53 protein-coding genes (2 of these 53 only partly in view) are annotated in these 57,671 nt (G+C 63.2%); 15 read left to right on the top strand and 38 right to left on the bottom strand.

What is annotated here, in order from left to right; all coding sequences use genetic code 11:
* The 3 genes from murB to GGR36_RS07770 all read left to right on the top strand — a co-directional run.
* Positions 1-17, top strand: the end of a protein-coding gene (gene murB, locus GGR36_RS07760) for a UDP-N-acetylmuramate dehydrogenase (protein ID WP_183633925.1). Its footprint begins 1,024 nt before the window's first position; the window shows 17 of its 1,041 coding nt (coding positions 1,025-1,041); its start codon lies off the left edge, out of view; it ends in the stop codon at positions 15-17.
* Positions 17-2,056, top strand: coding sequence for a tetratricopeptide repeat-containing diguanylate cyclase (locus tag GGR36_RS07765; RefSeq protein WP_183633932.1), 2,040 nt, complete (start codon positions 17-19; stop codon positions 2,054-2,056). The genes murB and GGR36_RS07765 overlap by 1 nt, the downstream gene beginning before the upstream one ends.
* 93 nt (positions 2,057-2,149) lie before the next feature.
* Complete coding sequence (locus GGR36_RS07770) at positions 2,150-4,171, top strand: tetratricopeptide repeat-containing diguanylate cyclase (protein ID WP_183633934.1); 2,022 nt, start codon at positions 2,150-2,152, stop codon at positions 4,169-4,171.
* Between the two features lie 13 nt (positions 4,172-4,184).
* Here the strand turns inward: GGR36_RS07770 and GGR36_RS07775 are convergent, their stop codons facing one another.
* From GGR36_RS07775 to GGR36_RS07790, 4 genes are all read right to left on the bottom strand, one after another.
* Positions 4,185-4,721, bottom strand: coding sequence for a YaeQ family protein (locus GGR36_RS07775; RefSeq protein WP_183633936.1), 537 nt, complete (start codon positions 4,719-4,721; stop codon positions 4,185-4,187).
* A 5-nt stretch (positions 4,722-4,726) separates the two neighbouring features.
* Positions 4,727-5,629, bottom strand: coding sequence for a recombination-associated protein RdgC (locus GGR36_RS07780; protein WP_183633937.1), 903 nt, complete (start codon positions 5,627-5,629; stop codon positions 4,727-4,729).
* Positions 5,630-5,717: 88 nt separating this feature from the next.
* On the bottom strand, positions 5,718-6,281 hold the full coding sequence (locus tag GGR36_RS07785) for a sugar transferase (RefSeq protein ID WP_207064369.1): 564 nt from the start codon (positions 6,279-6,281) through the stop codon (positions 5,718-5,720).
* Positions 6,282-6,561: 280 nt separating this feature from the next.
* On the bottom strand, positions 6,562-7,344 hold the full coding sequence (locus tag GGR36_RS07790) for a sulfite exporter TauE/SafE family protein (protein ID WP_207064285.1): 783 nt from the start codon (positions 7,342-7,344) through the stop codon (positions 6,562-6,564).
* A 139-nt stretch (positions 7,345-7,483) separates the two neighbouring features.
* On the opposite strand from GGR36_RS07790, the gene cysD reads away from it, so the two are divergent.
* The 3 genes from cysD to GGR36_RS07805 all read left to right on the top strand — a co-directional run bounded on the left by cysD (position 7,484) and on the right by GGR36_RS07805 (position 11,243).
* Complete coding sequence (gene cysD / locus GGR36_RS07795) at positions 7,484-8,878, top strand: sulfate adenylyltransferase subunit CysD (protein ID WP_221229504.1); 1,395 nt, start codon at positions 7,484-7,486, stop codon at positions 8,876-8,878.
* Complete coding sequence (gene cysC, locus GGR36_RS07800) at positions 8,875-10,773, top strand: adenylyl-sulfate kinase (RefSeq protein WP_183633940.1); 1,899 nt, start codon at positions 8,875-8,877, stop codon at positions 10,771-10,773. Before cysD ends, cysC begins: the two co-directional genes overlap by 4 nt.
* 224 nt (positions 10,774-10,997) lie before the next feature.
* Positions 10,998-11,243: a hypothetical protein gene (locus tag GGR36_RS07805; protein WP_183633941.1), complete on the top strand. Its 246-nt coding sequence runs from the start codon at positions 10,998-11,000 to the stop codon at positions 11,241-11,243.
* A 363-nt stretch (positions 11,244-11,606) separates the two neighbouring features.
* On the opposite strand, the gene GGR36_RS07810 is transcribed toward GGR36_RS07805, so the two are convergent.
* From GGR36_RS07810 to GGR36_RS07945, 28 genes are all read right to left on the bottom strand, one after another.
* Positions 11,607-13,520, bottom strand: coding sequence for a polysaccharide biosynthesis protein (locus GGR36_RS07810; protein WP_183633942.1), 1,914 nt, complete (start codon positions 13,518-13,520; stop codon positions 11,607-11,609).
* A 101-nt stretch (positions 13,521-13,621) separates the two neighbouring features.
* Positions 13,622-14,386 (bottom strand): class I SAM-dependent methyltransferase, encoded by a 765-nt coding sequence (locus GGR36_RS07815; protein ID WP_183633943.1) that lies wholly within the window; start codon positions 14,384-14,386, stop codon positions 13,622-13,624.
* 64 nt (positions 14,387-14,450) lie between these two features.
* Positions 14,451-15,266, bottom strand: coding sequence for a glycosyltransferase family 2 protein (locus tag GGR36_RS07820; protein ID WP_183633945.1), 816 nt, complete (start codon positions 15,264-15,266; stop codon positions 14,451-14,453).
* A 51-nt stretch (positions 15,267-15,317) separates the two neighbouring features.
* Entirely contained in the window at positions 15,318-15,644 is a 327-nt protein-coding gene (locus GGR36_RS07825; RefSeq protein WP_183633947.1) for a DUF2304 domain-containing protein, read from the bottom strand.
* A gap of 1 nt (position 15,645) precedes the next feature.
* The gene (locus tag GGR36_RS07830) at positions 15,646-16,326 is read right to left on the bottom strand and encodes a glycosyltransferase family 2 protein (RefSeq protein ID WP_183633949.1); all 681 of its coding nucleotides are present in this window, start codon (positions 16,324-16,326) and stop codon (positions 15,646-15,648) included.
* The gene (locus GGR36_RS07835; protein ID WP_183633951.1) at positions 16,313-16,678 is read right to left on the bottom strand and encodes a 4-amino-4-deoxy-L-arabinose-phospho-UDP flippase; all 366 of its coding nucleotides are present in this window, start codon (positions 16,676-16,678) and stop codon (positions 16,313-16,315) included. The genes GGR36_RS07830 and GGR36_RS07835 overlap by 14 nt, the downstream gene beginning before the upstream one ends.
* Positions 16,665-18,071 carry a hypothetical protein gene (locus GGR36_RS07840; protein WP_183633952.1) on the bottom strand — a complete coding sequence of 469 codons (1,407 nt, stop codon included), beginning with the start codon at positions 18,069-18,071 and terminating at the stop codon, positions 16,665-16,667. Before GGR36_RS07840 ends, GGR36_RS07835 begins: the two co-directional genes overlap by 14 nt.
* A complete protein-coding gene (locus tag GGR36_RS07845) occupies positions 18,068-18,622 on the bottom strand; it encodes a hypothetical protein (protein ID WP_183633953.1) in 555 nt (184 codons plus the stop codon). The genes GGR36_RS07840 and GGR36_RS07845 overlap by 4 nt, the downstream gene beginning before the upstream one ends.
* 29 nt (positions 18,623-18,651) lie before the next feature.
* Positions 18,652-19,920, bottom strand: a complete 1,269-nt coding sequence (locus tag GGR36_RS07850) for a glycosyltransferase family protein (RefSeq protein WP_183633954.1) — start codon at positions 19,918-19,920, stop codon at positions 18,652-18,654.
* A gap of 8 nt (positions 19,921-19,928) precedes the next feature.
* Positions 19,929-21,521 carry a glycosyltransferase family protein gene (locus GGR36_RS07855; protein ID WP_183633955.1) on the bottom strand — a complete coding sequence of 531 codons (1,593 nt, stop codon included), beginning with the start codon at positions 21,519-21,521 and terminating at the stop codon, positions 19,929-19,931.
* Positions 21,518-22,978, bottom strand: a complete 1,461-nt coding sequence (locus GGR36_RS07860) for a hypothetical protein (protein WP_221229505.1) — start codon at positions 22,976-22,978, stop codon at positions 21,518-21,520. Before GGR36_RS07860 ends, GGR36_RS07855 begins: the two co-directional genes overlap by 4 nt.
* A 29-nt stretch (positions 22,979-23,007) precedes the next feature.
* Complete coding sequence (locus GGR36_RS07865) at positions 23,008-24,321, bottom strand: ABC transporter ATP-binding protein (protein WP_183633957.1); 1,314 nt, start codon at positions 24,319-24,321, stop codon at positions 23,008-23,010.
* On the bottom strand, positions 24,311-25,129 hold the full coding sequence (locus tag GGR36_RS07870) for an ABC transporter permease (protein WP_183633958.1): 819 nt from the start codon (positions 25,127-25,129) through the stop codon (positions 24,311-24,313). The genes GGR36_RS07865 and GGR36_RS07870 overlap by 11 nt, the downstream gene beginning before the upstream one ends.
* A 100-nt stretch (positions 25,130-25,229) precedes the next feature.
* Positions 25,230-26,198: a glycosyltransferase family 2 protein gene (locus GGR36_RS07875; protein ID WP_207064284.1), complete on the bottom strand. Its 969-nt coding sequence runs from the start codon at positions 26,196-26,198 to the stop codon at positions 25,230-25,232.
* A gap of 78 nt (positions 26,199-26,276) precedes the next feature.
* On the bottom strand, positions 26,277-28,598 hold the full coding sequence (gene gspD, locus GGR36_RS07880; protein WP_183633962.1) for a type II secretion system secretin GspD: 2,322 nt from the start codon (positions 28,596-28,598) through the stop codon (positions 26,277-26,279).
* The gene (locus GGR36_RS07885; RefSeq protein WP_183633964.1) at positions 28,595-29,059 is read right to left on the bottom strand and encodes a hypothetical protein; all 465 of its coding nucleotides are present in this window, start codon (positions 29,057-29,059) and stop codon (positions 28,595-28,597) included. Before GGR36_RS07885 ends, gspD begins: the two co-directional genes overlap by 4 nt.
* Positions 29,056-29,658: a GspMb/PilO family protein gene (locus tag GGR36_RS07890; protein ID WP_183633966.1), complete on the bottom strand. Its 603-nt coding sequence runs from the start codon at positions 29,656-29,658 to the stop codon at positions 29,056-29,058. Before GGR36_RS07890 ends, GGR36_RS07885 begins: the two co-directional genes overlap by 4 nt.
* Positions 29,658-30,881 (bottom strand): hypothetical protein, encoded by a 1,224-nt coding sequence (locus tag GGR36_RS07895; protein WP_221229506.1) that lies wholly within the window; start codon positions 30,879-30,881, stop codon positions 29,658-29,660. Before GGR36_RS07895 ends, GGR36_RS07890 begins: the two co-directional genes overlap by 1 nt.
* Positions 30,805-31,779, bottom strand: a complete 975-nt coding sequence (locus tag GGR36_RS07900; RefSeq protein ID WP_221229507.1) for a type II secretion system protein GspK — start codon at positions 31,777-31,779, stop codon at positions 30,805-30,807. Before GGR36_RS07900 ends, GGR36_RS07895 begins: the two co-directional genes overlap by 77 nt.
* The gene (locus GGR36_RS07905) at positions 31,779-32,372 is read right to left on the bottom strand and encodes a prepilin-type N-terminal cleavage/methylation domain-containing protein (protein ID WP_183633979.1); all 594 of its coding nucleotides are present in this window, start codon (positions 32,370-32,372) and stop codon (positions 31,779-31,781) included. The genes GGR36_RS07900 and GGR36_RS07905 overlap by 1 nt, the downstream gene beginning before the upstream one ends.
* Complete coding sequence (locus tag GGR36_RS07910) at positions 32,372-32,797, bottom strand: type II secretion system protein (RefSeq protein ID WP_183633981.1); 426 nt, start codon at positions 32,795-32,797, stop codon at positions 32,372-32,374. The genes GGR36_RS07905 and GGR36_RS07910 overlap by 1 nt, the downstream gene beginning before the upstream one ends.
* Complete coding sequence (locus GGR36_RS07915; protein ID WP_183633983.1) at positions 32,784-33,182, bottom strand: pilus assembly FimT family protein; 399 nt, start codon at positions 33,180-33,182, stop codon at positions 32,784-32,786. The genes GGR36_RS07910 and GGR36_RS07915 overlap by 14 nt, the downstream gene beginning before the upstream one ends.
* Positions 33,183-33,193: 11 nt before the next feature.
* Entirely contained in the window at positions 33,194-33,634 is a 441-nt protein-coding gene (gene gspG / locus GGR36_RS07920) for a type II secretion system major pseudopilin GspG (protein ID WP_183633985.1), read from the bottom strand.
* A 140-nt stretch (positions 33,635-33,774) separates the two neighbouring features.
* A complete protein-coding gene (locus tag GGR36_RS07925; RefSeq protein WP_183633987.1) occupies positions 33,775-35,205 on the bottom strand; it encodes a hypothetical protein in 1,431 nt (476 codons plus the stop codon).
* Positions 35,206-35,475: 270 nt separating this feature from the next.
* Entirely contained in the window at positions 35,476-36,900 is a 1,425-nt protein-coding gene (locus GGR36_RS07930; RefSeq protein ID WP_183633993.1) for a hypothetical protein, read from the bottom strand.
* Positions 36,901-37,696: 796 nt separating this feature from the next.
* Positions 37,697-38,845 carry a type II secretion system F family protein gene (locus tag GGR36_RS07935; RefSeq protein WP_207064280.1) on the bottom strand — a complete coding sequence of 383 codons (1,149 nt, stop codon included), beginning with the start codon at positions 38,843-38,845 and terminating at the stop codon, positions 37,697-37,699.
* A gap of 61 nt (positions 38,846-38,906) precedes the next feature.
* Entirely contained in the window at positions 38,907-40,592 is a 1,686-nt protein-coding gene (locus tag GGR36_RS07940) for a GspE/PulE family protein (protein ID WP_183634003.1), read from the bottom strand.
* A 72-nt stretch (positions 40,593-40,664) separates the two neighbouring features.
* Positions 40,665-41,672 (bottom strand): NAD-dependent epimerase, encoded by a 1,008-nt coding sequence (locus GGR36_RS07945; protein WP_183634005.1) that lies wholly within the window; start codon positions 41,670-41,672, stop codon positions 40,665-40,667.
* Positions 41,673-41,693: 21 nt separating this feature from the next.
* Here GGR36_RS07945 and GGR36_RS07950 point away from each other — a divergent pair, with 21 nt between their 5' ends.
* Positions 41,694-42,713 carry a hypothetical protein gene (locus GGR36_RS07950; RefSeq protein WP_242533069.1) on the top strand — a complete coding sequence of 340 codons (1,020 nt, stop codon included), beginning with the start codon at positions 41,694-41,696 and terminating at the stop codon, positions 42,711-42,713.
* Positions 42,714-42,766: 53 nt separating this feature from the next.
* Here the strand turns inward: GGR36_RS07950 and GGR36_RS07955 are convergent, their stop codons facing one another.
* From GGR36_RS07955 to GGR36_RS07970, 4 genes are all read right to left on the bottom strand, one after another.
* The gene (locus GGR36_RS07955; RefSeq protein ID WP_183634007.1) at positions 42,767-43,669 is read right to left on the bottom strand and encodes a hypothetical protein; all 903 of its coding nucleotides are present in this window, start codon (positions 43,667-43,669) and stop codon (positions 42,767-42,769) included.
* A gap of 207 nt (positions 43,670-43,876) precedes the next feature.
* Positions 43,877-44,629 (bottom strand): SDR family NAD(P)-dependent oxidoreductase, encoded by a 753-nt coding sequence (locus tag GGR36_RS07960; protein WP_183634009.1) that lies wholly within the window; start codon positions 44,627-44,629, stop codon positions 43,877-43,879.
* Between the two features lie 3 nt (positions 44,630-44,632).
* Complete coding sequence (locus GGR36_RS07965; protein WP_183634011.1) at positions 44,633-45,934, bottom strand: FAD-binding oxidoreductase; 1,302 nt, start codon at positions 45,932-45,934, stop codon at positions 44,633-44,635.
* A complete protein-coding gene (locus tag GGR36_RS07970; RefSeq protein ID WP_183634013.1) occupies positions 45,931-46,332 on the bottom strand; it encodes a GtrA family protein in 402 nt (133 codons plus the stop codon). The genes GGR36_RS07965 and GGR36_RS07970 overlap by 4 nt, the downstream gene beginning before the upstream one ends.
* 40 nt (positions 46,333-46,372) lie before the next feature.
* Between GGR36_RS07970 and GGR36_RS07975 the strand changes: the two genes are divergently transcribed.
* The 5 genes from GGR36_RS07975 (at position 46,373) to GGR36_RS07995 (ending at position 54,721) form a co-directional block, all read left to right on the top strand.
* Positions 46,373-47,257, top strand: a complete 885-nt coding sequence (locus GGR36_RS07975; protein ID WP_183634015.1) for a decaprenyl-phosphate phosphoribosyltransferase — start codon at positions 46,373-46,375, stop codon at positions 47,255-47,257.
* Entirely contained in the window at positions 47,254-47,676 is a 423-nt protein-coding gene (locus GGR36_RS07980; protein WP_183634017.1) for a divergent PAP2 family protein, read from the top strand. Before GGR36_RS07975 ends, GGR36_RS07980 begins: the two co-directional genes overlap by 4 nt.
* A gap of 174 nt (positions 47,677-47,850) precedes the next feature.
* Positions 47,851-51,189, top strand: coding sequence for a transglutaminase family protein (locus GGR36_RS07985; RefSeq protein ID WP_183634018.1), 3,339 nt, complete (start codon positions 47,851-47,853; stop codon positions 51,187-51,189).
* Positions 51,190-51,275: 86 nt separating this feature from the next.
* On the top strand, positions 51,276-53,780 hold the full coding sequence (locus GGR36_RS07990) for a circularly permuted type 2 ATP-grasp protein (RefSeq protein ID WP_183634019.1): 2,505 nt from the start codon (positions 51,276-51,278) through the stop codon (positions 53,778-53,780).
* Entirely contained in the window at positions 53,777-54,721 is a 945-nt protein-coding gene (locus GGR36_RS07995) for a transglutaminase family protein (RefSeq protein WP_183634069.1), read from the top strand. Before GGR36_RS07990 ends, GGR36_RS07995 begins: the two co-directional genes overlap by 4 nt.
* 53 nt (positions 54,722-54,774) lie before the next feature.
* On the opposite strand, the gene dut is transcribed toward GGR36_RS07995, so the two are convergent.
* Both dut and coaBC read right to left on the bottom strand, forming a co-directional pair.
* On the bottom strand, positions 54,775-55,224 hold the full coding sequence (gene dut, locus GGR36_RS08000) for a dUTP diphosphatase (RefSeq protein WP_183634071.1): 450 nt from the start codon (positions 55,222-55,224) through the stop codon (positions 54,775-54,777).
* Positions 55,225-55,340: 116 nt separating this feature from the next.
* Positions 55,341-56,534, bottom strand: a complete 1,194-nt coding sequence (gene coaBC, locus GGR36_RS08005) for a bifunctional phosphopantothenoylcysteine decarboxylase/phosphopantothenate--cysteine ligase CoaBC (protein ID WP_183634073.1) — start codon at positions 56,532-56,534, stop codon at positions 55,341-55,343.
* 68 nt (positions 56,535-56,602) lie between these two features.
* Between coaBC and radC the strand changes: the two genes are divergently transcribed.
* The 3 genes from radC to rpmG form a co-directional block, all read left to right on the top strand.
* Complete coding sequence (gene radC, locus GGR36_RS08010; protein WP_183634075.1) at positions 56,603-57,280, top strand: RadC family protein; 678 nt, start codon at positions 56,603-56,605, stop codon at positions 57,278-57,280.
* A 126-nt stretch (positions 57,281-57,406) separates the two neighbouring features.
* Positions 57,407-57,640, top strand: coding sequence for a 50S ribosomal protein L28 (gene rpmB, locus GGR36_RS08015; RefSeq protein WP_172198377.1), 234 nt, complete (start codon positions 57,407-57,409; stop codon positions 57,638-57,640).
* Between the two features lie 25 nt (positions 57,641-57,665).
* Positions 57,666-57,671 carry the beginning of a 50S ribosomal protein L33 gene (gene rpmG / locus GGR36_RS08020; protein WP_172198374.1) on the top strand. It continues 162 nt past the right edge of the window, so the window shows 6 of its 168 coding nt (coding positions 1-6); the start codon lies at positions 57,666-57,668; its stop codon lies off the right edge, out of view.

Consider the following 57,671-nt stretch of genomic DNA (forward strand, 5'->3'; position numbering starts at 1 on the left):
AGCCCGCGAGCGACTGATGGCCCGACCCGGACTGCTTCTCGCCGCAAAGTTCGCACTCGGCACCATGCTGTGCCTGACGATGTTATTGCTCAGGCACTCCGAAGCAGCCCCCCTGACCCTCAGCACCCTCGAGCAGATCGAAATCCTGGCCGGCGACCACCCCAACCGCGCGGTGGCCGAACTACGATCGATCGAGAGCGAAGCGCGGAAAGCGCCGCGCGAGACGCGCGCTGCCTTTCTGAGCGTACAAGGTTACGCACAAGCCCTCGCCGGAGCGCCGGCACAGGCCCACAAAACCGCACAGGAACTGGAGAATCTCGCGGCGGGAGACAGCCAGATTGCCGCCGAAGCAATGTTGGTGCGGGCAAGTGCGTGGCAGGGCAGCGGCAACCTTGACCAGGCCGCAGATGCTGCAAGCCGGGCCCTCGATTCACTGCATCCGGGTGCGCCGGCCCGCCTCATGTACTGGGCCCAGAACCTGCTGGGCTCGATTGCCCGGGAACAGGGGCGCCACGATCTTGCGCTCAAGCACTTGCAGGAAGCGGCGCGCCTTGCCGATGAGAACCACTGGGACCGGCGACGGGGCATGGTGCTCAACACGCTTGCAGCACTGTACCTGAACCTGCGCCAGTACGAAAACGCACAGCGCGCCATCGCGGAAGCCTGCGAGATTGCCCGCAGGAGCAATCAAAACGCTACGCTCGCCAGCTACAAACTGACCGAAGCCAACATCCATGGTGCAAGCGGCGCCCGCCCGGAACAGAAGGATGCCCTGCTCGAGGCGCTGAGCCTGGCGCGCGCATCCGGCGCACGTGCCGCCGAATCGGCCGCCCTGATCAATCTCTCGGATTACTTCCTGAGCGCGGGCGACTATGCAGCAGCAATCGAACATGCCTCCCAGGCGGAACCGATTGCGCTGAGCTTCCAGGACTGGTCTGGCCGCGCCACGATCCAGACGAATATCGGGCTTGCGCGCATCCTCACGGGCCAGGTCACCGCCGGTCGCAGTCTCGTCGAGGCCGCGCTGCGCACCTATGTCCAGCACGGCGCCCGCAATGACGAGGTGGCCGTACTGCGCGAATACGGTGAAGCCTTGCGCAAGGCCGGCCAGACCGACGCGGCGCTCGAGATTCTGCTGAAGGAACGGGCACTCTCCGAGGAGTTGCTGGAGTCGGAGAAACAACGTGTCGTGCTCGAGTTGCAAGCGCAGTACGAATCCGAAAGAAAGCAGCGCGAAATCACGCTGCTGAACAAGGAAAACGCACTCAAGGACGCGACCATCCGCAACCACCGTCTGGAACTTCGCGTCTGGTCGCTGCTGGCGCTCGCCGTCGCGCTGGCGGCGGTGGTCATCGGCTTGCTTTACCGACGGGTGCGGTCCACCAACCGGGAACTGGCCGCCCGCAACGAACAACTCGCGATTCAGAGCAGTCGTGATCCGCTCACCGGGCTTTACAACCGTCGCTATTTCCAGCAACGCATGGCGGAACTCGATGCCAATCCCCTGCCCCCCCAGGCGGACATGGTGCGCGCCACCTACCTGATCGACATCGACCACTTCAAGCGGATCAACGACCAATTGGGGCACCCCGCCGGCGATGCCGTACTGATCGCGGTAGCCGAGCGCCTGCGCGTCGCGCTGCGGGAAGCGGACATGATCGTGCGCTGGGGCGGAGAGGAGTTCGTCGTATTCGTGCCGCAGATCCGCCCCGACCTGATGGCAGACCTTGCACGCCGCATCATCGCCGCGATTTCGGACCACCCGATCGCCTGCGAGTCGGGCTTGATCCCGGTGACAGCCTCGATCGGATACGCGCCCTTCCCCCTTCCGCCGGGGGACATCCGGCTATCGTGGGAACGGGAGATCAACCTGATCGACATGGCGCTCTACCTTGCCAAAGCGCATGGGCGCAGTCGCGCTTACGGCGTGGTGCGCCTGCTGGACAGCGCCGAGACCAGCATTGCGGTGATCGAGAAGGATCTCGAAAAAGCGTGGAGCAACGGCCTGGTTGAACTTGTCGTGACCCAGGGTCCGCCGCCACACCCCGTCGACTAAGGGCAGCGCTTCCCGGAAGCCGCATCAAGTTTCGTCTGGCGCGGCCGATATTCCCGGTATCCAGACAGCCCGAGCCGATCCGGATCGTTGCCAATGCGATGCCCCAAGCGTAAGCGCCTATTCGACGTCTTCGTGCACAGCCTTGCCACCGCACTGCTGTGCGCCCTGTGCTGCGCGTCGCCGGCGCGTAGCGCCGCGCTTTCGGCTGAATTCGCGAAACAGATCGACGAGATCGAACTGCAGGCGCGCGGTGATGCAAAGCTTGCATTGGCGCGCGTAGAAGGCCTCTTGAAGTCTGCAAGAACGTCAGACGAGACGCTGGCGCTGTTGACCCTCAAGGGTCTTTTCTTGGCCGATTCGGATCGGCCGGAAGAAGCGCGAGAGGTTGCCACAGAACTCGACCGGCAATCGTCGCCGGAGGCCAAGGCCGCGTCATTGACGGTGCGAGCGCAGGTCCAGGGCCTCAAAGGCGATCTTGGCCGCGCGCTTGAGTTTGCAAAGCAGGCAGCGGAGTCGCTACCGCGCGATGCCGATGTGCGACAGCACTATCGCATCGAGATGATTCGTGGCAGCCAACTGCTGGAAAACGGCCGCTTGCCTGAGGCGCTTTCCGCCTACCAGGCCGCACTTGAAGGTGCCGAATCCATCCAGAGCACCTTTCGTATCCAACGCGCACACGACAGCATGGCGTCGCTTTTCGTAGACGCCCATGAACTCGACAAGGCGACCGAAGCCAACAACACCGCCATGGCGCTTGCCGAACGCCTGGGAGACCCCGCAATCCTCGCGCAGGCCTGGAATACGCGCGCCTACATCGCCTCGGCGCAACAGAACCGTGCTCTGGAATTGCAGGCTTCGCAGAAGGCGATCGCCTACGCGCGCAAGACGGCGTCTGACAGCCTGCTCTCCGGCATGCTGATGAACTTGGGCGACACCTTTCTCAAGGCGGGGCGTTATGCCGACGCACTGCGCTACAGCGATGAAGCGGTGGCCATCACCCGCCGGATTTCAGACCCGCACGGGCTCGCAATTGCGCTCGCCAACGCAGGACAAGCGGAAATCCGGCTCGGGCGTGTCGATGCCGGCAAGGCGCACATGGAAGAAGCCATCGCTGCGACGCAGAAACTCGACCACAGAAGTCAGCACGCCACCTTGCTCAGCGAATACGGGGAAGCGCTTGAGGCCGCCGGTGACTATAAGGGCGCCATCAACGCATACCACCGTGAGCGTCGGGCGTCGCGCGAAATCGCCGAGTTGAGCCGCAAGGATGTGCTGCTGGAGGTGGACGCGCGTTACCAGTCTGACCGCAAGCAACGCGAGATCGAACTGCTCAACCGGAACAACGCCCTCAAGGATGCGCAACTTCACAATCGCGAATTGCAGCAACGCGTGTGGTTCCTGGCGGCGGCTCTGCTGCTCAGCGGTTTGCTGTCGATTGGCTTGCTCTATCGCCGGGTGCGCGACGCCAACCTGAAACTTGCCGAGAGCAATCGCCTGCTCAAGGTGCGCAGCGAACGCGACCCACTGACGGGGCTGTTCAACCGCCGCTATTTCCACGAAGCGATGCGCGCGCGCGGCGCGAACAACGCATTCGCCGGTGGCCTGATCCTGCTCGACATCGACCACTTCAAGCGGATCAACGACACCCACGGCCACGCAGCCGGCGACGCGGTAATCACGGTTGTCGCGCAACGACTGATCGACACCATGCGCGACAGCGATCTGGTGGTTCGGTGGGGCGGCGAGGAGTTCCTGATCGCGGTGAGCCCGATGCCGCTTGAACAGTTCGATCGACTCGCCGAGCGATTGCTGAGGGCAATCGGGCACGCACCGGTGCCGCACGGCGACCTATCTATACCGATCACGATCTCGATCGGCTACGCGAGTTTCCCGCTGGCCCCCAGCGGCCTCGCGCTGGAGTGGGAACGAGGCATCAACCAGGTTGACATGGCGCTCTATGTCGCCAAGGCACAAGGCCGCAATCGCGCCTGTGGCATCCGGGCAGTGCAGGCGGCGGACAAGGATGCGCTCGACGAGATCGAGCACAACTTCGAAAACGCCTGGCGCGACGGCCGCGTCACGCTGAACCTTATCTCGGGCCCTTCGCCGCCCTGATCGGCGCGGCGGGTCAGTCCAGGCGCAGCGGCACCACATGCGCGCTGCGCTCGCCATCCGACAGCCAGAATTCGCCGTCCTGAACGCTGCACTGGATCTGCATTGTGCGGACCGCCATCGCCGTCAGCGCTTCGGCCGCCTCATCGGTAACACGTAGCACCGTCAGGCTCGGCAGCTTGAGGCAGGCGGCGCGATTCTTCTGCCACCAGACGTCGACTGCGCGCCCCCCGTAGGTGATCAAGGTTACCCGCGCCGACTTCCCGCTTGCCTGCCGCAAGCGGCGTTCGTCAGGCAATCCAAGCTCGATCCAGTGCTCGATCGCACCTGTCAGATCCTTCTCCCACAGATCCGGCTCGTCGTCTGACGACAAACCCTTGCAGAAAATCAGCGCCTCGTTCGCAAACATCGCAAACGCAAACAGGCGGATCATCAGACGTTCATCGGTTTCCGAAGGATGGCGAGCCAGCGTCAGGGCATGGTTCGCGTAATAGCCGCGATCCATGTCGGAGATCTGCAAGTCTGCCTTGAAGATTGTCGATTTCAGCGCCATCGCGATCAGACAATCTGGCGTTCGCCGCCAAGCGCTTCGATGACGCAGGGAATGAAGCGGGCGAGTTCGGCAGACATCAGCGCAAAGTCGGCCTCGAATTGAGGATCGCCCTCGGCCGCCGCCTTCTCCGCCTGCTCCTGAATGATGTCGAGGAAGGCCAAACGTTTGATCTCAAGCCGCTCCGTCAGCACGAACGAGATGCGATCGTCGAAGGTCAGCGCCAGCCGCGTCGGCACCTTGCCCGCCGCGAGGTGATTGGGAATTTCATCCCCTTCCAGCGGGTGACGGACATACCGCACGGCGGCCTTCTCGTCGGTGATCGCGCGCAGTTCGCAATCGCGGTCGATCGTGAAGTTCGCCGGCGCCTCGCCTGATGCCAGCCAATCGGCCATCGCCGACTGCGGAGAAACCTCTGTATCGAGCAGCTTCAGAGGCAAGTCATCGAGCGTGTCGTGCAGCAGTTCCACAACCTCGTCAGCCTTCGCCGCACTAGACGCATCCACCACCAGCCAGCCGTTCTGCGGATCGATCCACACATAAGTCGTGCGACGGCGCGTGAAGGCGCGCGGCAACAGTTCCTGCGTCACCGCCTCCTTGATTTCCTTCATCTGCTTGCGGCCCGGCTTGAACCCCTGCTGCGCCTCGAGTTCCTCGGCCTTGTCCTGCGCCACCTGATTGACCACCGAAGCAGGCAACAGGCGCTGCTCCGTACGCATCGCAAGCAGCCATTGCCCGCCCACCGACAGCGTCATGACATCGGAGCCGGTCGGCGACGCCCACCCGCGACTAGACATATCCTGCGACCCACAGCGAACAAAGGGCTTTGCCGCGAGTTTGTCTTCAAGCGACGAAAGGTCAATCGCCCAAGGCGTGGGCAGGCGGTAAAGCTGGAGATTCTTGAACCACATGGAAGTGTCCGTATTCGCAAGGCCGGCAATTGTACCGGGACGCAGCCCCGAAACCGGCCAAACGTCGCTGGAGCCGTCCTGAGTGGAATCAGTGGCTCACGCCGTGAGCAGTAATCACGCGCCACGCCGTCAGAAACAGTATCTTCAGATCGAATGTGAAGGACCGGCGCCGTAGATACTCAACATCAAATGCCACCTTTTCTCCGATGGGCAGTTCATCACGGCCATTGATCTGAGCCCACCCAGTAATGCCGGGGCGCAACTGATCCACACCGTTTTCTCTGCGCAGTTCAATCAGATCACGTTGATTGAACAACGCGGGGCGCGGTCCAACCAGACTCATATCGCCGACCAAGACGCTGTAGAGTTGCGGCAGTTCATCAAGACTGCTCCGCCGAAGCTGTCTCCCGAGACGCGTGAGATAACGATCCGGGTCCTCCAGCAGGTGTGTTGCGACGACCGGCGTATCGGTCCGCATCGATCGAAACTTTGGCATGAGGAAGATACGTCCCCGCCGCCCCACCCGCTTGGACCAATACAGTGCAGGACCCGATGACTCAAGTCTTACCGCCAGCGCTATCAGAAACAACGGCAGACACAGAAGCAGGATCGCCCCGCTTGAAACGATTAGATCGAAGAATCTTTTAAGCACTTGAGCCAATAATCAAGGCACCGCTCCAGCGATCAGAACGCATCCCGCCGCACGGTGTTGGAGCCGATCAGAAATTCACCGACTTCGGCTCGGTCAGGTCGATGGTCATTCAGCCACGGCAGCGAGGCTGACGACCAAAGTGTCGCCGACCTTTGCGAGAGTTTCCAGTGTCAAGTCACAAGTAACGGCGATGCAGTGCCCGCTCATCGTCCTGCTGCCATCCAGAGAGCCGGAAGCTCCACCCCCAGAGCAACGGATCAAATTGATGACTTGCTGATCCCTATATCACCGCCTTGCACCCAGCTACCACAAGGACAATCGCCAGCGCGATCTGCAGCTTTCGCGCTGACACCCGGTGTGCCAGCAGGCTACCCGCCGTGATCGCCGGTATCGAACCGGCAAGCATCGAGAACAGCATGCCAGCGTCGACCAACCCGCTCAGCAGATATCCGAGCCCGGCCACCATGGCCAACGGAATCGCGTGGACGATGTCGGTCGCGACAAGCCGATGCGGCGTCATCCGCAAAGGATATAGGTACAGCAGCGCCACGCTGCCCAGCGCACCGGCGCCCACCGAAGTAAGCGCGACACAGAGCCCGATGACCGCGCCAGCCAGAATCGTCATCGCAGGCTGCCACCGGAGGAATGACGCTGGATGCGCCAGCCGCCGGGTTCGTGCACGACGCTGAAGCATCGGAGCAAGGAACAAGCCCAGCGCAGTCAGGATTACGGCAACACCGATTGCGTGGGAGAGCCAGTCCTGCCTCGCGAAACGGATCCCGAAACCGAGCAGCGCGACCACGGCAAGCGCAACCGGAAGACTGCCGGTCCACAGTCGTTTGGCCACTTGCCAGTCGACGCTGCCCGCCCGGCAATGAATACGTGCGCCGACAAGTTTCGTCAGCGCCGCGAACCACAGGTCCGTGGCAACTGCGGTCGGGGGCGACACGCCGAAGACGAGCAGCAGGATCGGTGTCATCAGCGCGCCGCCGCCGACCCCGGTGAGACCGACAACAAAGCCTGTCAGCGCGCCGGCCAAGGCATATGAGGGATCGAAAATCATCGGGCAGTCCGGGCTCCCATCGTCGCAGTTTGCATTTCATGCATGATTCTGAATTGACGTTTTATACTAACAACGAAACAATGAGCACACAAAGCGGATTTTTCGCAAACCACGACATCAAATTGGAGTTGTCGGGCCGATGGAATTCAGAGACGACGGACTATGGGACACGCAACGCGCCTTCACACAGCTGAAAGCGCAAGGGCGTGCCGGGACAAAGCGAACTGCAGAACGGCTGCTGCACAGCATGGGCCTTCTGCCCGCCGCGCTGTCACCGGAGGTCTTGCGGGACGAACACAACCGCCCTCTTAATCGGCTTGTGCTGCAGTGGGCACTGGACCGGGCCCGGCGTCGCCGCGAGCGGGTCATCTTCCTGCAGAGTCACCCCCTGCCGGATGGCACACCATGTCTGCACGCGAACGATGCACGCGGGGGACGCTTCTGGTTCCCGGTCAACGGGGGTGTCACGGCGGACGCAATCGACCTTGCCTTGCGAGCACTCGAGCTGCGTCTTGGCAACGCGATTGCAGTGTTCCCGCACGGCCCTGTGACTGCGACGTTGCGCCTGCCGCTGGCACACACCGAGCCTTTGATGGCCTACCTGCCGGACTTCGATATCGCCGTCGGACAGCGCCCGAAGAGCGAAGATCTGCCACCGGACCTCAAGCGTCTCGAGGACGAGGGCATCCATCTCATCCGCGAGCTTCTCGCGAGCGGCGGGCAACCGGCGCTGCTGCATTCGGCGGGCAAGGAGAGTGCAGTGCTGCTGCACCTGCTGCGCAAGGCGTGCCACCCAGCCCCCCCGGCGACACCACTCCTGCACATCGGGAGCCCTCTGGCCCAGCCAGAAGCGTCGCTATTTCTTGAGCGCGTGGCGATGCGTTTCGGCGTTGCGCTGCAGACGTACCGGCCTCCGGCTACTGACGCGCTCGCATTCCGCCCGAGGCTCTTCGGAACCTCCCGGCATGGCACTCCGGAAACCATCGAGTCCCTGCGACTGGCGCTGGAGCACTTTGGCTTCGATGTATTGCTCGATGGATGCCGGCGCGACGAACTCTCGACGCGTGCAGGACTGCCCGTCGTGTCGATGCTGACGCGTGAATTGCAACCGGTCGCCACGGGGCAGACGCGAGCGCTCTGGGAGCTCTACAACACACTGCGCAACGGGGGCGAACTCCTCAGGGCATCACCGCTGTCGAACTGGACCGAGACCGACATCTGGCGCTACATCGGCATCGAGCGCATCCCGGTGATGCCCCTGTACTTCGCAAAACCGCGACCGGTGGTAAAGCGCGGGACTGCGCTGCTGCTGATCGACCGCGATGACTTCCCGCTCCTTCCAGCGGAGCAGATCGAGGTCCGTTCGGTGCGCGCGGTGACGCTTGGAGGCCTGCCACAGGCGGGATTGATCGAATCACAGGCGCGATCGATTCCGGAGATTCTGCTCGAACTCCCGGTCATGTCGTCGCCCGCACTGACCTGGCCGGCCCGCCCGGTTATCGACCAATTCCACAACGAGGGCATTGCACGATGAGTACCACAGTCTGGGCCCCACGCGACTCCGGTGCGCGGCAACCGTCGCCAGCTCACGATGCCTCACCGCTGCGGCTGGTTATTTGCGGCAGCGAGCATTCAGGAAAGAGTGCTCTTGTCGCCAGAATGAAGCTGGAGCTGAGTCAGCTCGGTTGCGCGTTGGAAACATCACCGATTCAAAGGAGTCGCCGTCCGGCAGCCCGCGAGGAGCCGCTTGCACCTGAGTCGCGCTTAGAAAGCCCGCCCAGCGGCATAGAACACGGCGAAGTTCACGCGAGTTCCCACTGGACACTATTCACCCGGAAGCGCCGCATGCAGATAGATGATGTCTCCGGCGACCCGAAAGGTTTCAGTCGACTCATCAGTTGCGCAACACAGGCGCAGGCAGCACTGCTCGTTGTGGACACCCGCCTTGGACTGGATTCGCAGGCCAGACGGCACGCCAGGCTCGCGGCAATGTTGGGAATCCGCAGCCTGCTCGTTGCCGCCAACAAGGTGGATACTGCGACGTCGGCGGCACTCGACTTCAAGACAATCGATGAGGCCGCGCAGGCGCTAGCAGCCCAGCATGGCCTTGAGCTTGCGGGAGTCATTCCTGTGAGCGCTGTCCGCGGCGACAACGTTGGCAGCAGATCCCCCAAGACACCTTGGTACACGGGCCCAAGCCTGCTGGCCAGCTTGGACAACATCGCCGACGATGAGGCATCGACTGAGCGCCTGCTCTTCCCGGTCCAGCGGGTTAGGCAGCACGGCCGGTTTGCCAACGATTGCGCGGGTTCGGTCATCAGCGGCGTTGCCCGGGTTGGCGATGTGCTGCGCGTTGCCCGCACCGGACAGACCGCGCGCCTGAACGAGATTACCACCGCCGACGGCACGCTGGAGATTGCCGCCAAAGGCTCGGCAATCACGATCCGTCTCGAGCGCGACCTCGACCTGGTCAGAGGCGATGTACTGTCGCATGCCGATCAGCCGATCGAGCTCACCGACCAGTTCGAGGCGAGCCTCGTGTGGCTGAGCGATGAGGCAGGCCATGCAGGGCGCACTTACGACCTGCTCTCCGGCACCCAGTGTACCAAGGCAAGCCTGACGAAGCTGAAGCATCGGCTCGATCCCGACACCGATGTGCGGCAGGCGGTACGCAGCCTTTCCGCAGGTGATTTGGCCGTGTGCACGGTTGCCACGAACGCTCCGATCGCGTTCGATTCGTTCGACAACACACCGTCGCTCGGTCGCTTCATGCTTGTCGACCGATACACGCGGACGACCGTTGCGGCAGGGCTGATCCGGCACAGCCTGCGCCGCGCCCGCAATGTGCACCGGCAGTCACTATCGATCCAGCGCGCTGACCGGGAACGCCTGAACGGCCATCCTGCGAACGTAATCTGGCTGACCGGCCTCTCCGGTTCCGGCAAATCAACCATTGCGAACGCGCTTGAATCGGCGCTCTACGGGCAGGGGCGACATACCTACATCCTCGACGGCGACAACATTCGGCAGGGACTCAACAAGGATCTTGGGTTTACCGATGCCGACCGCGTAGAGAACATCCGGCGTGTGGCGGAGGTCGCGAACCTGATGGCGGACGCGGGCCTGATCGTGATCACCGCGTTCATCTCCCCGTTCCGGCAGGAGCGCGACATGGCCCGCACCCTGATCGGTGCTGAACGCTTCCGCGAGATCCACCTGAGCACGCCGCTCGAGGTCTGCGAAACGCGCGACCCGAAGGGGCTCTATCGCAAGGCAAGGGACGGGAGCATTCCGAACATGACAGGCATCAGCAGCCCTTATGAGCCGCCTGTAGCACCTGACCTGCGTATCGACACATCACAGAGCAGCGTCGATCAGGCGGTCCGGATGATCCTCTCCCAACTTGGCCCGACAGGCGGTCGACGCTAAGCACTCTCTAGTCCCAGCCGCTCAGAAGCTTCCCGCGGGCACTACACTGCGATTCGTTCGCCGGACTTGGACCACACGTCCGACGGGCAGCCGCCCCAGACGCAGCCCGTATTGAGTCCAAGGATGCCGTCCGCCTGATGGAAGCCCAAGACCGAGCCGCGTCCGAACACCACAGTATGCGACGCGCTGGCTCGCGAAGACACCCTGAACCAGGGCATCCCACCTTGTGGCGCCTGATCGGGCTGTCCTTTGTGCTTGAGCTGCATCGCGCCGCGCGGGCTGCGCATCTGAAGGCGGCACATCGGGTTCGCGATAACGCGCAGGCGATTGATGCCGTGCAGATCGTCTCGCCGGGTATCCGGTTTCCGACTCCACACCGCGCCAAGGAAGTCTTTCCAGCCCTGACCTTGCAGCGCTCCGTGAACCTCTCGAGCGAGGCATTGAGCCTGCGACACAGTCCAGGCCGGTAGCGGGCCGGCATACGTCAATGCATGACGACCCTCGCGTTGGAATAGCGAGCGACGACACCACTAATTGACCCACGCTTCGCACTCCTTCGCCTCCGGCACATCGTCGAGCGTGTCGTCAGACCCTCTCGGAAGGGCGCCGCAGGCTACTCCGAGCGAGTTGAAGTCAGGTTGCCAATCACCATCACCGCGCTATCGCCAAGCGCACGTACGAAACGCAGTGCATCGGCGTTATGACGGCCCCAATTGTCCAGATCGCCGGTGAGCCAAAGCTAATCACGAGCGGGGTCGTAACCGGCCTCGTTCGTGAGGCGCTCCAGCAAGTGCGCCTGATCCTGCGCGTCTCCCGCCTATTGGAGCTACCCGCTATGCCGCTGGGAGGTTTTCGTTGTGGGACCGCGCCACTACGTTGAGTCCCGGGCGCGTCGTGGGCGTGTACTCTGGCACCCAACGCCGTAAATCTCGCCGCACCTCGGCATCGGTGGGAATACCCCGCTGAACCATCCAGGCCACGACCTCATCAAGCCATTCGGGCACGACCTCCCTTGCACGCGCGACTCGCAGCTTGGGATGATGCGTCTCCCGGGTTTCCTCCTGGTCAGACAGCAATTCTTCAAAGAGTTTCTCTCCCGGACGCAAGCCGGTGTAGACGATACGGATCTGGTCCTCACCAAAACCGGACAGGCGGATCAGGTCTCGCGCGAGATCCGCGATTCGCACCGGCTCTCCCATGTCCATGACGAACACTTCCCCGCCGTGCCCCATCGCCGCCGCCTGCAACACAAGCTGCGCCGCCTCCGGGATCGACATGAAGTAGCGAGTAATCTCTGCATGGGTGACGGTCACCGGCCCCCCGCGAGCGATCTGTTCCCGGAACTTCGGTATGACACTGCCTGCGCTACCGATGACATTGCCAAAGCGAACGATCTCGAAACGCGTAGACCGCGTGCCTTGCTGCATGACTTGGCAGATCATCTCTGCCATCCGTTTGCTCGCCCCCATCACGTTCGTTGGATTTACGGCCTTGTCGGTCGACACCAAAACGAAACGCTCCACTCGATGTGCGACGCAAATGGCCGCCAGTTTGTACGTGCCAAAAGCGTTGTTGCGGATGGCCTGCCAAGCATTCCGCTCTTCCATCAGAGGCACATGCTTGTATGCCGCCGCGTGGAAAACGATCGATGGCGGATACTGTCGGAAGACCGCTTCCAGCCACATGCCGTCGCGCACATCGCCCGCAAAGGGCACGACCTCGATCTGCGGATAACGCTCACGCAACTCGTCATGGATGCGGTAGAGCGCGTACTCGGAGACTTCGAGCAACACCAGCTGAGCCGGACGAAACCGCGCAATCTGGCGGCACAGCTCGGAGCCAATCGAGCCTCCTCCGCCAGTCACCATGACCACACGCCCCGTCAGCATGGCCCCGACCTCCGGGGTGTTGATATCAATCGGCGCTCGCCCGATCAAATCGTGCAAGTCGATATCTCGGAACTGCCCCGCCTGCACGCCGCCCCCGACGACATCCTCGATAGACGGCAACGTCATCGCGTGTACGCCGGCACGCAAACACTCGCTGGCGGCCCGTTGACGCGCCATTCGCGACATCGATGGCATCGCCACGATCGCATGTTTGGCCTTGAGCTGAAATGACCACGCGATCAGTTCGTCGATGCGACCGTAAACTTTGATTCCGGAGATCTCGCGCCCGATCTTGTTGGGGTCGTCGTCGAGCAGGCCTACCACCCGCCAGGCTGGCGATCGTGACAACTCGGCCACCAGATTTGCACCGGCACGCCCGGCTCCGAGAATGATGACTGGCTGTCCGCGCGCGAGAAGGTCGCCATAGCGCCGGTGCTCCTTCCAGAGACGATAGGCCGCACGGCTTCCCCCCATCCACATTAACAAGAAGACCGGATGCAGCACGAAGATGGTCCGCGGAACCGGAGGCAGGAACCCGACAAAGACACAGGCCACGACGCTGATCAATAGCGACGAAGCCACCGCGCGCACGATCCGGACCAAGTCCGGGAGGCTCGCGAAGACCCAGATCCCGCGGTAAAGACCGAAGCTGCGGAACAGTATGGCGTGAATCGGGAGAATCAGAACGCAGGCCGACAAGCCAGTGCGCATGAACTCCGGCGGAACTGCGCCGTTAAAACGCATTCCGTAGGCGAGCACCCAAGCCAGCACCACCGCAACAAGGTCCGCGAAGAACACTGCGACCTGCCGCCAATGCGCCGGAAACCGCTCGATGAACCGGTTGATGAAGCCCGACATAGCATAGCCCGCCTGGGCGTTAAACCTCGAAGGCGGGATTTTACACCGCGACGATCCCGTCAGAGCAGTTCGCCCGTCACTCGCGCGCGACAGTCACAGGTTCAGCGCAGATGGCAGATAAATGTCGTCCGCCAACCCTCAGCGTAATCGAGCATCGACGCCGCGTCGCCCGGCCAGTCCTTGAAGTGGGCAGGCCAATCAAACTCTTCGGTGCTATAGCCAAAATGGTCGGCCATGAATGCCACCGCACCGCGCGACGGACGGCCAACGAGAGTGGAGCCGCCTCGCGTGAGGCTGTCCTCGATCGCCATCTGCTCTTCGTGAACCGGGTCCTTGATCAACTGGATCACTAGAGATGAATCTATTGGCCGCCTGGGATCAACCGAATAAGACGGGATCGGAGCCGTCGCGGTCGCAACCGGCGCAACCTCAGTATCGATGATCAGCGTGCGAGCGCCGGTGGCGGCAAGCAAGCCAACGAACTCGCAATGACGGATCGTGTGATAGAAGAAGCCCAGACACATAACCGTGTCGATCTCGCCGACACTTCCCTGAAGCACATCGAACACGTCACCCTGCAAGAAATCGTAGCTCCCGGCGGCGCACCCGTATCGAGCCAGGTTGGCGCGAGCGTTGTCGATCAGCGCAGATCGCGCTTCGACCCCGACGACATGGTTCGCTCCAGCCTTGAGCGCCGCAAAGGACCAGCGCCCATCGTGGCTGGCAATATCGAGAACGCGCTTGCCCGTAAACGCCTCTGGATTGGCTTCGATGATCGCGCGGTGGCGAGCGTTCAGCCGGTCGGGAAACGGACTGGTCTGACTGGTCTGAAAAAAGGCGTCGTACTGATCGAAAAATCGGTTCATCTGAAATCGTCCATAAACGCGCCACGACCCGGACACTGGCAGGTGCACAAGGGCAGCAGCCTTATCACAGGGGCAGGCCCCACTTTTTGCGGAAACGCAGTGCGGAACGCACGAACATCCACTGATGGCGCAAACCCTTCTTCGCCGCCCCTCCTCCAGAGTGCCAGATACGGACCGAGGGGTGCCACACGATACGGCCCTGGCTGCGGAGCCTCAGACTCAGGTCGTAGTCTTCGAAGTACAGGAAGTAGCGCTCGTCAAACCCCCTGATCTCCCGCAGCGCATGCGTCCGCGCCAGCATGAAGCATCCGCTGACGAGCGGCGGATCCCAGAGCAGAGTGTCCCCAAGTACATCCCGCATCTCGTAGTGATCAAGTGCCGGGCGGAGTCTCCGTCGAAATCGCGCCGGCACGAAGCCCCGCGCGAAGAGCACACTCCAGCGGGGCATCCGGCGACACAGGAACAAACGCCCCGAGGTCGTCGGGCAGCGAGCGTCCGGCGATAGCATCACCACATCCGGATGGTGTCGCATGAAATCGACAGCGGCAGCCAGAGCCTGCGTGTCGACGACGACATCAGGATTGAGGATCAGGTGGAAATCGCTCTCTACCGCGTGCAGGGCCATGTTGTGGCCCGCCCCGTAGCCAACATTCCCATGCCCGGAGAGGTGCAGAACCTCGGCCGAGGGCGAGGTCTCGGCCACGATCCGGGCGCCCGCGCTCCCGTCATCATTACTGACCAGCACCAGCCGGGTCGAACAGTCCGGAATCTGCGCAGCCGACGTCAGGACGCTCGCCACCGTCTGCGCCAGCAACTGCGCGTCTGGCCGGTAAATCACGATGGAGATCGCCAATCGCGACAGCTGTTGTCGAGCAATCATTCCCGGCACTCTCGACACACGGTCATGGAGTTGTCCGCCAAGCAGCCTCGATCAGGACGCAGGCCGGCGCGGATTGGCAAGGGCAACAGCGCGCGCCAGTTCGGTGACCTCCTCTGACAGCCTGCGGATGCGCAGGTAGGCGCCCACCAGCAACAAACCGCTCACCGCGAACCAGAGGTAAAGCAACAGGTCTGCGCCCCGGCCAACCCCTGCCGAATGCGCTACGGTCGTCGCCAGCTCCGGAAACCAGACGAACACCAGCGAGCCGGATGTGCCAAGCAATACGCCGAGCGCAATCATCTTCGAACCGCGGGACAGTGCGATTGCGGCCAGCATCACGACAACAAAGAAGCCGCTCAGAAAGTACTGGATCAACATGCTAGCGCCCGATTCGTCCCATCAGAAGATCGAGAACGATGTGAATGGAATTGGAGAGCTTCTGCCCCTTTGCGAGCGAATACTCGGTGTAGATGATCTTGACCGGGACCTCCCCGACACGTAGCTGCGAACGCCCGATCATCTCGATGATCTCCGAGGCATGGGCCATCCGGTTCTGCCTGATACGCAGCTTGCGCGCCGCTTGTGCGGTGATCGCACGCAGCCCGTTGTGCGCATCCGTCAGACGAACCCCGGCAGTCGCCCAGGTAAACAACGCAGCCAACCGCAGAACCATCCGGCGAATCGGTGGAATATTCTCAGCAGAGCCGAGAAACCGGCTACCAATCGCCACATCCCACTTGTTCTGCCAGAGGCGCTCCAGCATGAGCTGGGCGTCCTCGACGCGATGCTGCCCGTCCGCGTCGAAGGTCACGACCGCATCAGCGCCGGCACGCAGCGCGAAGTCGATACCAGTCTGAAGCGCTGCGCCCTGTCCAAGGTTGATCGGATGTCTCACAACGACCGCGCCAGCGCTCGCAGCCGCCTCCGCTGTGTCGTCGCTCGAGCCATCATCGACAACGACGACATTCTGGAAGGCCGCCCGCACGGTCCTGACGACGTCAGACAGCACCGTCCCCTCGTTGTAGGCCGCAATCACAACCCACACATCACTGAAGCCCATTGCTTCCCCCTCCGGCAACTAGGACCGTACCCAAAGCAATCAGCCCGGAGCCGAGCGCCAGGCGCATGGTCATGACCTCGCCAAAAAACAGAACCCCGGCAGCCGTCGTCGCGATCAGGGAAACCGCCACGAACGGGTATGCGCGAGTCAGCGGAATGAACGAGAGCAGCCACACCCAGTAGATTGTCAACGCGCCATAAAGAGCGACCGCAAGCAGGAAGCGGAAGTCGAAAAGCAGCGTTTTCAGGGAGCCAGATCCGGCCAGCGAGCCGGCCGAGAGCTTGAACAGCAACTGCCCTGCCGACATCCCCAAGGCATAGACAATCAGGAAAACGACCTCAATGGGTTTCAATTCCGGCTCCGGTTGAATGTTGGCGTTCCGGCCGGGAGGGAGGCAGCCCGACGCCGCAGGCCAGCAGCGCCAACACCCCCGCCCAGACGGACGCAACGGCGAAATAGATGTAGCGGAAATCGCAGGCGACGCCGATCACCAGGAAGCTGGCCACATGCGCGGACGCAGCGAGCGCTAGCGCGATCGCAAGGGCGTTCCTGCGCCACAAGCCGGCGACAAGGACGAGCAGGAGCCCCGCCGCCCAGAGGTAGCCGTTGAACGCCGGCAAGCTCTGCTGTACGTACCGCCACAGGCTACCTGCATGCCTTGAGGGTTCGGGCAGGAAGTCATCGCCGAACCGGTAAGGCACGCCAAGCCCGGCGACGATCGTCAGCGCCTCCGCCGCGACCCCGACGTGAGCAGGCAAGCAGGCGCCGTCACTTCGCGAACCAAGCAAGCGGCTGGCCGCTGCCAGTTTGTGACGGCACAGGGCGGCGGGGTCGAACGTGGCAAGGTCTTGCCACAGGCGCAGGATGCCGGGATCGCCAACGCGAGCCAGCGCATCCGGGACTGACGCCAGGGTATCCACCCGTTCCGGGGAGTACGAATGGCGAGCCAGGCCCACAAGCTGCTCCGGGTCGAGCTTGTAGTTCCGGAGAACAGGTGTCGGATCCTTTGACGTAAACCTGAGGATGCCGGCAATGTCGAACCGGGCAGCCACCACCAGGCCTTTCGGCACCGGGCTTTGCTCGACTTCGACCTGACCGACGCGGACGACCGACTGAAGCAGCGCCACGCACGCAACGGTCAGCGCCAGCATGCGGAGCGCCGACAACGCAAAGGCCCGCAGACCGGCCCAGACTACCTGCTGCCGATAGGCCGCAAGCAGGCAGACCGCGAGTGCGCCGATCGCGCCCTGCTGCCGCACCAGCGCCGCCATGCTGCACAGAAGGACGGCGAGCAGCGTTTCGACGCTCGCCCATTTGCGGGACCGATCCGCCAGCGCCAAGGCAAGGAGCAGGAGATTCGCGCAGAAGACATCCTTCCACACGGTACCGTTGTAGACGAAGCTCACTGGATTGAGCGCGGCCGCCACCAGCAAGACTGCGATCAGCACCTTGCGGGAAGCACCGGCCCGTCCTGCCCCGGCGACCATCAGATACAGCGCCGCGAAGTAGAGCCCGGCAATCAGGCCCATGAAGGCGCCGTGCCCCCCGACCCGCGACACGAACGCAAGCAACTGTCCCATCAGCGGAGGGTTGTAGCTCACGTAGTACCCGGTCATGCCCTCCACGAGCTGGACCACGCTGTCGACCGAGTAATGTCCTGGCCAGTTGGCCAGGACGGTCAGCCCCCAAAGCGCGGCACAGACAAGCGCCAGCGCAGGCGAGGCAAGCGCAAAGCGACGGATCATCGAACGACAACCTTCTTGGTCACACCGCATTCGAACTGGCCACCGGAGCCGCGCAGGACGACTTTGAGCGTGTATTCGCCCGGGTCAACGCCCTGTGCCGACGCAGTGGCCGCAAAACCCGCGTTCTCGAGAGCCGGCACCTTGAAGTAGTCCGCCACATCCTTGCGTCGATCTGCCCGGGTGACAAGCTCGTATGTCTTCGCGCCGGCCAGAACAAGCCTGATGTCGGAAGCAAGCACGCCCCCCTCGACCGCAACCGCCGCCCAACCCGTGTAGAGCTTGGCCAAGTCTCGCGTGACCTCGATCGTCTCATTGTCGCGACTGACTCCGGCGATGAGATCGAAGTTGCAGGCGCCACCTGTCGCCAACTGCGCGGGCCCCTCAACCAGAGTAAATGCCACCGGGCCGGGCTGATCCTTGGCCGCGGGCTCCGCGGCCCCACCGGGGGCCACAAGCCCGGGTTCAATCCGCTGCGGCTCGGACGGACGCTGGCCGCAGGCCATCAGCGCAAGGGGCAGCAACACCGCTGCAATCGACGAAACGCTCTTCATGCCCGAAAACTCCTCTCGCAAAGACAAATTCAATTCGAAATCCGGCGGACGACCCCACGCACGCCCTCAGTCCGCAGGATCTCCCAGGCGCGCTTCGCCAGTGCGCGACCGTGGGCCGGCTCGTCTATGGCACGCAGCAGATGGGTCCGTACCCGCGACATTGCGTCTTCCCGATGTGACTCGCCAGCGCGAAAGCCCGGCGTCAGCGACATCGTCAGGCGCAGCATCTCCGCATCAACCGTCGCGGCATCAAACAGCGCTGGATACTCGATGCGGCCCTGCGACTCCCACCAGGCCTTGTAGCCACCGCCCACGGTCGAGAACGGGTTGGCAAACGCACGCTGGAGGTCGAGCCGTTCGCGGTAGACGAGACGCGCCGGCTTGGGGATGAGCGTACCGTCGTCAAAGCGGGCGAACGCCCAACGCACTGCCGACAGCGGATCTTTGCCGAGCTCGGCGATCGTTTCCGTGTACCAGTTCACCAACTCCGCAACCGCGGGCTGGCCAGAAGCGTTCTTCCAGGCCATGGCCTTGTGCGCACCGCTGTCGAAGCCAGTGAAGTGGTAGAACCCGAGCGGCGCGCCGTCGACCAGGATGCCCTCGGCGAGTGAGCCGCTGAGCTCACGGGTCGTCACATTCCACGGCGCCACGTTGAGGCGCGTCGTCCGGAGGATACAGACGCCCTCGAAGAAGGCGGGCACGAGGTCGATCCAGCGCTGGTCGGTGAAAAGCCCGTTATGGATCTCGGCACGGCAGAAGTGATAGATCCGCTCGGACCACCATGCCGCAAAGGCCTTGCCTGTCTCGGTCGGAGCCACTGCGGCAAAGCCCAGGTTGTAGACGCCATGCTTGAGACTAGCGATCTCGTTGTCCATTACGGCGGCAAGCGTTCGCTCCGGCGACACCTGGTGCGGAGTCAGCGCAATGTTGGCAGAGCCGATCGCTTCAACGACATCGTCGAGGCGCGAGAACAGGACCGTATCCGGATCGAGATACACAACGCCGGCACAGTCGGGGCGATCGAGCAGCCGAGCCAGCAGGAACGGCTTGATCGCGGTCGACAGCTCCACGATGGTGTGGCAGAACGACCAGCCGACCACATCCGGAATCTCGAGCGAACTGACCGGGTGGATCTCGTCGAAGGGCTCTGACGAGAGATCAAGCCCCTCCGGCACTTCATCGGACAGGGCAAGGTGAACGATCCACTCCGGATGATATTTCCGTATGGACGCGACAAGCGCGCGCACCTTGGGAATGTAATTGCAGGCCGCACTGGTGAAGACGTGGATTCTTTTCAAGATCAATCCTATTTGCCGGATAGTGAAAGGATGTGGGCGAATTCAAGGATCTCCCCGAGGAGACCGTCGCCATCCTGATGACGGGCGATCCGGCCGCGGGAGCAAGCCTTGACGAGATCCGCCTGAGCCCCGAGGTCGAAGGACATCAGGGGCAGTTGCATCGAGAGAATTTCGTGCGCAACGAACGAGAAGGTTTCGGGGCAGATGGACGGCAGCAAGGCGATCCCGATGCCGTGCCGCTCGACAATGTCGGGCAGTTCATCCTGATCATAAGGCCCCGTCTCGGTCACGACGCCGGCCGGGCAGTTGGCATCGACGCTGCCGATGATGACGATCCGCACCGGTGCCTTGCGCCGTTCGATCGCAGCGGCGAGATCTGCGACAACCTGCGCCCCCTTGTGCACGGAGATCGTGCCGATGATGCCCACCACCACCGCGGTCTGGTCGGGCTTCGGGCGAGCCACAGGCCGCAGCGGGACAACATAGTGCGGACTGAGCTGCGCACGCATCTCGACGCCGGCAAAGGCACGCTTCATCAACCTGATGGATGACTCGGAGAAGCAGCGCACCTCGTCGGCCAGCGTCAGCAGAGCAGCCCATCGCTGCCGCCAGGCAACTACCGAGCGCTCCCCGGTCAGGGAAACGAACCCCTCTTCCTGCTTCGACAGGCACGACGAGCAGCGGTCCGGGCCTGGAATATCGCAGTACCTGCCATCCTCGTCGAGAAGGAAATGGGACGGACAGACGTAAAAGTACTCGTGGATCGCGATGATCAATCGTGCGTCCGTTGCAGCCTTCAGGCCGGCAACAAAATCACGGAGCGAATCCGGGTCCGGGAACGACACAGCGCAGTTCAGGAAGATCTCTGCCAGCCGCGCCCCAAGCAATGCGCCACGCAGGGAATCAAACGCCTTGAGTGCCTGCACGAGAATCACGCCGGACGCGTCGCGGATCTCTACGAAAGGCGTCATCTCGCTGACACGGAAGCTCAGCAGGACGACGACATCGCCCTGTGCGATCCAGTCGGCAACGACCCGTTCCCTGAACAGGTTCGCGCCACCACCCATCGAGTGATCGATCACCAGCCTTGCGTTGCGCCCTGCCACACAGTTTGCCAGCGCGATCTGGTCCGGAGCCTCGAGTCGGGCCGAGCCGCGGTAATAGTGCAGCGCCTTCTTCCAGAGGGTTGCGAAGCGGCCCGAACGCGCCAGCCCCCATACCCGGCGAAGGAGATAGGCGCCGTGCACCCGCGCCTTGGCAGCTTCCGGATCACGGGCCGGCAGAGCAAGCGAGCTCCGCCAGGTCTGTCCATCGCCAGAAGCGAAGACCAACTCGGCGCGTTCCGGGGGCTGCCGGTTCCACCCCGCAATCATCATGAAACCGGAGTTGGCGGCGTTGGGATTTCCGGGAAACGCCAGCGCAACGTCCTCGCGCGGCTTACCCATGGTCGCCTTGACGCGCTGGCAGCTACCGTCCGGAAAATGGAGCACCAGATGGACCTGGCTCAACCGCGCTACAGGATCGAGCGCCCAGCCGAAGCAGAACAGCCCCTTCTCGTGACAGGCAAGATGATCGATCTGGCAGATGAAGCGCTCGGTCATGACTTGATGAGGCCAAGGTAATTCGCTGTTCGCCACCAGCGCGTTGAGCGGATAGCGTCAAGCTCGGCCGTGAGCGCGTCCATACGCTCAGCAAGCTCCCCGGACTGCTTGCGCAAGACGGATATTTCACCCTGTCGCTCAAGGGCGAGACGCTCGGCCTCGGTAAAGGCTGCGTCTGTCGCCTTGAGCTGCTCATCCAGCGCCGCTAGCTGCGTCAACCGTTCGAGCGCCAGCGCCTCATTCTGCTGCAGCGCCTTCTGCGTCTCCCCAAGGCGAAGATCAAGCACGCCGAGTTCGTGCTGCCGAGCCAGCGCGAGTTCCTGCGACCGCTGGAAGGCCAGTTCGGTCTCGCGCAGGCGATTCTCGATGGCGATCAAATCGTCCTGACGCGCGAGTGCGAGGTTCTGGCAGGTTTCCAGGGCCTCCTGAGTCTCGGCCAGCCGCTGCCCATGCGCGGCCAGTTCGCGATGGCAGGCGTCCGACAGACGCTCGGCCGCAGCCAACGCGTCCGCGAGTTCGCGTTCACGAAGTCCCGATTCGTCCAGCGCCTGCAAACGATCCGCGGCAATCTGCTCAGCTACCGAGAGACCGCGCGAGGTCGCATCGAGCCGCCCCTCAAGCACGTCAAGCTGCCGGTCACGCTCAAGGAAGCGCTGGACCGACTCCAGTTCAGGGAGGACCTGCTCGCGGAAATCTCGAAGCAGATCCTTCCACGCGGCGGAATCGCGGAACACCCGCGGGGGGACACTGTTTGCTGCGGCCTCTCGCAGCAACAGGTATGCCCGGGTTGCCAGCAAAGGCAGTTGCTCGCTTGCTGGCACGCGCCCATGGGCCAAGTCCGGGGAGATGAAGTCAGCGGCGAACCGATCACGAACGACATCGGGCGGCGTGACTTCAAGCCAGTCTGCCAATTCCGCGAAGTGGTCAGCCGGACGCTTCAGGAGGTCGGAGAAGTCCAGGAAGCGGGCATCGACAGCAACATCGAGATAGTCGAGCGCGCCGAGCAGGTGGGTCATCCAGAGCCAGGCAGCACGGCTCGCCGAAATGCCATCCCGCCGCTGCAAGGAATGCGCAACCTCGGCCGGATCCCGGACCGCCATCAGCAGTCGCGGCTGGATCCCGCGGCGCGCGAAGACCTCGCGCCAGAAAGGCGCCAGCACGCACATGCGCGGGTCCTTGAAGCCCCAGAGGGCAGCACCTGCGAACAGCCCGTCGAGCAGTCGCGTGGCATCCTCGACACGCCCTTCCCATTCGGAGAGATCGCCAATGACGGGGGGCAGTGGCGAATCCCATCGGCGATCGCATTCGCGCAGCAACAGATTGTTGAACGCAACGATGGCCTGATCCTCGAAATAGCCCTTCGGGTTCCACTCGTTCTCTGCATAGAGCGAGCCACCCATCACGACGCCCATGTGTTGCAATGCCGCGGCCATCGCGCTGGTCCCGCTGCGATGCATGCCAAGAACGATCACTGGTTGCCTGTTCTTCACGCGCCCACTCGCTCCGCAGTAGCCGTTACGTCGAGATCCACCAGTCCGGTGGCCCTGATCGCTCGTTCCGGTTTGACACGCACCATCACCGCATCGACTTTCCGGGCCAGATAGGTGAGTTCGCCATCAGCGGCACCCATGATGCCGACATTCAGGAAATAGACGCCCGGGTTTAGCAGGCACCGGAAACGGATCACGACGTCGAACCGCTCACCAGGCTCGATCCGTGCCAGCCCGCTCCCCGGCGTATCGGTCACCGCGCCCCCGATTTCAACGCCCGCGGCCGTCTTGGCCATCATCCCGAAGATCACGCTTTGTGCCGCCGAGTCGAAGGTCGCCCGGAAGCGGACGGTATACATCGCACCGTGCTGCAACTGATTGACCAGCCGCCCAAGCTCGTCCTGCACCTCGACGGCATGGATCGCGGCGCCTCGGCTCGCGTAGTCCAGCGTTGTCTGGGGCACCAGTTCCGGATCGAAATCAGGACTCACCGCCACGACTTGCGGTACGCCAGTGTCGGGAAGGGTATCGTCCGGCCTGGCTGCCGCGATGATCTCGTTTGCGGCGGCCCGGGTCGCGTACACGAGCTTCTGGTACAGCGCCACCACCGGCTTGGGTTCGCCCTCCATGATCTTCTTGCCGGCATCGAGGAGAATCACCCGATCACACAGTTGCAGCACCGTACCCGCGTCATGCGAGACGAAGAGAACAGCAACGCCGTCTGCCTTGAGTTCCTGCAACCGCAGGTAGCACTTGCGCTGGAAGGCTTCGTCGCCGACGGCGAGCGCCTCATCCACCACCAGCACGTCGGGTTTGACCTGGACCTGCACCGCAAACGCCAGGCGCACCACCATGCCGCTCGAGTACGTCTTCACCGGCTGGTCGATGAACTCTTCAATCCCGGAGAACGCGACGATCTCGTCGAAGCACTGATCGACGTCCTCACGCGAAAGCCCCAGCACAGCGGCATTCAGGTAGACGTTCTCGCGGCCGGAGAACTCGGGATTGAAACCCGAGCCAAGTTCAAGCAACGCGGCGATCCGTCCATTGGCTGAGACTTCGCCCGCTGTCGGGTTGAGGGTGCCGCAGATCATCTGCAGAAGCGTCGACTTGCCGCTTCCGTTCCGCCCCACAATACCGACGGTTTCGCCTTTCGCGACCGAAAACGAAACATCGCGCAGCGCCCAGAACTCCCGGTAGTAGCGCTTGCGTCCGCGCGCGAGCATCTGCATCAGTCGATGCCGCGGCTCCTCGTAGATCTGGTAGCACTTGCTCAGCCCGATGGCCCTGATCATGCACTCAGAGGACATCGGCAAAACCCTTGCGCGTGCGCTGGAACCACGCAAAACCACCCGCGAGCACCAGGCAGGAGATCCCCAGATGCGCGAGATACCGAGCCGCATCGGGCACCGCTCCGAAATACATCACCTCGCGCAACTGCTCGACCGAAACCGTCAGCGGATTGAGCATGAACAAGGGCTGGAATTCCTGTGGCAAGGCCGACACTGGATAGAAGATCGGCGACAGGAACATCAAGGTCGTGGTCAGAACGCCGATGAACTGCCCGACGTCGCGAAGATAGACACCCAAGGCCGACAGGAACAGGGCACAGCCGGTCGTGAGCAAAATCATCGGCAGCAAGGCGAGCGGAAACAGCAGTAGCGTGGGATGCGGCGAGCCAATCAACGCAAGGTGGAAGACAAGCCAGACCAGCGTGCCGACAAGGCAATGGAAGACTGCAACACCCACCGAAACCCAGGGCAGGATCTCAAGCGGAAACACCACGCGCTTCACGTAGTTCGCATTCTCAAGAATCAGCCCCGGCGCGCGATTGACACATTCCGCGAAGAGGTTGAACACAAGCAGGCCCGCAAAGAGCACCATCGCGAACTCGGCGCGCGACCCGGTCGCCTGCGTCCAGCGAGCCTTGAAGACGACACTGAACACGAAGGTATAGACACCGAGCATCAGCACCGGGTGCACGAAGGACCAGAGCAGGCCGAACACCGAGCCGCGATAGCGGCCCATCACTTCGCGCCAGATTAGGGTGCGGATCAGCGCGCGATGGCGCATCAGGCCAAGCACCATCTCCACCGGACTCGCTGAAAAAGTCTGCATCAAGAAACTCGGTCAAATGCTGTCTGCGGAGCACGGCCGCTCTGCGGCCGTGCTCCTGAATTCACGGCGCGAAACACTGGAATAACTCGATCGCATCGAGTTACAGCCGGCCCAAGGCAGCAGCGATCCAGAGGCTCAGATCGCCCCAGATGCTCTGGCGGTACACCGCAGATCGGCGCAGGCCGGCGAGTCGCCGCAGAACGCCGGCGGCCCGGCGGGCACGCTCGAACTTGTCCAGCGTCGCGAGCGCAGATTCACTCATGGAGCCACGCAAAGGCGCCAAAGCCGCGATGTTGCGGTCATTCCACTGAGTCGTTCGCCCGCCAAGCGCCTTGGAGATGCGGGTCAGACGAGCGCGCCAGCCAACATTCGATCCTATCAGGTTGGCACCATGCTGGCGATAGCGCAGCGTCGGCTTGGGATCAAAAAACACCGTTCCTTTACAGGCACTTACAACAAGATATACCCACCAGTCATGCAAGACCGGAGCAGCCTCGTTGTCGGTCAGGCTTAGCAGGCGCCTGGCTGCACGATTGAAGACCATGGTGTTGCCACCAGCGATGTTCTGCACCAGGGCGTTTGCAAAAGTTGGGGCCCGACCAAACCGCGGCGACTCGCCGATCACCCGGTCGTCCGCATCGACCAGGACGGTTCGCGAGCAATACAGCGCGGGCACTTCGGGGTCTTGCTGGTCCAGCCACGCAAGGGCGCGCGCAAGTTTGTCGGCATGCCACACATCGTCCTGGTCGGCGTACGCGTAGTAGGCCGCATCGATCTCCGCAAGCTGGAGAAGGCTCAGGAAGTTCGCCACCACCCCGGCAGCCGGCCCCTGCCGGACAACGACCTGCCCGTCGGCGCGCACCCCGGCAAAAGAGCGAAGCCTGAGCAGGGTGTCGTCACTCGATCCGTCATCCGAGACCCACAGCGTCCATCCCCCGTAGCTCTGGGCGGCGATCGAAGCAAGCTGCTGATCAATGTAGGCAGCCCCGTTGAAGGTTGCCATCAGGATCGCAACGCTGGGCTCAACAGGGCTTTTCACTTTTTCAACTGAAGGGTTTCGCTGGCGCAAGCCTCAGAACGCCTTTGGTCAGACTCCGCAGTCCGGCTGCGCATTCATTGCGCCGCCGGCCGCGAACGATCTGCCGGATCAGGGCTTGGCATCCTCGATGGGCGCCGGTTTCGGCAAGGCCGCTGGATCCGGCTGCGTCTCGAAGGCGTTCACAACCGGCTGCGCCGCCTGCACTGACGGCTGCTGGGAAAGAGTGGCCGGCGCAACGACAGGCTTGCCGGGCTTGGTCTCGGCCGGCGCGGATACATCGGCCGCCGCTGGCGCAGCAACACCCGCCGGGGCGATCGGCACGGCGGCATCCTGCGCCCACCCGCCAAGGCGGTTACGGAATGCTTGGGTAATCGCCTGAGCTTCCTGATCATCTCCAATGATGTACGGCGTGATCAGGACGATCAGCTCACGACGCGTCCCGTTTCGGGTGTCCTTGCTGAACAGGTTCCCGATGAACGGGATGTCCTTGATGAAGGGGATCCCCGACGAGCCGCGAGTCGAATCGTCCGAAATCAGGCCGCCAAGGAGAACAGTGGATGCGTTACGCATGGTCAGACGGGTCTGCAGCTTGCGCGTCGAGATGGTCGGACTTGTATTGACACCAGTGTCAGTGGTCTGCGCGGCACTGACCTCCTGCTCGACATCCAGATCGACCTGATCGCCGGAGTGAATTACCGGCTTCACCTTCAGGATCACGCCGGTGTTCCGGTACTGGATCGTCTGCGTGATCGACGTGGAAGAACCGGTCAGCGGCGTCGACTGCTGGCTGGTGACGATGGGCACCTCCTGGCCGACCTGAATCTGCGCGGTCTCGCCGTTGCGGGCCATCACCCGCGGTGTCGACAGAATCGTCGCCCGGTTGGTCGCAGCGAGCGCGTTCAGCACCACACGTGTGCTACCCAGAGAATCAAACATCTTGTAGGTGAAGCCGGCAGTCCCGAGCGCCAGGCCGCCAAGCGTGCCGCCGGAGCCGGTCCAGCCGTTGTTCATGGAGTTCGTGAAGAACCACTCAACGCCCAACTGCATGTTGTCCGTCAGGGCGACCTCCGCGACCGTCACCTCGATCAGCGCTTCCTTCTTTGGCCGGTCGAGCCGCTTCAGCAAGGAAACCAGCGACGAATAGTCGTCAGGGCTCGCGTTAAAGATGATCGTGTTCGTACCCTTATCGACAACCGCGCGGCCGGAGCCCTGGGACGCGGAGGCGGAGGCGGTCGTTGCACCGGAACGGTTGCTCGTGCCGGTCGTCGATGTGGCACTCGCATTGGTCGAGGCAGTTCCGGAAGCCGTCGTGGTCGTACCTGCCCCCGTCATCAGCTTGTCAAGCGTCGCGGCGAGCGATTCGGCGTCGACGTGTTCAGCCTGATAGGTAAAGAAGTTCCGACCAAGCCCGCGGGTGTTGGGCTGGTCCAGGGTTTTCACGAGATCGGCGACATGGTTGCTGATATCGTCAGAAATGGCGAACACCAAGACCGCATTGATCGCCGCGACCGGCAGGATCGTGACCGGATAGCGCAGACCTCCGGCGGCCTGGCCGACTGGCGCCACCGCGTAGCCCTCTGCGCTCAGCACCTCGACAAGACGCTTGGCGAGATCGTCGGCCGACCAGTACTGCGGGTTCAGCCGCATGCTGCCGCGTCCACGCATCATTGGCTGATCGAGCACAGCAATGCTCTCGATGGCAGCACGCAGGTTATCGGCGGTTCCACTCAGCAGCACAGCATTGCGCTGCGAGTCCTCTTGCAGCTTGATCCGGTCGCCGTACATCGTCTTGATGAAGTTGGCGATATCCGAGTTACGTACAGCCTTCAGTTCAACGAGTTGGAACTGAGGGCGCATGGCAATGGGCGTATCCGGCAAGGCTGCACCACGCTGAATCTCAGGCAGGTATCCGAGACTGGCATCGTCCGGGAGAATCCGGACCAGTCCGTCGATCTGGACCACGGCGATGCCGTAGCTCTTCAGCAGCAGCTTCATGGCCGCTTCGACCTGACTCGGCGTCTGCGGTGTCGACGAGCGCAGCGTCACCAGATCCTTGCGGGCCAGGAGCTTCTGATCGATGTTGACGTTGCGCTTCAGGATCTCGCCGTAAACCAGCTTGATGAACGACGGCAGCGGCAGTTGTTCGAAGTTGAAGACGATCGTCGCCTCTTCGTTGGCTGGCGCTTCCACTGGCGGCGGCGGAGTCTTGGTCTTCGTTTTCACCGGCGCCGGAGGCGCAGGCATCGTCGACACCAGATCCTTGGTCGGTCGATCGAGGCTAGCAGATCCGGCACTCTTCCCTGCGTCAGCCTTGGGTGTCACCAGAGGGGGGGCAATGACCGGCTGCGTCGTGGCGCAAGAGGTCGCAAGCATGACGCCGGCGAGAACCAACACCAGTGCGGGCAGGCGGGGCTTGCAGATCGCCTTCATTTGCCCGCCTCCGGCATGGGCATCGACTGCCGCAACGCCAGTTCCACCCGCTTCTTGCCATCGCGCACGATGAGCAGCGAGTCACGGATCTCATTGACGATCTTGCCGTCGGGGAGTTTGTCCATCAATGTCACTGAGTAGTCCTGGCGCGATGCTTCGCTGAAGCGCACCAGCGCAAAGGGTTTCTTGCCGACGCGGTAGACCGCGCCAATCATCCAGGTCGCCGGTTCCGGGGCGCCCTTCTGTGGCGCCTTGGTCACGCCGAAAATCTGAGTCCCGATCAATTCCGGGGACAGCACAGTCTCATCGAACGCCGGCCGGGGATCCTCAGGCAGGACCCAAACCTCTGAACGGGCGCGGACAAGTCGCGGCGGTTCAACATCCGTCCGCGGCCACCAAAAGACGGTCGCAGAGAGCGCGACCGCCACCGTCGTGACAGCAAGCCAGAAACGATCGATCACGGCCGCACCTCTGCCGCCTTCGGCAACATGAACGGAGCACGCATCTCGATGCTGAACTGCGGCGGCGCGCTATCAGTCTTGATCGTCAGATGATCGATCAAGACCGCCTTTTCCGAACTCTCGATCGCGGTCAGGAATGCCAGCACCGACGCCTGCGAAAAGTCAGCAGCCAGCCTGACCTTGACCGGCAGATAGCCAGCCTCGGCAGCGGACTTGGCTTTGGAGGCATCCTCCGAGAACTGACGGGACACCCGCATATCCTTGACGTTCAGTCCAGAGGAGCGCGCCTGCTGTTGCACCCAGTCTTGAATGGTGGCCTCTTCAAGCCCATCCGACGAAGCTGCCCAAAGATGGCCTTTCAGCGTCTGCTGCCGCGCCTCGAGCGCCTTGAGTCGATCCAACCAGATGGACTGGCCCGTGAGCGGCGCAAGCCGGTCGATCTCGGCACGCATTTCACCCAGCGCCGCGGCACGCGCCTGCAGACGATCATCCCAGCCGGCGAGCGCATAGCCGACGCCAATTGCCAAAATCAGCCACAGTCCGATCCGAAGACGTGCATTGGTCCTCAGTTCGGCCAGAACACCATCAAACGGTCCCATTAGCGTTTCACCTCGAGACTCTTCTTCGTGTCGCCCCGTCCCGCCACAACCTTCGCCTCACCAGCGGCTTCGTCCTTACCCGACGGCGCGTCCGCACTGGCAGCGGCCGACTGAGGCGGCACGGGCTGCGGCGCAGCCAGGCCAGTCAGCGTGATCTCAAGCCGGATCAGACTCTTCTGCCCGCCACTCGCCTCTCGAACCTCTCCGAACCAAGGCTCGCTGCGGAGCGCCTTCAGGCACTCCAAACGTGACACCGACTCAGGAATCGATAGACCGAGCTTGAGCTTGAGACCATCGAAGTCGAGGTCGCGGATCACAGCGTCTTTAGGCATAACGGCCGTCAGGTGCGCCAGCAAGGACAGCGCAGAAACCGTATCCAGCGATTTCGCAAGGGCCTCAAGCCTCGGAAGGGCCGCCTGTGCCGCATCGCGAGCAGCAATGACTGGCTGGGCCTCGCGTTTGATGCGAACAAGCTTCTCCGCAGCCGCGGTCTCTCGCTTCGAAAGCGAACGAGCATCCCCGGCCAACTGAGCTGCGAGCGCGACGAGAAGCACCACCCCGCCCGCGACAGCCACCCGCTCAACACGCCTGTTGGCACCGGAGAGATCGCGCGCACTCGCCAAGCGCGCCCACGGTAGGCGCAGCCAGTCTGCTGACTGCAGGGCTGCGGAGACCGGCACATCATGCAGAGCCGGCGGAGCCGAGGCCCCGCGCAGAAAGTTCAACCACTCGTCGGCAGAAGGTAGCTCGGGCCAATAGCTTGAGCCCTTCAGGATGCCACCATCCCAGAACTCGCCAGCAAAGCCATCGAGCCCTTGCACGACGCGAGCGCCCGCGCGCAGCGGCGCATTCAGGAGCGTCTCTGGTAATAACCCGGGATTCGCAAATCGGGCTTCACGGCATCGTGCACGGCGGGCCTCAAACTCGCGGGCATCCCAAGCAAATGCCAAGGCACCGCCCTCGTGCAAAACCACCCGGTAATCGCAAAATTCGAAGGGCTGCCAGACAGCGAGTTGCGCCTGCACTGCACCTATGCGCTCGGACTTTGGCAAGGCCGAGAGGTCGAACCAGCGCGTAACGTAGAGCGAGCGGGCAATGACCTGCTGCACCACACGAGCGGACCACTCGCGCGGCACCGCAATACCGTCACGGAGGTGAACCAGCCTGCGCAGGCCAGATGCGACCGACGTCGAATTCTGGGTATTCGGGAGCGTTGTTTGCATCGGAAGGCGCATGAGGCACGACACGGGCATCCGTGATCTGCCACGGAAGAACCGGAGCGTCAGGGGAAAGCCGTAAATTATACTGGAATTCAAAGGGGAACGATCGCGGCCGGATCGTCAGGCGCAAGAAGTCACCCACATGCGGCAGAAGATCATCGACGCGAAGGGCGAGCCCCGGCGGCAATTGGGACTGAAGCGATTGGCGGCGCTGAAAGAGATAAGCATCAAGCGCACTCTCGGGTAGCGCAGGCGCCACCGCCCGCAACACCTCTCGCGGAGCGGTCAACGGATTGAACCAGGTGTCGCGCCTCGCAGAACTCAGGCGCGCCATGCGGGCGACCAGTTCGGGACGATCTCGCCAACCCGGCATTCTGCCCAACTCCTCTGGGCTGAAGAGCCAGTCGTTACGTGGCGGCGGCAGACCAAGTGCGGCGTAGTCCGCCGCCTCGGCGCCATTCAGGCGCTTGAGGTTATCGAGGTCGGTGTAGTCCTCAAGAACGTCGAGCAGTCCATCGGTGTCCTTGCCGTCCACCCCAAGTTCCACAAGGAGTCGCGCCAGCAAGTTGCGGTCGGGAAGGTTCAGGCTCGGCAGGCCGCGCTCATCTTGCAACGAGACGATCGCGTTCCCGACGCGGTAAGGCGTACCATCCGCACGCAGCCGCTTTTCGCCAATGCCGAAAGCATCCGTTTGCGGCACATTCGTCGCCAACACGAAAAGCATGCGCGATTTAGCCTCTACGGCGACCTGTTGCGCCTCGGCATAATCCCTCAGAGACGCTACCTGCACACGCATGGCATCGATGCGCGCAGCAAAACGCGCCGCGATGACCGCGAGGGCAGCAACCACCGCGAGCACAAGGATCAGCACATAGCCCCGCTGCGCACGCCCTCGGGCCATCATGGCTCCTTCACCGAGGCCTGCGAGGGCAGCGGCGGCGAACCCGCAGCGGGCGGCCGGGCGACGATCACCGGCGCATCTTCAAGCCCGGTTTCGAGCAGGATTGCGGACGGCACCCCTTCATAGGACTTCATGTCAGGCGGCCACATCTCAACCCATTCACCCGCACTGGAAAGGTAGCGAAACCCACCGCGGTCGCCGGGCCAGCGCAATAGCACGACAGGCTCGCTGCCCTCGACCGACGAAGTCAGTCGCGTCTCGCCCGACTTCTCATCAAAGCCCAGACGCAGCGCAAGCCGGCCGACGCCGATCGCCGCCTCGCCAGGTGGATTTGCGGCGAGACCGGTCAACTCGCGAGCTGTGCCGCGCACACGAAGCGGCGATACAGGTTCCATCGGCAGAAATCCGCGCATCGCATCCCGCGCCCAGGCGACTTGGACGATACGCCGTGCCCCCTGAAGCTGGAACCCGCTCATGCTCGACTCAAGCCGAAGAATCTGCGCCATTGCCTGCCAGATGACAGTGGACGCCAAAGCTACGATAGCCAGCGTTACCAGCATTTCAAGGAGGGTAAAGCCCTGCTCGCGGCGCATCAATCGGGCGCCGTCAGGTCGCGGACGCGACGCCAGCCCAACAACGTCGCATCGATCTTCAGTGGTGTATCGCCCTCTCGTTCTGACACATCGACCGACACCGAAAAGGGCGCAAGCTGATACAGGCTGCGCCCCTCATCGAACAACGCCGCGCCTTCGATGAAATCCCCGGCTGGCTTCGATGTCCATCGGAGCATCAGGCCATCAAACTCGACGCGCCCCTCGGGATTCTCCGCAGGATTAAGACCGTTGAGCCACTCAACGGCTTGCAGTCGCCAGCGGGCCTCGCGCTCGACCTGCTTCAAGCGGCCCGCCTCGCGCAGGTTGGTGCCGATCCAAGAGAACAGGGCTACGCCGGTGGTCGCCAGAATCGTCAGAGCAACGATCGCCTCCAGCAGGCCAAACCCTCTTTCAGACCGGTTCACGCGTCACCTCACCGGTCAATTTCGCGACGCGAAAGCGCCAGCGCGAGCCGTCGGGCAGGGTCAGCAGCACTTCGCCGCCGCTGCAGGCGCCATTGACCGAATACCGCAAAGGCTGCGGCAGCGAGATCTTTGCGCCCGCGGGAAATTCCTTGAGTTCGGCCAGAAGCGCCGCTTCGTCCAGCACGCGCGCGCGCCCACCGATAAAACTATCGACTGGCAAGGCCGCAAGACGGGCTTCGAGGTCGGAGAGCGCGCCACGCGCCTCCAATCGCTCCTGCCACCGATAAAGTGCAGGCCCGACCAATCCTGCCATCATCCCCACAATAGCAAGGACCACGAGTAACTCAACGAGGGTGAAGCCCCCGTCAGGACGCCCGCTTCGCATGTGACAGAGGATCAGCCCCCGGAGGGCAGGATGCCGATATCGCGGTCGTCCCCTTCGCCGCCGCGTTTGCCGTCGGCCCCGAGGGAGTAAAGCGCAAACGGCTGACCATCTGCGCCGGGGATCGCGTACTGGTAAGGATGCCCCCAGGGGTCAAGCGGCAGCGCGTCTTCCAGATACGGGCCGCGCCAACGGGCAGCCAAGGCCGCATCGCTCGGCGCCTTGCTCAGCAGGGCGAGACCCTCCTCGACCGACGGATAGCGCCCAATATCAAGACGCAGGCTCTCGATCGCACCGCGCAGCATCTTCACTTGCGCCTGCGCCGTCTGCACACGAGACTGATCAACCTTCGAGAAGAGGCGCGGGCCAACGAGACCAGCGAGCATGCCGATGATGACAAGCACGACGAGCATCTCAAGCAAGGTGAAGCCACGCTGGAAGGAACGGCGATTCATGACTGGACGCATTCAATTGACAGAGTTCAGATTGTAGCAGCCTGGCCGACCGACCCGCCCCGCAGCGATCTGCCAACGACGCGCCACAAAAGAAAAAGGGCGCCGAAGCGCCCTTCTTTCCATCGAATCCGAAGACCCGATTAGTTCGTGCCGCGACGCAGCAGCGAGGACACCGAGATCGAACCCGTCGTCGGGTTGACCACGTTGTACACGCCCTGGATCGTGTCGTTCGGCGCCGAGACCGTGAAGACCACGGCTGCACGGGTGTTGGCCGAGAAACCAGCGCAGATGTCAGCAGCGCTGACAATCAACTGCTTGCCGGCCTTCAGGGTGCCGGTAGCGGCCGAGCCCGGGGTCGTGCAGGTGTTGCCGTCTTCGGTGATCAGCGTTGCCTTGTAGTCGGCATCTTGCGTGTACTGGCTGGTCAGCACGAAGCGCGAAACGTAGTTCGCGTTAGTGGTGAACCATGGGCCTTGCAGCTCGGTACCGTTGTGCAGGAACTCGCCGAAGGCAGTGCCCGAGACATCAGGCACAGCCAAAGCCGTCGCAGCCTCCGTGTAGTCGATCGCTGCATTGGTCTGCTGGACTGCGATCTCCGGGTTGGTCGGAGCCGCGGCAGCGACCTGGTAGCAAACGGTCCAAGTCGAAGGCGAAGCGCCGGTATTGAGCGGGATCGCCGAGGCGACGTCGAACGCGGCGCTCTTGAAGTCACCAGCGACCGAACCGACGACATCAACGAGACTGCAATCGGCAGCCGACGAGAGGTACATCTGGATGGTCGAACTGAAGTCAGCGGAACTGCCGCCAACCGTCAGCACGTTCTTGTCTGCCGCCGTATCGACCAGGTCGGTCTTGGCGACGTTTCCGCCAGCGGCATTCAGCACATCGGCGATGCCGAAGGTCACCGTACCAAGGCTGGCTACCCACGGCGTGGCGGAGTCGAACTGGCTAAAGGCCGGAACCGCAGCGACGTCAGCGTAGGACGAGTTCTTCGTGAAGGAAGCAGACAGCGCCTTGGCGAACTTGACGATCGCAACACCGGAGTTCTTATACAGCAGCGAGCTACCGGTCGCACCGGCCACGGCCGACACTGCGGTCTCATGCAACTGGTACGAAACGGTCACGTTCGATGCGGTCGAGTCGATGGTGATACCTGCAGCCGGCAGGCCCAGGAACACAGTATCGGTTTCGGAGTTGCCAGCACCACCGGAGGTGATCTGGAGGATCACGTAGTTCTGACCTGCAGCACCGCCCTGCGAGACGACGACGTTCGCCAGACCATCAACGGACGACACCAGAGTCGGATCGAACGCGGCGGCAAACTTGGCGTTCGTCAGCTCGAGGCGGATGTAACGGTTCTGCGAGGCAGACACACCAAAACCCAGCTTGGTCTCGAGATCGAGCTGGTTGGCGCCATTCGAGATACCGCTCGAGTAATCAAGCTCGCTCGCGTAAGTCGGCGGAGTGCCCGGGCTATCAAGATTCACACCGGGGAACGCAGCAAATGCGCCGCCAGCAACGAGGGATGCAACCGCTACCACGAGGGCTTTCTTGGCGGTCAGGATTTTCATGAAGCAACTCTCCAGAGCTTATTGTCAGGTTTGCAAATCATCTGCGTGGCGCACGACCACGCGCTTTTCGGATTCCAAGCCTGCCAACGATGACCAGCGCGACCGAGAAAACGAGGCGACGCACCGAACCGCACGGATTCGTGAGCGAACGCACGCGGGGATTGTAGCAGCAGCCGACGCGCCATCGCCCCCGGGCAGCCTGACAAGGACGCCGGAAAAAAGAAAAAGGGCGCCGAAGCGCCCTTTTTTCCATCGAATCGGGAGATTCGATTAGTTCGTGCCGCGACGCAGCAGCGAGGACACCGAGATCGAACCCGTCGTCGGGTTGACCACGTTGTACACGCCCTGGATCGTGTTGTTCGGCGCCGAGACCGTGAAGACCACGGCTGCACGGGTGTTCGCCGAGAAACCAGCACAGATGTCAGCAGCGCTGACGATCAACTGCTTGCCCGCCTTCAGGGTGCCGGTAGCGGCCGAGCCCGGGGTCGTGCAGGTGTTGCCGTCTTCGGTGATCAGCGTCGCCTTGTAGTCAGCATCTTGCGTGTACTGGCTGGTCAGCACGAAGCGCGAAACGTAGTTCGCGTTGGTGGTGAACCACGGGCCTTGCAGCTCGGTACCGTTGTGCAGGATTTCGCCGAAAGCGGTCGCCGAAACGTCCGCCACAGCAGTAGCCGTACCAGCTTCGGTGTAGTTGATCGCAGCGGTGGTCTGCTGGATCGCGATCGGGTCGGTCGTGTTGGCAACGTAGCAGACCGTGGCCGTAGCCGGCGAAGCGGCGTTGTTGGCCGGCATCACGCCAAAGACGTCGAACGTGGCGCTCTTGAAGTCGCCAGCGATCGAACCGCCCACACCACCACCGGCACAAGTACCGGCCGGATCCAGCGCCATCGAAGCCGCCGAGCTGAAGTCGGCGTTGGTGCCAGCAATGGTCAGGAGGTTGTCACCAGCGCCAGCCGACACCAGATCGATCAGCGCGACGTTGCCGCCGGCAGCATTCAGCACGTCGGCGATCGCGAAGCTGACGGTGCCGAGGCTGGTGGTCGTAGCGTTGATGGCGCCGGTGCCGGTTTCGAACTGGCTGAAGGCCGGGGTGGCGGCCACATCAGCGTAGGAGGTGTTCTTCGTGAAGGTCGCCGACAGTGCCTTGGCGAACTTGACGATGGCAACACCGGAGTTCTTGTACAGCAGCGCAGCACCCGAAGCGCCGGCAACGGCCGACACAGCGGTTTCATGCAGTTGGTACGAAACGGTCACGTTCGACGCGGTCGAATCGATGGTGATACCAGCGGCCGGCAGGCCCAGGCTCACGACATCGGTTTCAGCCGTACCGTTCGGGGTGTTCGAGGTGACTTGGAGGATCACATAGTTCTGGCCAACCGCACCACCCTGCGAAACGACGACGTTGTCGAAGGTGTTCGGGGCGACCGACACGAGCGTGGTGTCGAACGGGGCGGCGAACTTGGCGTTCGTCAGCTCGAGGCGGATGTAGCGGTTTTGACCAGCCGACACGCCAAAGCCCAGCTTGGTTGTGAGGTCGAGATTGCCAGTGTTGGCAATGCCAGCCGAGTAATCGAGTTCGCTGGCGTAGGTCGGCGGGGTGCCCGGGGCGTCGAGGTTGACGACAGCGAATGCACCGCCAGCAACCAGGGATGCAACCGCAGCCACGAGGACTTTCTTGGCGGTCTTGATTTTCATGTAGTCATTCTCCAAAAAGCTTTTGTCAGATTTGCAAATCGGGTGCGAAGGGCTTAACTGCGCACCAGACCGATTCTAATTGCCAAAATCACGGTGTCAAGCGGCCGGCCGGGGGTTTACCGTTCCGAGAGCGGCGCCGTTGCATACTTTACACCAAATCGTGCCATAACCCGGGATACCACAGGCTTGCTGGGCTCCCGCGGCGTGCGCAAACCACCGGCATAAAGTGGCACCGCAATATTCGCGCCGACCTGAGTGCGCCGTACACCCATGACGACGAGAGCGAGCGCTGGGCATACGCCCGCGAACCAAAAGGCGCAAGTGAAACATCACCGCACCCCAACCGTGGCCTCAAATTCCGGCACGCGTATTGGATCGATCGTTTCAAGCAAGTCATCGAGACCTGGGCACTCCGATTCTCCGGGGACTTCGGATCCTCACCCGAAACCGACAATCTTCGTCAGCCCAGGTGACGCATTGCGACAGCTTTCAAAACATCGCAGGCAATAGGACAGCAAGCCTGGAGTGCGGCAAAGAAAATCAGGCGCTCTTGCGTTGCATCAAAGGAAAACCGTCCCAGCGGGCGGCGCGAGTTCGCCTGTCATTGCCCCTGGAAAGCGACGGGCCAATCGGATCAGCCACGGCAGCGTGACAACTCACCCAATGGCGCCTGCACTCGACTCTGCCAGCACCTGATCCACTTGGCGGCCCCAAGCGCTCAGGCGCACGCCGGCACTAACGCGGGCCCCCTCAGCAGGGGCATGGCACGAATTGACTGGCCTGAAACAGCCGCAAATCAGATCTTGCTTGTATTGAGACTCGTAATCGCCATCATGACTGCGACCATAATGAACCCGATGACGCAACCGATCACCAGAATTGCGACAGGCTCGATCAGCGCAAGTACGCGTTTCATCCGCCCCCGCGCCGATTCGGTTTGCAGGCGCCCTAGCTCACTAAGCATGCGCGGCAACTCCCCCGCCCTTTCACCTACCCGAATCAGGTTAAGGCGGGTGGGCGGAATCCAAGCCTGCTCCTCAAGGACGTCGGACAATGCTCTCCCGCGGCGAAGCTCCTGCACCGCATCAAGCACATAGCGACGCAGGCGACGGAGCGACAGGGCATCGGCAGAGAGTGTCAAGGCTTCGAGCACCGGAACCCGACTCCCGAGCAGCGACGCAGTGAGCGAGGCCCAGCGGCCGATGTCTGACTCGCGCAACCAGTCCCCAATGACTGGCGTGCCGGTGAGCACATCCGCCATTTCCGCCCGGAATCGGCTGTCGCGCAGCACAAACGCAAGCATGACCCCTATCGCCAACGCGGCGCTGGCAAACCCGGTGAGATGCCCCTGCACATAGACACCCGCTTCGATCACCCAGCGGGATACCGCGGGCAAATCGGCGCGGCCCGACTTCAGCATTGAGGCAAATCTTGGCACGACAGCGATGAAGACAATCAGGATCGCGGCGATTCCCGCAAGAACGAGAATGGCCGGATAGATCAGCGCGTTGCGGAATTCGTCCCTGGTCTGACGTTCGTAGTCAAGCTGTACGGCAGTGGATTCGAGCGCTGCAGCCAGTTCTCCCGCGGCTTCACCGGCTTCGAGCAGCGCGAAGGCCCAAACAGGAAGCTCGAGTTGTGCAGCGCGCAGGGCAGCAACTGTTCTTTGTCCGGACTTGATCTCGCCGCTGGCGCGCTCCAGCACTACTCCGAGCGACGAGTCCGCATAGGCCCCGGCAAGAGCCGGCAACGCTTCGGCCATCGAAACGCCTGCGGAGAGCAAACTGGCGAACTCGCGCAGGATCACCACGCGATCTGCGAGGGACGCACTTGCATTCGCACGGCGCCACGAGGGCACATTGACACCGGAGATTGCGAGCTGGACCGGCGTCAAGCCGCGTCGGATCAGTTGCCGCGCTGCGTCGGTGTCGTCAAGAGCGGTCAATCGGCCTTCTACGAGTTCACCCTCAGCAGACCGCGCACGGTAGCGATAGTCAGCCATCTGTTCAGGTCGAGACCATGTCGGCACTGGTTGTTCGCAGGGACTCATCGAGCGTCGTCACACCCTGCGACGCCTTGAAAAGCCCGTCGGCGCGGAGAGATCTGAAACCGTACCGTTGCGCAATGGTCCGCAGACTCAGGGCTGACTGGCCTTCTGCCACAGCGTGCTGAATCTCTTCGGTGACAGACAGCATCTCGTAGATACCAACACGCCCCCTGTACCCGGTACCACCGCAGGCCGGACATCCGATGCCATGTCGCCAGGATGTACCTGGTACCGCAGCATGTCCATGCTGCCGCTCCAACTCCGCCTGTGTCGCAAGTTCCAGTTCAATATCTCGTGGCACGCTCGCCGCAACGGAGCAGGAGCCGCAAAGCCTTCGTACCAAACGCTGAGCCATGACCGCCCGTACGGAAGCAGCGACGAGAAATGGCTCGATACCCATATCCACCAGCCGTGTAAATGCCGAAGGCGCATCGTTGGTATGGATTGTCGCCAGAACGAGGTGGCCAGTCAGTGCAGACTGGATAGCGATCTCAGCAGTCTCGCGATCGCGAATTTCGCCCACCATGATGATGTCCGGGTCGTGACGCAGAATTGCCCGCAACGCCTTGGCAAACGTATAGCCAATTTCGCTTTGGGTCTGAATCTGAACGATGCCAGGCAGTCGGTATTCGACCGGATCCTCTACCGTGACTATCTTCCGGGTCGCATCGGTGACCGAGGCAAGTGCCGAATAGAGTGTGGTGCTCTTGCCGGATCCCGTCGGACCCGTAACCAGAATCAATCCATTGGGAAACTCTAGCCAGCGCTCCATGCGCTCGAGTTGGCTCGGATCCATTCCCAGCACCGACAAACTCAGATCGCTGCGACGCTTGGGGAGCAAACGCAGGACGATGGATTCGCCATGCACTGCCGGTATGGTGGAAACCCGGACATCGAGCTCAGTTCCAGCCGCTCGAAGCGAGATTCGACCATCCTGCGGTAGGCGTCGTTCGGCGATGTCAAGGTTAGCGACCAACTTCACGCGCGATGCAACCGCCGGGTAGCGCCCCATGGGGAGCTTTTGCCGCTGGTGAAGCACGCCGTCAATCCGGTAACGGATTTCGAAATTCGCCTCACCTGGCTCGATGTGAATGTCGGACGCCCGCGCTTCAATGGCCTGGGCCACAACATTGTTCACCAAGGCGATGATTGGGGCATCTTCGGCAAGCTCCCTCAGCGCCGCAACGTCGTCACCGGATAAGGATGGAGCGTGATGGTGCGCTATGGCCTGTTCCAGTTCCGCCGCGCGAATGAAGTGCCAGACCGGTGCGCCGCCCCGCAGCACGCCACGAACCGCATCTCGCAACTGGGGATCCAGTGGATCAGGAGAGGCCGCGTGGATCGCGTCATCGGCCCACCACAACAGTACGCGATGATCCGACATCCATTCCGGGCTCAGGCGGATGCGTTCCCGCGCTTGCTGAATGCCATCGACCGGGAGTTCATGCACTGCCACCAGCGGGATACCGGTTTGGTCGCATAGCACCGGCAGCAGGGTTTCCTCGGAGAGCGCCCCCATCCGGATCAGCACAGCACCGATGCGCCCCCCATGTGCGCGTTGGAGGAGCAAACCCTGTTCGAGTTCAGGCGCGGTCAGCTTGGCGCGTTCAATTAGGATCTGTCCGAGCGGGCGGCGATCGGTCATAGGCGTGTATCAAGAAGCGAGTTTCGGGCAAATCCCGGGAAAGCGAGGCTTTCACGGCCCCCGAGAGTTTCGTCAGGCGCGATAGTACTCGCGATACCAGGCAACGAAACGGGAAACGCCGTCAGAAATCGCCGTACCCGGCCTGTGATCGACCCACCCGGCTAGCGCAGAGACATCGGCATAAGTCGCAGGCACGTCGCCCGGCTGTATGGGCAGAAGGTTCTTTTCCGCGCTCTGGCCCAGCGCAATCTCAATCGCCTCAATGAACGCCATAAGTTCAACCGGCCCCTGATTCCCGATATTGAAGACACGGTATGGCGCACGCGCTGTAGCGGGGTCCGGGTTCTGGGGATTGAACTCAGGATTCGGTTCTGCCGGACGATCGAGTGTGCGGATGACGCCTTCGACGATATCGTCGATGTAGGTGAAATCGCGCTGCATCTTGCCGTAATTGAAGACGTCGATCGGACGGCCTTCGAGGATGGCTTTGGTGAACAGGAACAGCGCCATGTCCGGGCGTCCCCAGGGGCCGTACACGGTGAAAAAGCGCAGACCGGTGGTCGGCAGGCCATAGAGATGGCTGTAGGTGTGCGCCATCAGCTCGTTGGCCTTCTTCGTCGCGGCGTAGAGGCTGACCGGGTGGTCGACGCTATCCGATTCGGAGAAGGGCATCTTCTCGTTGCCGCCATACACGCTTGAACTGCTCGCATAAACCAGGTGTTCCACCTTGGCGTGGCGACAGCCTTCGAGGATGTTGGTGAAGCCAACAATGTTCGACTCGATATAAGCGTGCGGATTGATAAGCGAGTAGCGCACGCCCGCTTGCGCGGCCAGATGCACGACGCGATCGAACTTCTCTTCGGCGAACAGCTTTTCGATCGACGGGCGATCGGACACGTCCATCAGGACAAAGCGAAAATTCGGGTGCGGGGTCAGGCGGGCGAGGCGGTCGCGCTTGAGTTGGGGGTCGTAGTAGTCGTTAAGATTATCCAGACCAACCACGACATCGCCGCGTTCGAGCAAACGCAGGCTGGTGTGCATGCCGATGAAACCGGCCGCACCTGTGACGAGAACTTTCATTGCGGGCCACCTGTTCCCTCAATGACGCGCAGGCTCGATGACCGGAATCACAGAACCGCTGCCAAGGGGAGAGAAGTTGAACGGTTAGCGTCTCTCATGGACGCCTGCCGGATTCTGTCATCGCTCAGCAAGTCTTCGCCGAGCGTGCTGCAGTGCGGCGCGGATTATCTCACACCGGCCCAGTGGCACCAAACCGCCGCCAGACATCGACTGGCGCCAGTTTGCAGGACTTTGTTTAACGTCAATCGACCCTGTGGCAGCATTCAGCCGATGTGGAAAAAGATACGCATTACCCTGCTCGCACTGATCCTGGCCACCGTCATCGTCGATACTTGGCGCTCACAGCACAAGGCGAGCGAATGGCGCGCCACGCTGCACGTTGCGGTATATCCGATCAACGCAGACGGTAGCGATGCGGCCGCCCGGCGAATCGCCTCGCTGGAGCAGTCCTCGTTTGAGGACATCGAGCGTTTTCTTGGTGATGAAGCGCAGCGCTACGGCATCACCACGTCCCGCCCGGTCAAACTGACCCTGCAGCCGCCGCTTTCGTCTGCGCCGCCTCTGGCTCCAAAACACGCAAGCATGCTCGAAGCAGTGGCCTGGAGCCTCAAGCTTCGTTGGTGGGTCTGGCGCCTGCCGCCGGCAACGCCGCGGCCTGACATACGCCTGTTTGTACAATACTGGCAGGCCAAGAACGGAGGCATTCCAGCCTCGCATGGTCTGGAGCGCGGCCACATTGCCATCGCGCACGTTTTTGCCGATGGCGCCATGCAACGCGCCAACGCCGTCGTGATCGCCCACGAATTGCTTCACACCCTTGGCGCGACCGACAAGTACGACTTCGCGACCCTCGAACCGGTGTACCCGGAGGGCTACGCCGAACCCGATGCGCAGCCGCGGCTGCCGCAGCGCTTCTGCGAACTCATGGCAGGGCGAATACCACGCGGCGACATGCCGCCGGAGCAGCCGCGCGGACTTGATGACTGCCTTGTTGGCGCCAAGACGGCGCGCGAAATCGGCTTCATCAAACCCGCAAGCTGATCGATCAGGGAATCAGCCCCAAACGGGCGCCCGCCCCCATGTCGCCAGCGAGATCAGTGCAGTGCCAAGGGTGGCGTTTCGCGCAATGCGTCCAGAACCCGCTCCAACGCCAGCACCGAAGCCGACGGCAGCCCGATCCGCAAACTCGATGCGCGGCCATGACCGACGAGCAAACAGAGTTCCGAGCCCTGTTCGACGGCGAGCAGCGTCCAGGCCAGCGGGAATGCGCGATTCACGAAGGTAACAACCTTACCCCACGCGTTGAGACCCGCGGGTGGTTGTCCGCTGCGCGGCGGAAGCGCATCGAGGATGATGCACAGATAACGATCACTCGTCGCCAGCAGCCCGGCCGGTACCGGAGGGCGCCCTGCTTTGCCGGTCACTTCAGGCCAGCTCGCCAGGCCACGCACCGGGTCGGTGGCGGGCATCGATTCCTGCATCGCGCTGCGCAGCTTGAACGGCAGCGCTGGATCGGCCTTCAGCGTGGTGCCGAAGCCAACGTTGGCAGCGGGGTTCGCGGGGAGTCCTGCCAGAATTTCATGTACCACTGCGCGGAACAGATCCGCGCCCACCATGTTGAAGGCCACGACACAACTGGATTCCGCCTCGCCCGCGTCAAGCCGCAATTCCCCATGCAACAAGAGTTGTGAGAGCTCAATCACGCGGGTCTTTGCAAAGCTTGCCTCGCGCGCGACCACGCCACTTTCACCGTTGGCGAAGGCCACCCACCAGAAGTCCGAACCGATTGCGAGGGTGTTTTCGGGCACCGAAAGCCCGTATGTCTCGAATCGAGGGGTATGAATGATCGCCCTCGGCGCGCCCTCCTGGGCAAAACGCTTGGCCATCAGCGAGCGGAACGGTTCAGCAACTTCGTTGATGCTATCCAGGCTTTCCGGAAACGGCAGTTGCCTTCCCGCGCCGCGCCCGATTGCGAGTTGTGTCGAAAGCGTGCCCATGGTCCAACCCTCCGAATGAATGCCCGCGCGGTGAGCCCCAACAAGGCACCCGCGCCTACTTCACTCTAGACCCGCGATGCGTTCGCCTCCAGTCGGCACGGTGAGCTCGCACATGAACGCGCAATCGATCTTATGGTGCGGCGAGGGGCGGCGAACACCCACTGACGCCCACGCAAGACCAATGTCTGTAAAACGGCGCACCATCGCCTATATGTTGAGGCGGTTGAATACAAATCCGGGCAGATGTCGAATCACCCACATGATTGCGCGCCACTTCGCCGGCGCGTAAACGACCGGACGCCCGGCCGCAATGCCTTCGACAATGCATGCGGCAACCTGCTCAACAGGCGCGAGTGGCGCACCCTGCCCTTTCAATTGCGCAGTCATGGGCGTATCGGTTGGGCCCGGCTTGACCAGCACGACCTTGATTGCGGTACCGGCAAACCGATGCTGCATGCCCTGCAGGTATCGGTTCACGAGCCCCTTGGCGGCGCCATACGCATAGTTGGATTTCCGGCCGCGATCGCCTGCAACGGACCCGATCACCGCCAGCGTCCCATGGCCCGCATTCGCCATGTGCTGCGCAAAGGCTTCGGCAAACAGGGCGGGTGAAACGCCGTTGACTTCGAGCGCATCTCGGCAGCGCCGCAGGTCCGTCTCGCACTCTGCCTGGACGGGAAGATCGCCATGCGCTATCAGCACAACATCGATGGAGCCGCCTGCGCTTGCATGCGCCGCGGTTCGCCCGATCGCATCCGGATCACACATGTTTGTCTCGATCACGCGGATGGCTGATCCTGGGCTGCGTACCATCAGATCGTCCGCAACCCTCTGCAAGCGACTGGCATCACGCCCAATGAGCACAAGCTCGGCCGGCCCAGCGCGGAGCCAGTTGCGCGCACAATGCTCGGCAATGGACGAGGTCGCTCCGACAATTGCAATTCGCTTCATTTGCGGCATGTTCTAGCTCCCCATCAAACGTCGTGACAAAGCCGAACTGATTCCGGGATCGCGGAATCGCGAGAACTCCGCGAGCCTTGGATAACCCGCCTCGAACAAATCACGGGGCATGCGCGCATCTTTGGCTGGATACAAGCGCCCGCCCGCCTCCCGGACAATAGCGTCAAGGCTTGCGAACAAACGGTGCACACGATCGCCACGATTCGGGAAATCCAGCGCCAACGTCACGCCAGGCATCGGGAAGCTGAGCAAGCCGACCGGTTGTCGATTGCCGAAGGTCTTGAGCACCGCGAGGAACGACCCGTCGCCGGAACGGGAGATCTCGCGAAGCATGGCGCCGACCGCCGCCTCGCCAGACGCCCGCGGAACCACGCTTTGATACTGATAAAACCCTTTAGGGCCGTACATCAGATTCCACTGCAGAAGGTTGTCTAACGGGTAGAAGAACGATTCGTAATGTGTAATGCGGCGTTGGGCTTTCAGACGCGACAGGTTGAAGTAGGCAAGGTTGAAGCTGCGCAACGACAGCCGGTTGACCAGCGAGAACGGCGGCGCAAACGGCATCTTTCGTTCCCGTGCCCTAGGCGCTTCGCGAGGTCCGATCGCAGCCGGATTTCCCCGCATGAAAAGGCCGCGCCCCCCTCCCGCTGAAATGCAGTCAAGCCAGGAAACGGTATGTTCCCACCCGGATTCCGACGCGTCAGACATTGCAAAAAAAGCTGGCAAGTCCGCATATGGCAAGGTCTCGGCATCGATCCAGGGGCTCGCCACACGCTTGAGCTGGATCTCCGCCGACACGATGACACCGGTCAAGCCAAGACCACCAACCGTAGCGGCGAACCATTCCGGCCGGACTTCGTGTCCGCACTCTATGACCTCACCGTCAGTGCGAACAAGACGAATGCGCCGAACGTGGTCGCCGAAACTGCCATCCACATGATGATTCTTGCCGTGGACATCATTTGCGATCGCCCCCCCAACGGTCACGATCTGGGTGCCGGGCGTGACCGGAAGAATCCATCCGCGCGGAATGCAGAGCCGCTGAATATCCTTCAGCTGTACCCCGGCCTCACAGACAAGCCGCCCCGAGGCCTCGTCGAAGGCGACGAAGTGGTCGAGACCGCGTGTCAGCCATAGCGCCCCGCCCGGATTCAAGCACACATCTCCGTAGCTCCGCCCCATGCCGTATGCCAGGCCCGGCGCCGAACGTGCCGACACGACGCGCACAAGCTCGGCAGGATTTGCCAACGCCACTACTTCATGCGGGTCGGCGCTCAAGCGGCCCCACGATGCGATCGGCCTCATGATGCGTTCTCCCGGAACACATAACGCTTGTCGAGCTGGTATTTCGACAGGTAACCGATCGCCAGCCCGAGAATCCCGCCCAGGTAACGCATCCCCTTGCTCTGGAACAGCAGGTCAAATCCGAATTCGAAGCCCCAGAAGATCGCCGTGGTGACGATACCCATCAGCGTATAGAGCAGAAATGTGTGAGCGTCGTGCGCGGCGTTGCGAGCCCTGAAACCAAAGATATAGCGCTTGTCGAGCAGGTACTTCATCACCAGACCGACGCCCGTCCCGACCAGGATCGAGAATGTGACACTGAACGGACCCTCGTAGATCCGTACCGTCAGGTCCTGCGCGCAAATGTTTGCCGCGGTAGCGATCAGTGCGAAAATGGCATAGAGGCTTGCGAGTTTCATCGGACCGATTTTCCTACCTTCCTGCCAAAGTATCCAATCAATGCCCGATACTGCGACCGCGCGCACGCCGGCTTCCCGACTTGTCGGGCTGCTCACGCTGATGCGTCCGCGTCAGTGGGTCAAGAACACTTTCGTGCTGGCCCCGCTCGTATTTGCTGGCGCATTCAGGGATCCGACCGCCATCCGGCATGCGGTGGTGGCAGCACTGCTGTTCTGCGTCGCGTCGTCCGCGACCTATATCGTCAACGACATTCACGATATCGAACGCGACCGTCGTCACCCCAAGAAGTCCAGAACCCGTCCGCTTGCGGCCGGTGTGGTCACGGTGCGGGCCGCGGTGGCACTGCTCTCAGCACTCTACGCACTGCTTGTCGCGGGGTGGTTTCATGCACCGCATGTCGTCGAAGTGATTGCCGCCTACATGGTCCTCAATGTCGCCTACACGTTCGCGCTCAAGCACCAACCTGTCGTCGACATATTCACCATTGCGATCGGTTTCGTGCTGCGGGTGTACGCGGGCGCCGTGGCACTCGATGTCCCCCTGTCATCGTGGATGTTCATCACGACGCTGTGCCTCGCGCTCTACCTGGCCGCGGTCAAGCGCCGCCAGGAACTGGCGCAGAGCGGCAGCGAAGGGCGCCAGGTGCTCAAGCATTACTCCATCGCACTTGTGGACCGTTATGCCGAGATGTCCGCTACCGGTGCATTGCTGTTCTACAGCATGTTCGTCATGTCTGCGAAACCGCAGTTGGTCATCACCGTGCCGCTCGTGCTGTTCGGGCTCTTCCGCTACTGGTTTGTTGTGGAGTCTCTCGACGGCGGCGAATCGCCGACCGACGCCCTGCTCGAAGACTGGCAGCTGCTGCTGACCGTGCTTGCCTGGGTCGGCGCCTGCGGCTGGGTAATGTGGCAGGGGCATCCATGAATCTCGATTGCAGCTATCTGGTGACCCCGGGCCTCGCATGGCTCGTCGCGGGTACGGCCAAGTTCGCCATCAACAGTATCCGCGCCCGAAAACTCGCCTTCGGACTCATCGGCTACGGCGGCATGCCGAGCAACCACAGCGCCATCGTCAGCAGCACCGCCGTCCTCGTCGCGCTGAAGGAGGGTCTGGGGCATCCGGCCTTCGGCGTCGCACTGACCCTGGCTTTCATCGTCATGCTTGATGCGAACAGTCTGCGGCGCCAGATCGGGCGGCATGCCGAATCCATCAATCGAATCGCTGCTCGCGAACCCGCCCATGCGCCCTTGCGCGAGCGCATGGGGCACTCGGCGCTGGAAATCGCTGCCGGCATCGCGACGGGCTCGATTGTCGCGATCGGCGTGAAGGCCGTGCTGGGTTAGTCGACGCCGGACACGGCGGTGCATCGAGGCACCAAACTGGCGCCTCGGCGACCCATGACGCTGTCACCAGCACCCTTCGGGTGCATCGCCATACGATAACGCCGGGATGCCGGCAGTGGTTCGCTCCTTGCTAGGCATGTAACGCGAATCCCCGCCAGCGACGAGAGCCGCGCGATGTCGATCCACGTAGCCCTGCACCATGTCACCACCTACCAGTACGACCGCCCGATCAACCTCGGCCCGCAGGTGATCCGGCTGCGGCCGGCGCCGCACAGCCGCACGCGCATCCTGTCGTACTCGCTCAAGGTGCTGCCCGAAAAGCATTTCATCAACTGGCAGCAGGACCCGCAGTCGAACTACCTCGCCCGCTTGGTCTTCCCCGACAAGACGACCCAACTGAGGGTGGAGGTGGATCTGGTCGCCGAGATGTCGGTGATCAACCCCTTCGACTTCTTCCTCGAGCCCCACGCCGAGAAGATCCCCTTCAACTACGACGCCACCCAGCGCATCGAACTGGCGCCCTACCTCGCCAAACGCGACTGCGGCCCGGAATTCGATCGCTACCTTGCTGCGATCCCGCGCACGCCAACGCCCAGCGTCGACTTTCTCGTCGCCCTCAATCAACGGATCCAGGGCGATGTCAGCTATCTGATCCGTCTCGAACCCGGCGTGCAGACGCCGGAAGAAACGCTGACCAAGGCCAGCGGATCCTGCCGCGACTCGGCCTGGCTGCTGGTGCAGTTGCTGCGCCACCTCGGGCTGGCTGCGCGTTTTGTCTCCGGCTACCTGATCCAGCTCACCGCGGACCAGAAGTCGCTTGACGGCCCCTCCGGCACAGAGGTGGACTTCACCGACCTGCACGCGTGGTGCGAGGTCTACCTGCCCGGCGCCGGCTGGGTCGGGCTCGACCCGACGTCGGGCCTATTCGCCGGCGAGGGTCACATCCCGCTAGCCTGCACGCCGGAACCCTCCTCTGCAGCGCCAATCACAGGCGCGCTGGACGAATGCGAGGTCGAGTTCGGCCACGAGATGAAGGTCACACGCGTCTGGGAAGCACCGCGCGTCACCAAACCCTACACCGACGAGCAGTGGGCAGAGATCGAAGCACTCGGCCACGGCATCGACGCGCGACTTGCGGCGATGGATGTGCGCCTGACCATGGGGGGCGAGCCCACCTTCGTCTCGATCGACGACCCGGACGGCGCGGAATGGAACACCGCCGCCATGGGTCCGAACAAGAAGCGGCTCGCCGCCAACCTTTACCACCGCCTGCGTGAAAAATACGCTGCGCGGGGTCTGGTGCACTTCGGCCAGGGCAAGTGGTACCCGGGCGAGCAACTGCCGCGCTGGTCGCTCAACTGCTTCTGGCGCAAGGATGGCGAACCGATCTGGCGCGACCCGGCCCTGCTCGCCGATGAATCGAAAGCGGGCAGCGCTGACGACATCCTCGCCGGCCGCTTCCTGCGCGCGCTGGCGGAACGGCTGGCGCTCGATCCGGAATTCGTCTTCCCCGCCTACGAAGACAGCTTCTACTACATGTGGCGCGAGCGCCGCCTGCCGGGCAATGTCGATCCGCTCGATTCGCGCATCGACGACCCGCTCGAACGCGATCGCCTGATGCGGGTGTTCCAGCAGGGCCTGAAGAAGGTTGCCGGCTACGTGCTGCCTGTGGGCCGCCAGATCGGCACCAACCGCTGGCAGAGCGGCCCCTGGTTCCTGCGCAGCGAGCGCTGCTACCTGATCCCGGGTGACTCTGCCATCGGTTACCGCCTGCCGCTCGATTCGCAGCCCTGGGCCTCGGCCGTCGACTACCCGTGGATCCACCCGGCCGACCCGTCGGAACAGCGGGCGGTATTGCCGGCCTACAGCGCGCTGCGCATGCAGTCGCGCCCGCCGGTGGCGCTGCAGCCAGTCGCCGACGCCTTGCGCGGCAAGCCCGCCAACGACGCCAGCCCGGCGGCATCGCGCCGCCCCACCGCCAAGGAGAGCGCCGCCTGGATCACGCGCACCGCGATGTGCGCCGAAGCGCGCAACGGTGTGCTCTACCTCTTCATGCCGCCGACCTCGACGCTGGAGGACTACCTGGAACTGGTCGCGCAGATCGAGTCGACGGCGGAAGCCCTGCACACCCCGGTGCTGCTGGAAGGCTACGAGCCGCCGAAAGACCCGCGCCTGGCGCAGTTCCGCGTCACCCCCGACCCCGGCGTCATCGAGGTCAACATTCACCCGGCGAAGAACTGGGATGAACTGGTCGAACGCACCACCCACCTTTACGACACCGCACGCGAATGCCGCCTGACCACCGAGAAATTCATGGTGGACGGCCGCCACACCGGCACCGGCGGCGGCAACCACTTCGTGCTCGGCGGCGAGACCGTACTCGATTCACCCTTCCTGCGCCGGCCCGAGCTGCTGCGCAGCCTGATCAGCTACTGGCACAACCATCCGGCACTCTCCTACCTGTTCTCCGGCCTCTTCATCGGCCCGACCTCGCAGGCACCCCGAATTGACGAGGCGCGCAACGATTCGGTGTACGAACTGGAAGTTGCCTTCGGCGAGATCGCCCGCCTAGGCAAGGAAGGCGACGTGCCGCCGTGGCTCGCCGACCGCTTGCTGCGCAACCTCTTGATCGACGTCACCGGCAACACGCACCGCGCCGAGTTCTGTATCGACAAGCTCTACTCGCCGGACAGCGCGACCGGGCGACTCGGCCTGCTCGAACTGCGCGCCTTCGAAATGCCGCCACACGCGCGCATGAGCCTCACCCAGCAACTGCTGCTGCGTTCGATGGTCGCGCGCTTCTGGGAACAACCCTACACGCCGCCGCGGCTGGTGCGCTGGGGCACCGAACTGCACGACCGCTTCCTGCTGCCGCACTTCGTCGAGCAGGACCTTGCAGACGTGGTCGAAGACATGCAGGCCGCCGGCTTCCCGATCCGGCCGGAGTGGTTCGCGCCGCACCTCGAATTCCGCTTCCCGAAGATCGGCGACCTTGCGGTCAAGGGCATGGAACTGGAATTGCGCACCGCGCTGGAGCCCTGGCATGTGATGGGCGAGGAAGGCACGGCCGGCGGCGCAGTGCGCTATGTCGACTCGTCGGTCGAACGCTTGCAGGTCAAGGTCGCCGGAATGGCACCGGATCGCTACTGCCTCACGGTCAACGGCACGCCGGTGCCGCTACACCCCACCGGCAAGGTCGGCGAATTCGTTGCAGGCGTGCGCTACCGCGCCTGGCAGCCGGCGTCCTGCCTGCATCCGACCATCGGCGTACATGGCCCGCTGACCTTCGACCTGGTCGACACCTGGATGCAGCGCAGCCTGGGTGGTTGCCAGTACCACGTCGCGCACCCCGGCGGCCGCAATTACGAAACCTTCCCGGTGAACGCCTACGAGGCGGAAAGCCGCCGTCTTGCCCGCTTCTTCCGCTTCGGCTATACGCCGGGCGAGATGCGGCTCGCCCCCGCACCGACGCAGGGCGAATTCCCCTTCACGCTCGACCTGCGGCGCCGATAAAACTGGCGAGGGCGGCGGGTTCATCTTCCTGTAACCTGCCGCCCAATCAACCCGTAGTCCGCGAAGCGGGCCGACACCAGAATCCGATGCCGAAACCACTTTTCGCAGGCTACCGCTGCCCGCCGCACCATTTCGACGAAGCCTTCGACGCCGAGGGGCGGCCGCGGGCCGCTTGGGCCGCACTGGTCGCCGCCCTCGAAGCCGGCGGCGCCGAGACGCTGGAGCGCCAGTCCGAAGCGCTGCGACGCATGGTCGAACTCGACGGCGTCACTTACAACGTGTATGCCGACCCGAAGGGCGCCGACCGCCCGTGGGCGCTCGATCCGATTCCGATGGTCATCGGCGCCGCCGACTGGCAAACCATCTCGCAAGGCATCGCCCAGCGGGCAGACCTGCTCGACCGTACGCTCGCCGACATCTACGGCCCGCAGGACCTGATCCGCGAAGGCCTGCTGCCGCCGGCGCTGGCCTTCGGCCACCCGGGCTACCTGTGGCCCTGCCAGGGCATCAGCCCTGCGGGAGGGCGCTGGATGCACGTCTATGCGGCAGACCTTGCGCGCTCGGAAGACGGGCGCTGGTGGGTCATCCACGACCGCACACAAGGCCCCTCGGGCGTCGGCTACGCGTCACAGAATCGACGCCTGGTTGCGCGCAGCCAGTTCGACGTCTTTCGCCATGCGCAGGTCGCGCCGCTGGCCGATTTCCTGCGCGCGCTGCGCGACGCGCTCGGCAGCATGGCGCCGGTGGCGCAAGGCGAGACGCCTCGCATCGTGTTGCTCACGCCGGGCCCCTGGAACGAGACCTACTTCGAGCATTCACTGCTGGCGCGCCATCTCGGTTTTGCGCTGGTCGAAGGGCAGGATCTGACGGTGCGGCAGGACCGCGTCTTCATGAAGACCCTGCAAGGCCTGCAGCCGGTGCACGCGATCCTGCGCCGGCTCGACGACGACTATTGTGACCCGGCTGAACTGCGCACCGATTCTGCGCTGGGCGTGCCGGGCCTGCTGGCGGCGGTGCGGGCCGGCAACGTGCTGGTGGCCAACGGCATCGGCAGCGGTGTGCTGGAAACCACCGGCATCCACGGCTTCCTGCCGGGTATCTGCGAGCGCCTGCTCGGCGCGCCGCTGCGTCTGCCCTCGGTCGCCACCTGGTGGTGCGGCGAGGCGCCAGCGCTCGAACATGTGCTCGAACACCTCGACGAACTCGTCATCAAACCAGCCTTCCCCGGCATGTCGCCGGCGCCGGTCTTCGGCCATCGGCTCGATGCCGCTGGCCGCGCTGCGCTCGCCGAACGGCTGCGCGCAACGCCCCACGCCTTCCTCGCACAGGAATGGGTGCGCCTGTCGCAAGCGCCGTCGCTGCTCGCCAACGGGCGCATCGGGCCCCGCTCGGTCGGTTTGCGGGTCTTTGCCGTGGCGACGCCGGAAGGCTGGCGGGTGATGCCGGGTGGCCTCGCACGTGTCGCCCAGGACTTCGATGACGATATCGTCACCATGCAGCACGGCGGCGCCAGCAAGGACATCTGGGTGCAGAGCCCCTCGCCGGTCTCGCGCGAGGCGCTCGCTCACCCCCCGATCACGCCACCGGAACTGGTACGCGCCGGCGCGATCGTGCCCTCGCGCATCGCCGAAAACCTGTTCTGGCTCGGCCGTTACGCCGAACGCTGCGAGGCGCAGGTGCGTTTGCTGCGCGCCGCCCTGAACCGCCTCGGTGATGCTGACGAAGAAGCGCAGCGCGCCCTGCTGTCGCTCGCCGCTGTCGCGCGATCCCAGCTCCTGCTCGACGAGAAAGACGAGAGCACCGGACTGCCGGAGGATGCCGTCTGGCTCGCCGCCGTGCTCGATCCGAAGGCACCCAATAGCCTGCTTGCCAATGCGCGGCGGCTGCAGCGTGCTGGTAGCCAGATCCGCGAGCGTCTGTCGGCCGACAACTGGCACGCCCTCAACCGCTTGCCGCAGGTGCTGGAAGGCGCACCCAAGGGCCTCGCCGGCGTCGCCGAAACGCTCGATCATGCGATGCTGCTGTGCGTGTCCTTCGCCGGCTTCGCGATGGACGACATGACCCGCGACGACGGCTGGCGCTTCCTGCTCCTTGGCCGCCGCATCGAACGCCTGAGCGGGCTGGGCGGCCTGCTCGGCGACTTCCTTGGCGGCGATTCCCCGCGCCACGCCGAGAGCCTGGAATGGCTCCTGGAAGCCTGCGACAGCATCATTACCTACCGCAGCCGCTACCCGCGTGCGCCGGAATTGCTGCCGGTGCTCGACCTGCTGGTGTTCGACCGCGACAACCCGCACGCGCTCGGCTTCCAGCTCGACGTGCTGGCGCGTTACATGTCTCGCCTGGGGCGCGACTTTGGCGTCGCCTTTGAACACGACCCGGCACCGCTGCTCGACACCCTGCGTCGCTTCGACCCGACCCGCTTCCACAACCTCGCCCTGCTCGGCGAGGCCGCACCGGGGCAGGCGCCGGTCGAAGCCCTCGGGGCCTTCGCCACCCGTGCGCAGCGCTTCGGCTGGAACCTGTCGGACGAGTTGTCGCTGCGCTTTTTCAGCCACGCCGACCGCGCGGTGCAGACCGCCGAGGCCGCATGAGCACGCCACCCAGCCGTAGCGTGGCGCGCTACTTCGTCTCGCACCTGACCCGCTACGACTACCGGCGGCCGGTGGCGAATGCGCGCCATGTGCTGCACCTCACACCGCGCGAGCTGCCCTGGCAACACGTCGTATCCCACGTGATCGATGCCGATCCGATTCCGAACGAGCGCGCCGTCGGGCGCGATAACTTCGGCAATCCGGTCGAGACCCTCGCGATCACGCACCAGCACAGCGGGCTCGATGTCCATGCGCGCAGCTGGGTGGAAATCGCCGAGCGGCCGCAGACGGAGTCATCACCCGCTTGGCAAACGGTGCGCGACGCGTTGGCATTCCGTGCCGCCCACCCGCCGCTGCCTGCGGAACTGGAGGCGGCGCGCTTCCAGTTCGAATCGCGCCATGTCCGCGTCAAGCGCGAACTGGCGGAGTGGGCCGCGCGGGCCTTCGCGCCCGATATGCCGCTGCTCGACGGCGTGCAGGCGCTGAACGATCGCATTCATACCGAATTTGCCTTCGATCCGGAAGCCACGCATATCGCCACGCCGGTGATGGAGGTGCTGAAGCTTCGCCGCGGTGTATGTCAGGACTTCGCGCACCTGATGCTGTCCGGCCTGCGTTCGCTGGGGCTCGCCGCGCGCTACATGAGCGGCTATCTGCTGACGACCCCTCCGCCAGGTAAGGAACGGCTGATCGGGGCCGACGCAAGCCATGCCTGGGTGGCGGTGTGGTGTCCGGAATCCGGCTGGGTCGAGTTCGACCCCACCAACGGCGTGCGCGCGGGCAGCAGCCATATCACGCTGGGCTGGGGCCGCGACTTCAGCGACGTCACGCCACTGCGGGGCGTCATCTTCGGCGGCGGCGAGCACACACCGGAAATCGAAGTCAGCGTGGTCCCGGAAGCCGACTATGCCGCACTGTTCGGGGCCGCAAGACGCGCCTGAGCGCGTTACCGGCAGGCAAGCGCCGATGCGCTGAGGCGCGCGCGTGAGGTGCTTCAGGCGCGGCCAGTACTGCCGAAACCGCCCTCGCCACGGTGCGACGCTTCGAATTCCTCGACCACGTTGAAACCCACCTGCAGCACCGGCACCACCACCATCTGGGCGATGCGCTCCATCGGCTCGATGACGAAGGCCTTGTGGCCGCGGTTCCAGACCGACACGAAGATCTGCCCCTGGTAGTCGGAATCGATCAGGCCAACCAGGTTGCCCAGCACGATGCCGTGTTTATGGCCTAGCCCCGAGCGCGGCAGGATCATCGCCGCGAGGCCCGGATCGGCGAGGTGAATGGCCATGCCGGCGGGCACCAGAAAAGTTGCCCCCGGTTCGAGCGTGACCGGTGCGTCGAGACAGGCCCTCAGGTCGAGCCCCGCCGAGCCATGCGTGGCGTAATGCGGCGGGCTTTCCTTCAGGCGCGGATCAAGCAGTTTCACTTCGATGCGGTGCATGGACAGGGCTCCTGTGGGCGAGGATTTCAAGTAGTTGGCCGCGGGGCGCGCGGATACCGCGCGAATCCTCGCGAGACGTTCTTACGACCGGGGACGCGCGAGCAGCCCCGAGCAGATCAATCCGGACGAAGCATTCCGGCCATGTGGGCGACGATCGCCTGCGCGACCTCGTCCTTGGCGCCAGCAGGAACCGGATGGCGCCCGGCATCGTCGAACAACACCACGCAGTTTGTGTCGCCGCCCATGCCGTCCTGCACCAGGTTGGCTACGAGCAGGGGCACACGTTTCTTCGCGCGCTTGGCAGCCGCGTAGGTGTCGAGGTTCTGGCTTTCAGCCGCAAATCCGACGCAGAACGGTGGATTCGGCAGCGCCGCCACTTCGGCGAGGATGTCCGGGTTCTGCACCAGTTCTATCGTCAGCCCTTCACCGCCGGTCTTCTTCATCTTGTGATCGGCCGCCGTTGCGGGGCGGTAGTCGGCCACTGCCGCCACGCCGATGAAGACATCGGTCGCCAGTACGTTTGCGAGCACAGCTTCGCGCATCTGCAAGGCGGTCTGTACGTCGATGCGCCGCACGCCCCGCGGCGTTGGCTGGGCCACCGGGCCCGCAACGAGGGTGACGTCGGCACCGGCGTCGGCACAAGACCGCGCCAGCGCAAAACCCATCTTGCCGGAGCTGATGTTGGTGATGCCGCGCACCGGGTCGATCGGTTCGAAAGTCGGGCCTGCGGTGATCAGCACCTTGCGTCCGGCGAGTCGCTTGGGCGCGAAGAACGCCCGCACCTCATCAACGATCTCGTGCGGTTCGAGCATGCGGCCCATGCCAACCTCGCCGCACGCCTGCTCGCCCGCCGCCGGGCCAAACACTGCCGCACCGTCCGCACGCAGTTGCGCGAGGTTGCGCTGTGTTGCCGGGTTTTCCCACATCTGCCGGTTCATCGCCGGACACACTGCCAGCGGGCATTCGCGCGCAAGCACGAGGGTGGTCAGGAGATCATCAGCCAGGCCGTGGGCAAATTTGGCCATCACATCTGCCGTGGCCGGCGCCACCAGCAGTAGGTCAGCGCCGCGGGTGAGATCGATATGCGCCATGTTGCGGCTCTGGCGCGCATCCCACGCGTCGAGCCAGGCCGGGTTGCCGGTCAGCGCCTGAAAGGTCACCGGCGTCACGAAATGCACTGCAGCTTCGGTCAGCACGCAATGCACGTCGGCGCCAGCCTTGCCGAGCTGGCGCGCAAGGTCGGCTGCCTTGTAGGCCGCGATGCCACCGGAAATGCCCAGCACAATGCGCTTGCCCGTGAAAATGCTCATGACATGAAACCCCGATGACGCGGCACGATGGAGGCCTCGATTCTAACGCCCACCTGCAAGGACACGACATGGCGATCACCGACTGGCCCGAGGACGAACGCCCCCGCGAGCGCCTGCTCGCCCACGGCGCCGGTGTGCTTTCGGACGCCGAACTGCTGGCGATCTTCCTGCGCGTCGGCATCAAGGGCAAAAGTGCGGTGGACCTGGCGCGCGATCTGATCGGTCGCTTCGGTAGTCTGACCCGCCTGTTTTCCGCGCCCGAACAGGAGTTTGCCGCCGTACCGGGCATGGGGAGCGCCAAGTTCGCGCAACTCCAGGCGGTGATCGAAATGGCGCGCCGCGCGCTCGGCGAAGAAATGCGTGAACGCGATCTGCTCAGCTCGCCCGGCGCGGTACGCGACTGGCTGCGCCTGAAGCTTGCCGCGCTGCCCTACGAGGTTTTCATGGTGCTGCTGCTCGATGCGCAGAACCGACTGATCGCCGCCGATGAACTCTTCCGCGGCACGCTCGACCAGACCAGCGTGTATCCGCGCGAGGTCGTGAAACTGGCACTCGCCCACAACGCGGCCGCGGTGATCTTCGCGCACAACCACCCGTCTGGATGCGCGGAGCCCAGCCGCGCCGACGAGTTGCTAACGTCGAGCCTGAAACAGGCGCTGGCGCTGGTCGATGTGCGCGTGCTCGATCACTTCGTGGTAGCTGGCAACGCCCATCCGCTGTCATTCGCCGAGCGCGGATTGCTCTGAGTTGTCTATGCTGGGGTGAGCGATTGCGAAGCCGGTTAGCGTCCAATGCCCGAAAGTGCTTGATTCAAGGACGCATTTCTAGATAGAATCGTGGGTTTCGAGCAAACAGGTTCATCGGAGCGTTTCATGTCCCGCGTCTGTCAAGTTACCGGTAAAGGCCCCATGGTGGGCAATAACGTCTCGCACGCAAACAACAAGACCAAGCGTCGCTTCCTGCCCAACCTGCAGTCGCGCCGCTTCTGGGTTGAGAGCGAGAACCGCTTCGTGCGTCTGCGTGTGTCCAACGCGGGTCTGCGCACGATCGACAAGAAGGGCATCGAGGTCGTCCTCGCCGAGCTTCGCGCTCGCGGCGAAGTCTGATCCGACCCCTCACTAGGAGAACATCATGGCC

It is taken from the genome of Niveibacterium umoris (assembly GCF_014197015.1).
Classification (GTDB): domain Bacteria; phylum Pseudomonadota; class Gammaproteobacteria; order Burkholderiales; family Rhodocyclaceae; genus Niveibacterium; species Niveibacterium umoris.

What these genes read in the sequence shown, in the direction of transcription:
- GGR36_RS07840 (WP_183633952.1), bottom strand. Translation starts at nt 18,071, where the DNA reads ATGATCCGTCGCTTTGCGCTTGCCTCGCCTGCGCTGGCGCTTGTCTGT.
- GGR36_RS07915 (WP_183633983.1), bottom strand. Translation starts at nt 33,182, where the DNA reads ATGCGAAGCGGGCGTCCTGACGGGGGCTTCACCCTCGTTGAGTTACTC.
- GGR36_RS07950 (WP_242533069.1), top strand. Translation starts at nt 41,694, where the DNA reads ATGACGCGCAGGCTCGATGACCGGAATCACAGAACCGCTGCCAAGGGG.
- GGR36_RS07980 (WP_183634017.1), top strand. Translation starts at nt 47,254, where the DNA reads ATGAATCTCGATTGCAGCTATCTGGTGACCCCGGGCCTCGCATGGCTC.
- GGR36_RS07865 (WP_183633957.1), bottom strand. Translation starts at nt 24,321, where the DNA reads ATGTCCTCTGAGTGCATGATCAGGGCCATCGGGCTGAGCAAGTGCTAC.
- GGR36_RS07820 (WP_183633945.1), bottom strand. Translation starts at nt 15,266, where the DNA reads ATGATTGCTCGACAACAGCTGTCGCGATTGGCGATCTCCATCGTGATT.
- GGR36_RS07765 (WP_183633932.1), top strand. Translation starts at nt 17, where the DNA reads ATGGCCCGACCCGGACTGCTTCTCGCCGCAAAGTTCGCACTCGGCACC.
- GGR36_RS07790 (WP_207064285.1), bottom strand. Translation starts at nt 7,344, where the DNA reads ATGATTTTCGATCCCTCATATGCCTTGGCCGGCGCGCTGACAGGCTTT.
- GGR36_RS07985 (WP_183634018.1), top strand. Translation starts at nt 47,851, where the DNA reads ATGTCGATCCACGTAGCCCTGCACCATGTCACCACCTACCAGTACGAC.
- GGR36_RS07990 (WP_183634019.1), top strand. Translation starts at nt 51,276, where the DNA reads ATGCCGAAACCACTTTTCGCAGGCTACCGCTGCCCGCCGCACCATTTC.
- GGR36_RS07960 (WP_183634009.1), bottom strand. Translation starts at nt 44,629, where the DNA reads ATGCCGCAAATGAAGCGAATTGCAATTGTCGGAGCGACCTCGTCCATT.
- gspG (WP_183633985.1), bottom strand. Translation starts at nt 33,634, where the DNA reads ATGAATCGCCGTTCCTTCCAGCGTGGCTTCACCTTGCTTGAGATGCTC.
- GGR36_RS07780 (WP_183633937.1), bottom strand. Translation starts at nt 5,629, where the DNA reads ATGTGGTTCAAGAATCTCCAGCTTTACCGCCTGCCCACGCCTTGGGCG.
- cysD (WP_221229504.1), top strand. Translation starts at nt 7,484, where the DNA reads ATGGAATTCAGAGACGACGGACTATGGGACACGCAACGCGCCTTCACA.
- cysC (WP_183633940.1), top strand. Translation starts at nt 8,875, where the DNA reads ATGAGTACCACAGTCTGGGCCCCACGCGACTCCGGTGCGCGGCAACCG.
- GGR36_RS07930 (WP_183633993.1), bottom strand. Translation starts at nt 36,900, where the DNA reads ATGAAAATCAAGACCGCCAAGAAAGTCCTCGTGGCTGCGGTTGCATCC.
- GGR36_RS07905 (WP_183633979.1), bottom strand. Translation starts at nt 32,372, where the DNA reads ATGCGCCGCGAGCAGGGCTTTACCCTCCTTGAAATGCTGGTAACGCTG.
- GGR36_RS07895 (WP_221229506.1), bottom strand. Translation starts at nt 30,881, where the DNA reads ATGCAAACAACGCTCCCGAATACCCAGAATTCGACGTCGGTCGCATCT.
- GGR36_RS07890 (WP_183633966.1), bottom strand. Translation starts at nt 29,658, where the DNA reads ATGGGACCGTTTGATGGTGTTCTGGCCGAACTGAGGACCAATGCACGT.
- GGR36_RS07925 (WP_183633987.1), bottom strand. Translation starts at nt 35,205, where the DNA reads ATGAAAATCCTGACCGCCAAGAAAGCCCTCGTGGTAGCGGTTGCATCC.
- GGR36_RS07900 (WP_221229507.1), bottom strand. Translation starts at nt 31,779, where the DNA reads ATGGCCCGAGGGCGTGCGCAGCGGGGCTATGTGCTGATCCTTGTGCTC.
- gspD (WP_183633962.1), bottom strand. Translation starts at nt 28,598, where the DNA reads ATGAAGGCGATCTGCAAGCCCCGCCTGCCCGCACTGGTGTTGGTTCTC.
- coaBC (WP_183634073.1), bottom strand. Translation starts at nt 56,534, where the DNA reads ATGAGCATTTTCACGGGCAAGCGCATTGTGCTGGGCATTTCCGGTGGC.
- GGR36_RS07995 (WP_183634069.1), top strand. Translation starts at nt 53,777, where the DNA reads ATGAGCACGCCACCCAGCCGTAGCGTGGCGCGCTACTTCGTCTCGCAC.
- radC (WP_183634075.1), top strand. Translation starts at nt 56,603, where the DNA reads ATGGCGATCACCGACTGGCCCGAGGACGAACGCCCCCGCGAGCGCCTG.
- GGR36_RS07845 (WP_183633953.1), bottom strand. Translation starts at nt 18,622, where the DNA reads ATGAAGAGCGTTTCGTCGATTGCAGCGGTGTTGCTGCCCCTTGCGCTG.
- GGR36_RS07955 (WP_183634007.1), bottom strand. Translation starts at nt 43,669, where the DNA reads ATGGGCACGCTTTCGACACAACTCGCAATCGGGCGCGGCGCGGGAAGG.
- GGR36_RS07970 (WP_183634013.1), bottom strand. Translation starts at nt 46,332, where the DNA reads ATGAAACTCGCAAGCCTCTATGCCATTTTCGCACTGATCGCTACCGCG.
- GGR36_RS07870 (WP_183633958.1), bottom strand. Translation starts at nt 25,129, where the DNA reads ATGCAGACTTTTTCAGCGAGTCCGGTGGAGATGGTGCTTGGCCTGATG.
- dut (WP_183634071.1), bottom strand. Translation starts at nt 55,224, where the DNA reads ATGCACCGCATCGAAGTGAAACTGCTTGATCCGCGCCTGAAGGAAAGC.
- GGR36_RS07770 (WP_183633934.1), top strand. Translation starts at nt 2,150, where the DNA reads ATGCGATGCCCCAAGCGTAAGCGCCTATTCGACGTCTTCGTGCACAGC.
- GGR36_RS07940 (WP_183634003.1), bottom strand. Translation starts at nt 40,592, where the DNA reads ATGACCGATCGCCGCCCGCTCGGACAGATCCTAATTGAACGCGCCAAG.
- GGR36_RS07810 (WP_183633942.1), bottom strand. Translation starts at nt 13,520, where the DNA reads ATGTCGGGCTTCATCAACCGGTTCATCGAGCGGTTTCCGGCGCATTGG.
- GGR36_RS07975 (WP_183634015.1), top strand. Translation starts at nt 46,373, where the DNA reads ATGCCCGATACTGCGACCGCGCGCACGCCGGCTTCCCGACTTGTCGGG.
- GGR36_RS07825 (WP_183633947.1), bottom strand. Translation starts at nt 15,644, where the DNA reads ATGTTGATCCAGTACTTTCTGAGCGGCTTCTTTGTTGTCGTGATGCTG.
- GGR36_RS07855 (WP_183633955.1), bottom strand. Translation starts at nt 21,521, where the DNA reads ATGACCGAGCGCTTCATCTGCCAGATCGATCATCTTGCCTGTCACGAG.
- GGR36_RS07830 (WP_183633949.1), bottom strand. Translation starts at nt 16,326, where the DNA reads ATGGGCTTCAGTGATGTGTGGGTTGTGATTGCGGCCTACAACGAGGGG.
- GGR36_RS07945 (WP_183634005.1), bottom strand. Translation starts at nt 41,672, where the DNA reads ATGAAAGTTCTCGTCACAGGTGCGGCCGGTTTCATCGGCATGCACACC.
- GGR36_RS07815 (WP_183633943.1), bottom strand. Translation starts at nt 14,386, where the DNA reads ATGAACCGATTTTTCGATCAGTACGACGCCTTTTTTCAGACCAGTCAG.
- GGR36_RS07775 (WP_183633936.1), bottom strand. Translation starts at nt 4,721, where the DNA reads ATGGCGCTGAAATCGACAATCTTCAAGGCAGACTTGCAGATCTCCGAC.
- rpmB (WP_172198377.1), top strand. Translation starts at nt 57,407, where the DNA reads ATGTCCCGCGTCTGTCAAGTTACCGGTAAAGGCCCCATGGTGGGCAAT.
- GGR36_RS07965 (WP_183634011.1), bottom strand. Translation starts at nt 45,934, where the DNA reads ATGAGGCCGATCGCATCGTGGGGCCGCTTGAGCGCCGACCCGCATGAA.
- GGR36_RS07860 (WP_221229505.1), bottom strand. Translation starts at nt 22,978, where the DNA reads ATGCATCGCAGCGGGACCAGCGCGATGGCCGCGGCATTGCAACACATG.